General features: G+C 68.8%; 58 protein-coding genes and 1 pseudogene (1 of these 59 cut by a window edge). 18 read left to right on the top strand and 41 right to left on the bottom strand.

From position 1 onward, the window contains the following. A protein-coding gene (locus C8258_RS29600) for an iron-containing redox enzyme family protein (protein ID WP_083870861.1) crosses the window boundary here: on the bottom strand, nt 1–363 show its beginning. 732 nt of this gene lie to the left of the window's left edge; only the first 363 of its 1,095 coding nucleotides appear in the window; the start codon lies at nt 361–363; its stop codon lies beyond the left edge, outside the window. Nucleotides 364–505: 142 nt separating this feature from the next. Here C8258_RS29600 and C8258_RS29595 point away from each other — a divergent pair, with 142 nt between their 5' ends. From C8258_RS29595 to C8258_RS29575, 4 genes are all read left to right on the top strand, one after another. Next, nucleotides 506–1,153, top strand: a complete 648-nt coding sequence (locus tag C8258_RS29595; RefSeq protein ID WP_051024753.1) for a flavodoxin family protein — start codon at nt 506–508, stop codon at nt 1,151–1,153. Nucleotides 1,154–1,597: 444 nt separating this feature from the next. Further along, complete coding sequence (locus tag C8258_RS29585; RefSeq protein WP_036503210.1) at nt 1,598–1,861, top strand: hypothetical protein; 264 nt, start codon at nt 1,598–1,600, stop codon at nt 1,859–1,861. 26 nt (nt 1,862–1,887) lie between these two features. Continuing rightward, a complete protein-coding gene (locus C8258_RS29580) occupies nt 1,888–2,445 on the top strand; it encodes a type 1 glutamine amidotransferase domain-containing protein (RefSeq protein ID WP_039779472.1) in 558 nt (185 codons plus the stop codon). A 24-nt stretch (nt 2,446–2,469) separates the two neighbouring features. Then, nucleotides 2,470–3,081, top strand: a complete 612-nt coding sequence (locus C8258_RS29575; protein WP_106957939.1) for a UdgX family uracil-DNA binding protein — start codon at nt 2,470–2,472, stop codon at nt 3,079–3,081. A 67-nt stretch (nt 3,082–3,148) separates the two neighbouring features. Here C8258_RS29575 and C8258_RS29570 read toward each other — a convergent pair whose 3' ends face one another. The 7 genes from C8258_RS29570 to C8258_RS29540 all read right to left on the bottom strand — a co-directional run bounded on the left by C8258_RS29570 (nt 3,149) and on the right by C8258_RS29540 (nt 10,585). Then, nucleotides 3,149–4,294 carry an acyl-CoA dehydrogenase family protein gene (locus C8258_RS29570; RefSeq protein ID WP_106957938.1) on the bottom strand — a complete coding sequence of 382 codons (1,146 nt, stop codon included), beginning with the start codon at nt 4,292–4,294 and terminating at the stop codon, nt 3,149–3,151. Nucleotides 4,295–4,446: 152 nt separating this feature from the next. Further along, nucleotides 4,447–5,358 (bottom strand): lysophospholipid acyltransferase family protein, encoded by a 912-nt coding sequence (locus C8258_RS29565; protein ID WP_233225424.1) that lies wholly within the window; start codon nt 5,356–5,358, stop codon nt 4,447–4,449. Nucleotides 5,359–5,435: 77 nt separating this feature from the next. Further along, nucleotides 5,436–7,037 (bottom strand): GTPase HflX, encoded by a 1,602-nt coding sequence (hflX, locus tag C8258_RS29560; RefSeq protein WP_106957937.1) that lies wholly within the window; start codon nt 7,035–7,037, stop codon nt 5,436–5,438. Nucleotides 7,038–7,131: 94 nt separating this feature from the next. After that, on the bottom strand, nt 7,132–8,013 hold the full coding sequence (dapF, locus tag C8258_RS29555) for a diaminopimelate epimerase (protein ID WP_106957956.1): 882 nt from the start codon (nt 8,011–8,013) through the stop codon (nt 7,132–7,134). A gap of 63 nt (nt 8,014–8,076) precedes the next feature. Continuing rightward, nucleotides 8,077–8,907, bottom strand: coding sequence for an RNA methyltransferase (locus tag C8258_RS29550; protein ID WP_106957936.1), 831 nt, complete (start codon nt 8,905–8,907; stop codon nt 8,077–8,079). Continuing rightward, nucleotides 8,904–9,827, bottom strand: coding sequence for a tRNA (adenosine(37)-N6)-dimethylallyltransferase MiaA (miaA, locus tag C8258_RS29545; protein ID WP_106957935.1), 924 nt, complete (start codon nt 9,825–9,827; stop codon nt 8,904–8,906). The genes C8258_RS29550 and miaA overlap by 4 nt, the downstream gene beginning before the upstream one ends. Beyond that, a complete protein-coding gene (locus C8258_RS29540; protein WP_106957934.1) occupies nt 9,824–10,585 on the bottom strand; it encodes a hypothetical protein in 762 nt (253 codons plus the stop codon). Before C8258_RS29540 ends, miaA begins: the two co-directional genes overlap by 4 nt. 199 nt (nt 10,586–10,784) lie before the next feature. Here C8258_RS29540 and C8258_RS29535 point away from each other — a divergent pair, with 199 nt between their 5' ends. Then, nucleotides 10,785–12,293: a DUF349 domain-containing protein gene (locus tag C8258_RS29535; protein WP_106957933.1), complete on the top strand. Its 1,509-nt coding sequence runs from the start codon at nt 10,785–10,787 to the stop codon at nt 12,291–12,293. A gap of 88 nt (nt 12,294–12,381) precedes the next feature. Next, nucleotides 12,382–12,783 carry a nitroreductase/quinone reductase family protein gene (locus C8258_RS29530; RefSeq protein WP_106957932.1) on the top strand — a complete coding sequence of 134 codons (402 nt, stop codon included), beginning with the start codon at nt 12,382–12,384 and terminating at the stop codon, nt 12,781–12,783. A gap of 27 nt (nt 12,784–12,810) precedes the next feature. On the opposite strand, the gene C8258_RS29525 is transcribed toward C8258_RS29530, so the two are convergent. After that, nucleotides 12,811–13,392: a hypothetical protein gene (locus C8258_RS29525; protein ID WP_063000884.1), complete on the bottom strand. Its 582-nt coding sequence runs from the start codon at nt 13,390–13,392 to the stop codon at nt 12,811–12,813. Nucleotides 13,393–13,543: 151 nt separating this feature from the next. After that, nucleotides 13,544–15,136 (bottom strand): tRNA (N6-isopentenyl adenosine(37)-C2)-methylthiotransferase MiaB, encoded by a 1,593-nt coding sequence (gene miaB, locus C8258_RS29520; protein WP_106957955.1) that lies wholly within the window; start codon nt 15,134–15,136, stop codon nt 13,544–13,546. A 296-nt stretch (nt 15,137–15,432) separates the two neighbouring features. Between miaB and C8258_RS29515 the strand changes: the two genes are divergently transcribed. From C8258_RS29515 to C8258_RS29500, 4 genes are all read left to right on the top strand, one after another. After that, nucleotides 15,433–16,161, top strand: a complete 729-nt coding sequence (locus C8258_RS29515) for an amino acid ABC transporter ATP-binding protein (RefSeq protein ID WP_036503292.1) — start codon at nt 15,433–15,435, stop codon at nt 16,159–16,161. 84 nt (nt 16,162–16,245) lie between these two features. Continuing rightward, a complete protein-coding gene (locus tag C8258_RS29510; RefSeq protein ID WP_036503245.1) occupies nt 16,246–17,076 on the top strand; it encodes a glutamate ABC transporter substrate-binding protein in 831 nt (276 codons plus the stop codon). Between the two features lie 66 nt (nt 17,077–17,142). Next, nucleotides 17,143–17,829: an amino acid ABC transporter permease gene (locus tag C8258_RS29505; protein ID WP_106957931.1), complete on the top strand. Its 687-nt coding sequence runs from the start codon at nt 17,143–17,145 to the stop codon at nt 17,827–17,829. Then, nucleotides 17,826–18,731, top strand: coding sequence for an amino acid ABC transporter permease (locus tag C8258_RS29500; protein WP_036503248.1), 906 nt, complete (start codon nt 17,826–17,828; stop codon nt 18,729–18,731). Before C8258_RS29505 ends, C8258_RS29500 begins: the two co-directional genes overlap by 4 nt. A gap of 193 nt (nt 18,732–18,924) precedes the next feature. Here the strand turns inward: C8258_RS29500 and C8258_RS29495 are convergent, their stop codons facing one another. From C8258_RS29495 to C8258_RS29475, 5 genes and pseudogenes are all read right to left on the bottom strand, one after another. Further along, nucleotides 18,925–19,125, bottom strand: coding sequence for a DUF6186 family protein (locus tag C8258_RS29495; RefSeq protein WP_106957930.1), 201 nt, complete (start codon nt 19,123–19,125; stop codon nt 18,925–18,927). Then, nucleotides 19,122–19,532: a hypothetical protein gene (locus C8258_RS29490; protein ID WP_106957929.1), complete on the bottom strand. Its 411-nt coding sequence runs from the start codon at nt 19,530–19,532 to the stop codon at nt 19,122–19,124. Before C8258_RS29490 ends, C8258_RS29495 begins: the two co-directional genes overlap by 4 nt. Nucleotides 19,533–20,295: 763 nt before the next feature. Then, a pseudogene (recX, locus tag C8258_RS33540) lies at nt 20,296–20,928 on the bottom strand (recombination regulator RecX); the annotation flags it as partial. A 735-nt stretch (nt 20,929–21,663) separates the two neighbouring features. Then, the gene (recA, locus tag C8258_RS29480; RefSeq protein WP_063013915.1) at nt 21,664–22,707 is read right to left on the bottom strand and encodes a recombinase RecA; all 1,044 of its coding nucleotides are present in this window, start codon (nt 22,705–22,707) and stop codon (nt 21,664–21,666) included. A 170-nt stretch (nt 22,708–22,877) separates the two neighbouring features. Beyond that, complete coding sequence (locus C8258_RS29475) at nt 22,878–23,912, bottom strand: Lrp/AsnC family transcriptional regulator (protein ID WP_233225423.1); 1,035 nt, start codon at nt 23,910–23,912, stop codon at nt 22,878–22,880. A 96-nt stretch (nt 23,913–24,008) separates the two neighbouring features. Here C8258_RS29475 and C8258_RS29470 point away from each other — a divergent pair, with 96 nt between their 5' ends. Beyond that, nucleotides 24,009–25,418, top strand: coding sequence for an MFS transporter (locus tag C8258_RS29470; RefSeq protein ID WP_106957927.1), 1,410 nt, complete (start codon nt 24,009–24,011; stop codon nt 25,416–25,418). Between the two features lie 67 nt (nt 25,419–25,485). Here C8258_RS29470 and C8258_RS29465 read toward each other — a convergent pair whose 3' ends face one another. The 10 genes from C8258_RS29465 to pgsA form a co-directional block, all read right to left on the bottom strand. Continuing rightward, entirely contained in the window at nt 25,486–25,959 is a 474-nt protein-coding gene (locus tag C8258_RS29465) for a nuclear transport factor 2 family protein (RefSeq protein ID WP_106957926.1), read from the bottom strand. Between the two features lie 67 nt (nt 25,960–26,026). After that, nucleotides 26,027–26,221 (bottom strand): DUF3046 domain-containing protein, encoded by a 195-nt coding sequence (locus C8258_RS29460; protein ID WP_036503260.1) that lies wholly within the window; start codon nt 26,219–26,221, stop codon nt 26,027–26,029. Between the two features lie 45 nt (nt 26,222–26,266). Then, a complete protein-coding gene (locus tag C8258_RS29455) occupies nt 26,267–27,430 on the bottom strand; it encodes a glycosyltransferase (RefSeq protein ID WP_106957954.1) in 1,164 nt (387 codons plus the stop codon). 108 nt (nt 27,431–27,538) lie between these two features. Beyond that, the gene (locus tag C8258_RS29450) at nt 27,539–28,252 is read right to left on the bottom strand and encodes a PIG-L deacetylase family protein (protein WP_106957925.1); all 714 of its coding nucleotides are present in this window, start codon (nt 28,250–28,252) and stop codon (nt 27,539–27,541) included. Between the two features lie 131 nt (nt 28,253–28,383). After that, nucleotides 28,384–28,557: a hypothetical protein gene (locus C8258_RS33025; protein WP_030513209.1), complete on the bottom strand. Its 174-nt coding sequence runs from the start codon at nt 28,555–28,557 to the stop codon at nt 28,384–28,386. Between the two features lie 211 nt (nt 28,558–28,768). Next, nucleotides 28,769–29,518, bottom strand: a complete 750-nt coding sequence (locus tag C8258_RS29440) for a hypothetical protein (RefSeq protein ID WP_106957924.1) — start codon at nt 29,516–29,518, stop codon at nt 28,769–28,771. A gap of 494 nt (nt 29,519–30,012) precedes the next feature. Further along, nucleotides 30,013–30,825 carry a phage shock protein PspA gene (pspA, locus tag C8258_RS29435; RefSeq protein ID WP_036503267.1) on the bottom strand — a complete coding sequence of 271 codons (813 nt, stop codon included), beginning with the start codon at nt 30,823–30,825 and terminating at the stop codon, nt 30,013–30,015. A 219-nt stretch (nt 30,826–31,044) separates the two neighbouring features. Continuing rightward, entirely contained in the window at nt 31,045–31,416 is a 372-nt protein-coding gene (locus C8258_RS29430) for a helix-turn-helix domain-containing protein (protein WP_106957923.1), read from the bottom strand. A gap of 147 nt (nt 31,417–31,563) precedes the next feature. Continuing rightward, a complete protein-coding gene (locus C8258_RS29425; RefSeq protein WP_369974835.1) occupies nt 31,564–32,100 on the bottom strand; it encodes a CinA family protein in 537 nt (178 codons plus the stop codon). Beyond that, nucleotides 32,097–32,759 carry a CDP-diacylglycerol--glycerol-3-phosphate 3-phosphatidyltransferase gene (gene pgsA, locus C8258_RS29420; RefSeq protein ID WP_369974834.1) on the bottom strand — a complete coding sequence of 221 codons (663 nt, stop codon included), beginning with the start codon at nt 32,757–32,759 and terminating at the stop codon, nt 32,097–32,099. The genes C8258_RS29425 and pgsA overlap by 4 nt, the downstream gene beginning before the upstream one ends. Nucleotides 32,760–32,878: 119 nt before the next feature. On the opposite strand from pgsA, the gene C8258_RS29415 reads away from it, so the two are divergent. The 4 genes from C8258_RS29415 (at nt 32,879) to C8258_RS29400 (ending at nt 34,685) form a co-directional block, all read left to right on the top strand. Then, on the top strand, nt 32,879–33,421 hold the full coding sequence (locus C8258_RS29415) for an amino-acid N-acetyltransferase (protein WP_106957922.1): 543 nt from the start codon (nt 32,879–32,881) through the stop codon (nt 33,419–33,421). 17 nt (nt 33,422–33,438) lie between these two features. Continuing rightward, nucleotides 33,439–33,723 carry a YciI family protein gene (locus tag C8258_RS29410; protein WP_106957921.1) on the top strand — a complete coding sequence of 95 codons (285 nt, stop codon included), beginning with the start codon at nt 33,439–33,441 and terminating at the stop codon, nt 33,721–33,723. Nucleotides 33,724–33,806: 83 nt separating this feature from the next. Then, the gene (locus C8258_RS29405) at nt 33,807–34,223 is read left to right on the top strand and encodes a nuclear transport factor 2 family protein (RefSeq protein WP_106957952.1); all 417 of its coding nucleotides are present in this window, start codon (nt 33,807–33,809) and stop codon (nt 34,221–34,223) included. A 36-nt stretch (nt 34,224–34,259) separates the two neighbouring features. Next, on the top strand, nt 34,260–34,685 hold the full coding sequence (locus C8258_RS29400; protein WP_036503275.1) for a TIGR03668 family PPOX class F420-dependent oxidoreductase: 426 nt from the start codon (nt 34,260–34,262) through the stop codon (nt 34,683–34,685). A gap of 16 nt (nt 34,686–34,701) precedes the next feature. Here C8258_RS29400 and C8258_RS29395 read toward each other — a convergent pair whose 3' ends face one another. The 4 genes from C8258_RS29395 to dapA form a co-directional block, all read right to left on the bottom strand. Next, a complete protein-coding gene (locus tag C8258_RS29395) occupies nt 34,702–37,290 on the bottom strand; it encodes a DNA translocase FtsK (RefSeq protein ID WP_106957920.1) in 2,589 nt (862 codons plus the stop codon). 114 nt (nt 37,291–37,404) lie between these two features. Beyond that, nucleotides 37,405–38,028, bottom strand: coding sequence for a TIGR03085 family metal-binding protein (locus tag C8258_RS29390; protein ID WP_036503315.1), 624 nt, complete (start codon nt 38,026–38,028; stop codon nt 37,405–37,407). A 73-nt stretch (nt 38,029–38,101) separates the two neighbouring features. After that, complete coding sequence (locus C8258_RS29385; protein WP_199195891.1) at nt 38,102–40,159, bottom strand: ribonuclease J; 2,058 nt, start codon at nt 40,157–40,159, stop codon at nt 38,102–38,104. Then, complete coding sequence (gene dapA, locus C8258_RS29380; protein WP_036503318.1) at nt 40,156–41,064, bottom strand: 4-hydroxy-tetrahydrodipicolinate synthase; 909 nt, start codon at nt 41,062–41,064, stop codon at nt 40,156–40,158. Before dapA ends, C8258_RS29385 begins: the two co-directional genes overlap by 4 nt. Nucleotides 41,065–41,211: 147 nt before the next feature. Between dapA and C8258_RS29375 the strand changes: the two genes are divergently transcribed. Next, nucleotides 41,212–41,658, top strand: a complete 447-nt coding sequence (locus C8258_RS29375) for a hypothetical protein (protein WP_039779530.1) — start codon at nt 41,212–41,214, stop codon at nt 41,656–41,658. A gap of 1 nt (nt 41,659) precedes the next feature. Here C8258_RS29375 and C8258_RS29370 read toward each other — a convergent pair whose 3' ends face one another. The 8 genes from C8258_RS29370 to C8258_RS29335 all read right to left on the bottom strand — a co-directional run bounded on the left by C8258_RS29370 (nt 41,660) and on the right by C8258_RS29335 (nt 50,331). After that, nucleotides 41,660–42,691, bottom strand: a complete 1,032-nt coding sequence (locus tag C8258_RS29370; RefSeq protein WP_106957950.1) for a hypothetical protein — start codon at nt 42,689–42,691, stop codon at nt 41,660–41,662. Continuing rightward, complete coding sequence (locus C8258_RS29365) at nt 42,681–43,949, bottom strand: sensor histidine kinase (protein WP_106957919.1); 1,269 nt, start codon at nt 43,947–43,949, stop codon at nt 42,681–42,683. The genes C8258_RS29370 and C8258_RS29365 overlap by 11 nt, the downstream gene beginning before the upstream one ends. Beyond that, nucleotides 43,946–44,602 carry a response regulator transcription factor gene (locus C8258_RS29360; RefSeq protein ID WP_106957918.1) on the bottom strand — a complete coding sequence of 219 codons (657 nt, stop codon included), beginning with the start codon at nt 44,600–44,602 and terminating at the stop codon, nt 43,946–43,948. Before C8258_RS29360 ends, C8258_RS29365 begins: the two co-directional genes overlap by 4 nt. A 125-nt stretch (nt 44,603–44,727) precedes the next feature. Beyond that, entirely contained in the window at nt 44,728–45,180 is a 453-nt protein-coding gene (locus tag C8258_RS29355) for a flavodoxin family protein (protein ID WP_030513190.1), read from the bottom strand. Nucleotides 45,181–45,210: 30 nt separating this feature from the next. Beyond that, nucleotides 45,211–45,699: a hypothetical protein gene (locus tag C8258_RS29350; protein WP_063014517.1), complete on the bottom strand. Its 489-nt coding sequence runs from the start codon at nt 45,697–45,699 to the stop codon at nt 45,211–45,213. Next, nucleotides 45,696–46,451 carry a 4-hydroxy-tetrahydrodipicolinate reductase gene (gene dapB, locus C8258_RS29345; RefSeq protein ID WP_369974831.1) on the bottom strand — a complete coding sequence of 252 codons (756 nt, stop codon included), beginning with the start codon at nt 46,449–46,451 and terminating at the stop codon, nt 45,696–45,698. The genes C8258_RS29350 and dapB overlap by 4 nt, the downstream gene beginning before the upstream one ends. A gap of 108 nt (nt 46,452–46,559) precedes the next feature. After that, entirely contained in the window at nt 46,560–47,675 is a 1,116-nt protein-coding gene (locus tag C8258_RS29340; RefSeq protein WP_106957948.1) for an alcohol dehydrogenase catalytic domain-containing protein, read from the bottom strand. A 1,450-nt stretch (nt 47,676–49,125) separates the two neighbouring features. After that, on the bottom strand, nt 49,126–50,331 hold the full coding sequence (locus C8258_RS29335; protein ID WP_106957917.1) for an MFS transporter: 1,206 nt from the start codon (nt 50,329–50,331) through the stop codon (nt 49,126–49,128). Between the two features lie 96 nt (nt 50,332–50,427). On the opposite strand from C8258_RS29335, the gene C8258_RS29330 reads away from it, so the two are divergent. Further along, nucleotides 50,428–50,772 (top strand): helix-turn-helix transcriptional regulator, encoded by a 345-nt coding sequence (locus C8258_RS29330; protein WP_106957916.1) that lies wholly within the window; start codon nt 50,428–50,430, stop codon nt 50,770–50,772. 1 nt (nt 50,773) lies between these two features. On the opposite strand, the gene C8258_RS29325 is transcribed toward C8258_RS29330, so the two are convergent. The 4 genes from C8258_RS29325 to C8258_RS29310 form a co-directional block, all read right to left on the bottom strand. Continuing rightward, entirely contained in the window at nt 50,774–52,090 is a 1,317-nt protein-coding gene (locus tag C8258_RS29325; protein WP_106957947.1) for a pitrilysin family protein, read from the bottom strand. A gap of 181 nt (nt 52,091–52,271) precedes the next feature. Then, complete coding sequence (locus tag C8258_RS29320; protein WP_036503329.1) at nt 52,272–54,557, bottom strand: polyribonucleotide nucleotidyltransferase; 2,286 nt, start codon at nt 54,555–54,557, stop codon at nt 52,272–52,274. A gap of 404 nt (nt 54,558–54,961) precedes the next feature. After that, nucleotides 54,962–55,231 carry a 30S ribosomal protein S15 gene (gene rpsO, locus C8258_RS29315; RefSeq protein WP_036503331.1) on the bottom strand — a complete coding sequence of 90 codons (270 nt, stop codon included), beginning with the start codon at nt 55,229–55,231 and terminating at the stop codon, nt 54,962–54,964. Between the two features lie 139 nt (nt 55,232–55,370). Next, nucleotides 55,371–56,354, bottom strand: a complete 984-nt coding sequence (locus C8258_RS29310; protein WP_106957915.1) for a bifunctional riboflavin kinase/FAD synthetase — start codon at nt 56,352–56,354, stop codon at nt 55,371–55,373. A gap of 310 nt (nt 56,355–56,664) precedes the next feature. Here C8258_RS29310 and C8258_RS29305 point away from each other — a divergent pair. Further along, nucleotides 56,665–57,094, top strand: a 430-nt coding sequence (locus C8258_RS29305; RefSeq protein WP_146161361.1) for a metal-dependent transcriptional regulator, incomplete at its 3' end; no start/stop codon positions are given.

The following is a 57,094-nucleotide window of genomic DNA, read 5'->3' as shown; positions in this document are numbered from 1 at the left end:
CACGTCGCGTCGCATCGCGGCCAGGAACCGGTCCTCGAGGTGGGCGCGCATGCGCAGTAACTTCGGGTCCCATTCCCACCGGGGATCGACGGAATCGAAGCCGCGGTAGTGCAATTCGTAGCACAGGTGCAATGCCAGCTGCAGATCCTCACCGTACGGATCGGCGTTCGCGGTGTCGAAATCGACATGGCAGGCGGTGCCGCCGAGCAGGGCGCAGATGCCTGCGGAGAGTTCGCCGCGCGGCTGCGGTAGCGGCGGCGCGCCGGTATTCACCGTCACCGGCGCCGGGGTGGGCCGATGCCGGGACGCCGAGAGGGGGCGGTGGCCGGATGTTCGGCGCACGTCGGGGTGCGGAATCTCCATAGGCGCCGCATACCCGGTGCTCGGCGCCTCAATCGGTGGCCCGCGCCGGTTCGATCGGCGGCGCCGGCCGGTCAGGTTCGACCGCGGATCGGCGGGTATGCGCGAAACAGAGCATCCTGTCGCCCGTCGAAAGGAGCACACTGTGAACGACCCGACCGGTTCCCGAGCTCCCGGGGACGACCTCACCGCCATCGCGATCAGCTGCACGTTGAAGAAGTCACCGGATCGATCGAGCAGCGAGCTGATCGCCGAGCAGGTGCTACGCGAACTGTCGAACCACGGCGTCACCGGCAAGACCGTGCGTGCCGTCGACCTCGATATCCGCCCCGGCATCACCGCGGACGAAGGCGACGGCGATCAGTGGCCGCAGCTGCGCGAGCAGATCAGCACCGCCGATATCGTGCTGATCGCCACGCCCACCTGGCTGGGCCACATGTCCTCGGTCGCTCAGCGCGTACTGGAACGCCTCGACGCCGAATTGTCGGTCACCGACGACGAGAACCGGCCCGCCATGGTGGGCAAGGTTGGCATCGCCGCCGTCGTCGGCAACGAGGACGGCGCGCACAAGATCTGCGCCGATACGTTCCAGGCGCTCAACGACATCGGCTTCACCGTGCCGGCCCAGGGCTGCACGTACTGGAACGGCGAGGCGATGAGCGGCGTCGACTATCTGGACCTGGACAACACTCCCGAGGCCGTCGCGACGACCACCGCGGGCATGGCGCGCAATGCCGCGCACCTGGCGCGGACCCTGAAGGCCGCGCCCTACCCGGCCTATCCGTCGTCCTAGCGCGCCGGCCGCGCGGCCCACCATCCGTACGAGGAGTCGACATGTACACCGACAACGCCGGACCGCGACTACGGGCCGGCGAGCCTCCGATTCCGGAACCGATTCCGCCGCAGCCGGTTCCGGATCCCACGCCCGAACATCCCATTCCGGCCCCGGACCCGGATCCGCGCCCGCCGATTCCGGAACCCGATCCCGTGCCGGGCCGCCCGCCCGAACCGGGCCGGCCGATTCCGGGCCCGAGCCCCGATCCGATTCCCGGTCATCCGCCGCCCGATCCCGGACGGCCGGTCCCACCGGAACCGACCCCCGAGCCGCCTCCGGATCCCGGCCGGCCCATCCCCGGACCCGCGCCCGATCCCGGCCCGGATGTACCCGGCCGCGACCCGCGGCCCCCGGTTCCGCAAGCCGGTGTTTCGCCCGCTGTCGGCCGGGCACCCGCCGGACATGACATCCGATGAGCAGACCCCTGGAACGCATCCGCAGGTCACCGCCGAGGATCTGCGGATGCTGCTGGACGCGGGCAGCCCCGGTACCCGCCTGGTGTTGTCGGAGGGCCGGGTAAGGCTGGCCACCGACAGCGGCGAGGACGGACTGGAGCTGATCCGGCGTCCCGAACTGGCCGACCGCATCGGCAACCACCCCGATCAGCACGAACTGGCCGAACAGGCCGAACTGCTCAACACGCTGATCCGCCTGCAGGGCGCCTGAACGCCCCGAGCCGAGAAGGAGACGAGATGAGCCGACCCGACCGAGAGCCCGCCGTCCTGGTGGTGACCTCGCAGACCGGTGTGGAACGCGACGAACTGCTGGAACCGCTGAAGCAGTTGCGCGACAACGGTATTCGTGTCACCCACGCCGCCCCGTCCACCGACGCGGTACAGACGTTCGTCCACGACACCGAGGCCGACACCACCGTCGACCCCGACACCGACCTGGCCTCGGTGTCGGTGAGCGATTTCGACGCGCTGGTGGTGCCCGGCGGCACCGTCAACGCCGACAAGTTGCGCACCACGAAGGAAGCCGTCGACCTGGCGCGCGGATTCGCCGACGCCGGAAAGACGATCGCCGCGATCTGCCACGGCCCGTGGCTGCTGGTGGAGGCCGACCTGATCCGCGGCAAGACCATGACCTCGTATCCGTCGCTGCAGACCGATGTGCGCAACGCGGGCGCTCAGTGGGTCGACGAGCAGGTGGTCCGGACGCAGGACGGCTGGACGCTGATCACCTCCCGCAATCCGCGCGATCTGGACGCGTTCTGTTCGGCGATCGAGACCGAAGTGGGCGCGAAGTGACGAGAGAAAGGTGAAGGCGCGGTCATGGTAAAGGCTCCGGGCGCAGCGGAATTCGTGCCGGACACCACCGATCTCGCGCGACTGCGCGAGGCCGCCTGCGGATGTCACGGCTGCGATCTGTACAAGCATGCGAACCGGACCGTCTTCGGCGAGGGCCCGCCGCACGCCCCGGTGGTGATGATCGGCGAGCAACCCGGCGACCGCGAGGATCTGGCCGGGCATCCGTTCGTCGGCCCCGCCGGAGCGCTGCTGAACCGCGCCCTCACCGATGCCGGAATCGACCGCGACGCCGTCTATCTCACCAACGCGGTGAAACATTTCAAATTCACCGAGCGCGGCAAGCGGCGCATCCATCAGAAGCCCGGGCGCACCGAGATCGTCGCGTGTACGCCCTGGCTGACCGCCGAACTCGACGCGATCCGTCCACAGCTGGTGGTCTGCCTGGGTGCCGTGGCGGCGCAGGCCGTCTTCGGCCCCGACTTCCGGATCACCCGCGACCGCGGGCGGCTGATCGCGCACGACGATCTCCGTGCGCTGGCCACCATCCATCCGGCCGCCGCGCTGCGCGCTCCCGATCGTGCCGAGGCCTACGACGGTCTGGTCGCCGACCTCACCGAGGCGGCCACCGCACTGTGACACGAGACGGCCGCCGCCGGTTGTCCGGCGGCGGCCGTTGCTGCTGGAGTGGAGCAGCCGAGGTGCGTCAGCTCAGCTTCAAGGAGCGGCCGATGATTTCCTTCATGATCTCCGTGGTGCCGCCGTAGATGGTCTGCACCCGCGCGTCCATGTATGCCTTGGCGATCGGGTATTCGCGCATGTAGCCGTAACCACCGTGCAGCTGCAGGCATTTGGTGATCAGGTCGAGCTGTTCCTCGGTGCTCCACCACTTGGCCATCGCGGCATCCTCGGCCGAGAGGGTGCCGGCGTTGAGGGCCTCGATGAAGCGGTCGACCAGCACGCGCACCGCGGTGGTCTTGGTGGCCAGCTCGGCCAGGACGAACCGCGTGTTCTGCTGGGCGCCGATCGGTTTGCCGAAGGCCTTGCGATCGCGCACGTACTGGATGGTGGTCTCCAGGCAGCCTTCCATCGCGGCGGCGGCCATCACGGCGATAGACATCCGCTCCTGCGGCAGGTTCTGCATCAGGTGGATGAAACCCATGCCCTCGGTGCCGAGCAGATTCTTGCCGGGAACCCGCACGTCGGTGAAGCTGAGCTCCGCGGTGTCCTGCGCCTTGAGACCGATCTTGTCCAGGTTGCGGCCGCGCTCGAAGCCGGGCATGCCGCGCTCGACGACGAGCAGCGAGAAGCCCATCGCCCCCTTCTCGGGATCGGTCTGCGCGACCACGATCACGATGTCGGAGTTGATGCCGTTGGTAATGAAGGTCTTGGCGCCGTTGAGGACCCAGTCGTCGCCGTCCTTGACCGCGCGGGTCTTGATGCCCTGCAGATCCGAACCGGTGCCCGGCTCGGTCATGGCGATGGCGGTGATGATCTCACCGGAACAGAACCCGGGCAGCCAACGCTGCTTCTGCTCGTCGTTGGCCAGCTCCAGCAGATACGGCGCGATCACATCGTTGTGCAGCGAGAAGCCCAGCCCCGAGTACTGGCCCTTGGTGGTCTCCTCGGTGATCACCGCGTTGTAGCGGAAATCCTCGACGCCGCCGCCGCCGAACTCCTCGGGCACCGCCATGCCGAGGAATCCCTGCTTACCGGCCTCCAGCCACAGCTGCCGATCCACGACCCCGGATTGCTCCCACTCGGCATGGTGCGGCGCGACATGCTGATCCAGAAATTTACGGTAGGACTCCCGGAACAGATCGTGTTCGGGCTCGAAAAGGGTGCGCTCCACGCCAACCTCCTAGTGACCACATCGGCAACTCGCCTGCCACATACGGTACCCGGAAGGGGAATCGCGGTTCACTTCAGATCCGAAAAAAGTCGCTTACCTGTGCGAAAAGCTTCGGAGGGCGGTCTTTGCGCACCCTGAACGCGGGTAAACCTCTACAACCCCACGGCGCCGCGTACCCGGCCCCAGAGCGTGCGGCCGCGGTCACGATCGCGCTCCGCCAGCAGAGCGGTGATCTCCTCCTCCAGCGCCTTGTGCACCACCTGCTGCAGTTCCTCGGCGGCGGCGTCCAGATCGGTGGCGTCCTGCCACGGCGTGGTCTCGATGGGCGTACCGATCGAGTAGTAGAACCGTTCGGGCCGCGGCACGACGGTGGGGCCGATGCCGCGCATGAGCGGCGGGGTGAGGTTGCCGCGGATACCGAGCGCCTCGACGGTCCAGCGCAGCGGGCTCATCACCGGATGATCACCGTCGAAGACCACGTCGAACACATCGTCGGCGCCGATCATCGCGGTCGGCAGGATCGGCGCGCCGGCCTCGATCGCCATCCGCGCGAAGCCGGTGCGGCCCTCCCACTTCAGGTGGTACTTCTCGCCCTTGCGGCGCATCGCCTCGCGGCCGCCGCCCGGAAAGACGATGACCGCCTCACCGTTGTCGAGCAGGGTGCGGCAGTTGTCGCGCGAACCGCGCACGCTGCCGATCCGGTGCACGAGCTCGCGCACCGGCGGTACCCGCATCAGCACGTTCTCCGCCAGGCCACGCACCACCCGGCCGGTGCGGTGGTAGATCTCGTGCACCAGCAGCGGCGCGTCCACACCGCCGAGCAGCGTGTGGTTGCCGACCAGCATGACCGGGCCCGTCTCGGGAATGTTGTCCAAGCCGTGGAAGACCGGACTGTTCCACAGCCGCACCGGCGTCGACAGTGCGTCGAAAATCCGAAGATCGATGGCGGGCACCGTCATTCGCAACGGCGCGCCGTCACTGAGCTGCCGTACGGACTCCACCGAGCGCTCGGCGGTGGAGTCGTCGGGCATGACATCGACAGGCGTGGACTCGGTCCCGGACATTTGCACCCTCCCTGCAGCCGTTCGGTGAAAGACGCGATTCTACCGAAAACGACTGTGGCACACAGACTACGAAAGCTTCAGTGCGAAGGCCCCGCTGCTTCCGCACTGCCGATGGTGCCCGCGTGCGCATACTGCGACAGGGTCGGCGCGAGCGCTCGGGGAACCCGGGCCCGCACCCGCGTACCACCCTCCTCGTGCGAGGAGCTGATGATGCGGCCGTCGGAGTGGATGCGCGCGAGCAGATCACCACGAGTGTACGGGAGCAGCACACTCACCTCGACATCGAGCCCGCCGAGGATCTCGGCCAGCCGTTCGCGCAACTGGTCGATTCCACGTCCGGTGCGGGCCGAGACGAACACCGCCCCGGGCAACTGGGCACGCAGATGCGCCAGCTGCGTCGCGTCCAGCGCGTCGATCTTGTTCACCACCAGCAACTCCGGCGGTCCCGACCCCTCGCCCTGCTCGCGCAGCACATCGGTGATCACCTCACGCACGGCCTTGATCTGCTGATCGGGCAGCGCGTCGGAACCGTCGACCACGTGCAGCAGCAGATCCGCGCCGGTGACCTCCTCGAGTGTGGAGCGGAACGCCTCCACCAGCTGAGTCGGCAGATGCCGGACGAATCCGACGGTGTCGGTGAAGACGACCTCGCGGCCGTCGTCGAGCGCCGCGCGCCGGGTGGTGGGATCCAAGGTGGCGAACAGGGCGTCCTGCACCAGGATGCCCGCACCGGTCAGGGCGTTCATCAGGCTGGATTTGCCGGCGTTGGTGTAGCCGACGATCGCGACCGCCGGAATGCCGCTGGAAGTGCGCCGCGACCGTTTGGTGTCACGCGCGGTCTTCATTTCCTTGATCTCGCGGCGCAGTTTGGCCATGCGCTCACGGATCCGGCGGCGATCGGTTTCGATCTTGGTCTCACCGGGGCCACGGGTACCCACACCGCCGCCCGCACCACCGGCCCGGCCACCGGCCTGCCGCGACATCGATTCACCCCAGCCGCGCAGTCGCGGCAGCATGTACTCCATCTGTGCCAGCGACACCTGCGCCTTACCCTCGCGGGAGGTGGCGTGCTGGGCGAAGATGTCCAGAATCAGCGCGGTGCGGTCGATGACCTTCACCTTGACGACCTTCTCCAGCGCGTTCAGCTGCGCGGGGGTCAGCTCACCGTCGCAGATCACCGTGTCCGCGCCGGTCTCGAGCACCACCGAGCGCAGTTCGTCGGCCTTACCCGAGCCGATGTAGGTGGCCGGATCAGGCTTGTCGCGGCGCTGGATCAGCGCGTCGAGCACCTGGGAGCCGGCGGTTTCGGCGAGCGCGGCCAATTCGGCCATGCTGGCGTCGGCCTGCGCGGCGCTGCCCTCGGTCCACACACCGACCAGCACGACCCGCTCGAGTCGCAGCTGCCGGTACTCGACCTCGGTGATGTCGGTGAGCTCGGTCGAGAGCCCGGCGACACGTCGCAGCGCGCTGCGTTCGTCGAGTTGCAGCTCACCGACCGTGGGCTCGGCGGCCCAGCCGTTGCCGGAGAAACCGCTGCCTTCGGTCCCGTCGGCGTCGTAATCGGTCACGCCGGTATCGGCGTCGTCATCGCCGATGCTGTAGTCCTGGTCCGCGTAGCCGTCCGTGTCCGAGTCGAGTTGCTCGATCGGGGTGAACTCGTACGTTTGTGATTTCCTCATACACCTCCATGGTCCCACGCCACAACCACCCGGCGCACTCGGATATTTCCGGCCCCGGCCGGGAACGGCCCGGTACGGCACAGCTCACACGAATTCAGGCGCCGGCCCACCACTCACCGGCCAGATGTCCGGAACCGACCAGCACCGATGGGCCGCGCAACCACGCCTGCCCGTGATCGATGCCCACGGTGACCGCGCCGCCGGGCACCCGGACCCGCACCTGCGCGGACTCCGTCGCCGGATCGACTCCCGCACGCGTCAGCGCCGCGGCGGCCGCGGCGACCGTGCCGGTACCGCAGGAGCGGGTTTCGCCGACGCCGCGTTCGTAGACCCGCATATCCACCGCGCCGTCCTCGCCGAGCGCGGTCAGGATCTCCACGTTCACGCCCTGCGGGAACAGCTCCGGATCGAATCCGGGCGGCACGGTGAGGTCGAGTGCGGCCAGACCGTCGGCGGTGAGCCCGGGATCGACACAGGCCAGATGCGGATTGCCGACGTCGACCCCGACCCCGGGCAGCGCGCTGCCGGCGACGGTGGCGGTGGAATCGCCGAGCATCCGCACCCGGCCCATACCGACGGTCACCTCGCCGAGTACCTCATCGAAGGAGTGCACGACCACCGACCGCGCACCCGAACGGGTGCCGACCACGAATTCGGTCTCCTGCTGCAACCCGGTGGCCAGCAGATAGTGGGCGAAGACGCGGACACCGTTGCCGCACATCTCCGCGATCGACCCGTCGGCGTTGCGGTAGTCCATGAACCAGTCCGCCGCGGCCACACCGTCCGGCAGTCCGGCCAGTTCGCCCCGCTCCACCAGTGCCCCCGCGCGGGCGACGCGCAGGACACCGTCGGCGCCGATACCCTGGCGCCGGTCACACAGCACGGCGACGGTGCCGGGCGCCAGGCGCAGGCGCGCGTCGGAGTCCGGCAGCACCACGAAATCGTTCTGGGTCCCGTGGCCCTTGCTGAACTCGATATCGGCCGCGCCGGATACCCGCTGCTGCTCGCTCATCGACGTCGATCCTCCACCTGTCCCGCACTATTCGCCGGCCGCGCCGGCGTTCACCCTCGATACCGACACCCGGCGCTGCCGGGATATTTCGTACAGCACGACCGATACGGCGCAGGGGGTGACCGGCATCGCACCCGCCGGAATCCGCACCATCTCGTCGCATGCGTCGCGCCACCGCGCGTCGAGCTCGCCGTCGTCGGCGAGCACCATGATCGTCGCATCCGCGAAGGTGTGCGCATCGATCGGCCGGTCGCCGGGTCCGGTCCCGACACCGACCAGCCGGGCCGGGACTTTCGTGCCCGCCCGGAATTCGGCGACGGCCGCCGGCCCGGACACGCGCACCACCGGCACCGCGAACAGCGCTCCGGCCGAGGCCCGTACACACTGCGGGTCGTATTCGTCCGCGCCGGATCCGCTGATCACGACCGCGGCGGCATCGAAGGCGTGCGCGGTGCGCAGCACGCTGCCCAGCCGCAGCGCGGAGGACGGGCGATCGATCACGACCACCGGATGTGCCGGATCGAGGCAGATCTGCGACGGGTCCCGGCCGCGGGTGTGCGCCAGGGCCACCAGTTCCGGTGTGCCGGTGCCGGGTTCGGCGAGTTCGTCGAGGGCGTCGCCGACCAGTCCGATCGCCGGCACCGCGTCGTTGTCGAGCACCTCGCGTGCCCACGGCGGCAGCGGGGCGCCGAGGCGGTACAGCACCGCTTCCAGCGGCCACCCGTTCGCCACGGCCGCGGTGATCGGTTCCCGGCCGTGCACGAGAAAGCGGCCGTCGCCGCGGCGCCGGGCGCGGTTGCCGAGATAGGCGCGCCACTCCCCCACAGAGGCGTTGCGGGTGGTCGATGGGCGGGTCACTGCCGAATCGATTCCTGTTCGTCGAGCACACGGGCCAGTACCGAATCCGCCAGCCGCGGATCGGCGCCGTCGACCCAGTGCACGCGCGGATCGCGGCGGAACCACGAGCGTTGCCGGCGCACGTAGCGGCGGGTGCCGATCAGCGTGCGCTCACGCGCATGACTCAGGTCGTATTCGTTGTCGAGATGAGCCAGGACTTGTGCGTATCCGATCGCCCGGCGCGCGGTCAGGCCCGAGCGCAGGCCGCGGCCGATCAGTTCTCGCACCTCGTCGACGAGACCCTGCGCGAACATGGTCTCGGTGCGGGTCTCGATGCGTGCGTCGAGTTCAGCGGTCTCGCGGTCGACACCGATGATCGTGGTGTTCCAGCGGGGCGTGCCGCGTTGCGGCTGCGAGGCGGCGAACGGACGGCCGGTGAGTTCGACCACCTCGAGCGCCCGCACGATCCGCCGCCCGTCGGTGGGCAGAATGGTCTGCGCCGCAACGGGATCGACGGCCCGCAAGGCGGCGTGGACGGCCGCGACACCCTCGCGCTCGAGAACCCCCTCCCACTTCTCGCGAACGCGGATGTCGGTGGCCGGGAACTCCCACTCATCGAGCAGCGCCTGCACGTACATCATCGAACCGCCCACGATGACCGGCACGCGACCGCGCGCGAGGATGTCCTCGACATCGGCGCATGCCGCGGCCTGATATGCGGCGACGGTGGCCGTTTCGGTCACTTCCAGCACGTCGAGCTGGTGGTGCGGGATGCCGCGGCGCTGCCGCGGTGCCAGTTTGGCGGTGCCGATATCCATGCCGCGATACAGCTGCATAGCGTCGATGTTGACGATCTCACCGTCCAGGCGACTCGCCAATTCCAATGCCAGATCGGACTTTCCGGTCGCGGTCGGGCCGATGACGGCGATGGGCGCCCTCATCGCGCACCCGCCGGATACCAGACCGACGCGTGATATCCGACACCGAAAGGTGCTGCACGATACAGAGTTTCGACCTTCGGATCGGCGGTGTCGATGCCGAACAGTCCGGCCAGCACCTGAAAGCCGGGACGGCCGGCCACCTCGAGTTCAGCGCACAGCCGGGGGTCCAGCGCGCCGAGTGCCGCGCGGTCACCGGCGTCGAGGGCGTCGTCGATCCGCCGTTGTTCGCCCTCGGCCCGGGGATCGAGATATCCGGGTGAGGTGGTGGAGAGGGTCGCGGCGCCGTCGGCCACGACCAGCACGCCGTGCGGACGGGGGTCGGCGTCCAGCTCACCGCGCAGCCGGGATCCCAGGTCCACGCAGTGCGACGGCTCGGCGCCGGGGTCGACCGGCTGCGCCCGCGCCTCGATGTCGTCGCCGTCCTCGGCCGCGATCCGGCCGCGCAGCCACGCGCCCACCAGCAGTGCGGTCGGCCAGTCGAGTCGCGGCTCACCGGCGGGTTCGGTCGCCGACAAGGTGACCCGGACGTCCGCGCCGAAGCCGCGCAAACTACCCACACCGGCCGACGGCTCGGTGCCCGCGCCGACAATGGTCCAGTGCCGAGCCTGCCGGGCCAGCATCCGCCCGGCCGTCAGCACCGCCTCGCGCAGCTGCGGCACCTGCGCGGCCGGATGGGTGGAGTCGGTCAGCGGCGTCGCACCGCCCAGTTCGGGAATCAGCACGAGCGGCGAGGGAATCAACGCGGCGACACGAAACACCCGTCAACGGTAGCGGCCGCCGGGAAAACGACGGCCGAGGCCGTCGCTCACCGCGGGTGAGCGTGTTCCCACCACTCTCAACCGTCACTCGCTGCACGCCACCGTTCGCAAGAGAGGGCAATTCTGTCTATTGGCTGGTTGAATGGGATCTGCTAGGGCGTAACCAGGCAGCCGTGACGCGCGGCAGGGATGAGGAGCGATGACCGACAACAGCGGAACCGAGAAGGCAGTGCATCCGGACACCGGCGCGGCGCAGCAGTCCAGCAATCCCGCCGCGAAGCGTCCGACTCCGGCCGATGCCGCCCCGAAACCTGGCGCGGCACCACGACCCGGAGTACCCAAGCCGGGGGCACCCAAACCCGCCGCGGCGCAGCGGACCGAACCGGCGGCGAAACCCGCGGCGACGCACCACGTCAAACCGGCTCCCGTCCCCGGCCCCGCCCACGAGCATCCGCATCCCGTGGTCGTGCCGACCGTCACCGATCCCAGCGAGTGGGGCCGGGTCGACGACGACGGCACCGCCTGGGTCAAGACCGCCGACGGCGAACGCGTCGTCGGCTCGTGGCAGGCCGGTGACGCCGCCGAGGGGCTGGCGCATTTCGGGCGTCGCTTCGACGATCTGGCCACCGAGGTCGCACTGCTCGAGGCTCGCCTCGCGGCCGGCACGGACGCCCGCAAGACCAAGGCCGCTGCCGTCGCGCTCGCCGACTCGCTGCCCACCGCGGCGGTGATCGGCGATGTGGACGGTCTGGCCCAGCGCCTGCAGGCGATCATCGAACATTCCGACGAGGCGGCCGCCCACGCCAAGGAGGAGAAGGAACGCACCCGGCACGAGCACACCGAGCGCAAGGAGGCGCTGTGCGCGGAGGCCGAGCAGATCGCCGCCGAATCCACCCAGTGGAAGGCGGCCGGTGACCGGCTGCGCGAAATCCTCGAGGAGTGGAAGTCCATCCGCGGGGTGGACCGCAAGGTCGACGATGCGCTGTGGCGGCGCTTCTCCAAGGCACGCGAGGCGTTCAACCGCCGCCGGGGCGCGCACTTCGCCGAACTCGATCGCGAACGCGCCGCCGCGAAGGCTCGCAAAGAGGAGCTGTGCACGCGCGCCGAGGAGCTGTCCGATTCCACCGACTGGGTGGGCACCGCCGCAGTCTTCCGCGACCTGCTGACCGAATGGAAGGCGGCCGGACGCGCACCCCGCGAGGCCGACGAGCAGTTGTGGCGGCGATTCAAGAGCGCCCAGGACGTATTCTTCGCCGCGCGCAATGCCGCCGCGTCCGAACGCGATGCCGAATTCGGGCAGAACGCGGCGGCCAAGGAAGAACTGCTGCGCCACTACGAGGACCGCATCCCCGAGCACATCGAACCCGAGTCCGCCACACTGGATTCCGCTCGTGCGGCCCTGCGCGAACTGCAGGAGCGGTGGGACGCCATCGGCAAGGTGCCACGCGAGCGCATGCACGAACTCGAAGGCAAACTGCGGGCGCTGGAGAAGCGGGTGCGCGAGGCGGTGGACGCCCAGTGGCGGCGCACCGATCCCGAGGCGATGGCGCGCGCGGCGCAGTTCCGTGAGCGGGTCGCCCAATTCGAGGAGCAGGCAGCCAAGGCCGAGGCCGCGGGCCGCCCGCGCGATGCCGAGAAGGCGCTCGAACAGGCCAAGCAGTGGCGTGAATGGGCCGATGCCGCCGAGGGCGCGGTCAGCCGGCGCTGAGACGTTCGTCGCCGGCCGGTGGTGCGGAGTTCGCCGCCGGCCGGTGTGAGCCGTCCCTGCCCGTAGCAATCCGGACGAGGAGCCGACCATGGATGTCCGCGAGATCAATCGAGGCGTCATCGAGAAGTTCCGGGCCGGGGGCCCGATCGAGGGGATGCACCGGGAGCGTCTGGTGCTGCTCACCACCACCGGCCGCCGGTCCGGGACCCCGCACACCACGCCGATGATGTTCCATCCCGACGGCGGCCGGCTGTTGGTCGTCGCCTCGAACGTGGGCGCCCCGCAGCATCCGGACTGGTATCTGAATCTCGTCGCCGATCCGGCCGTGACGGTCGAGGTCGACCGGGAGACCTATCCGGCCACCGCCGTCCCGTTGCAGGGCGCCGACTACGACCGGGCGTGGACCGAGCTCACCACGTTGTATCCGTTCTTCGCCGAACACGCGAAGAAGACCGCACGCACCATCCCCGTGGTGGCACTGCGCCGCTGAAACGACGCCTCCCGAGCGCCGACCCGGCTACTTGTCGTCGCCGAACAGCCGGCGCCGGTCCTGCTCTTCCTGTTCGGCGGCCGCGATGCGCCGGCGCTCCTCGGCCTCGAGCTGAAGGGCGGTGCGGCTCCACACCACTCGGATCCAGTGGAAGGTCAGCACGACGATCGCGATCGTGGCCAGGATCAGTCCGATGCCGGGTCCGGCGCCGTGATAGTTGCCGAGGCCGGGGGTCTGGCGGTGCCAGATCGAGAGCACTCCGAACACACTGCCCACCGCGGATCCGGCGACCGCCACCCACGCCAGTGCCCAGCGGCGGGTGACGAGCGCGAGCGACGAGAACCCGATTCCGAAGATCACCACGAACCATTCGAAGACCCGCGACGGCAGACCGATGTGCTCATCCTGCGCGTGGGTGTCGAAGGCCAGCACGTCGAGGCCGCGGGCGGCGCCGGCGTGCGGCAGGATCAGCGACAGCAGCAGCACGAAGACCGCGATCGCGACCACCATGGCGCGTGTCCCGGGGTCGATCTCGCCGGCGATCTTGCGTTCGACGGCCTCGAGGTCGCCGCGGAACTGCTCGAAGACCTTCGACTCGGCGGGGTTCATGCTCTCCTCATTCGGCTCGGTCGCAGGATTCGGCTCGGTCGCATCGTTCGGCTCCGGCGGCTGGTGCGGGTGCCGCGGCGCGGGCGAGGCGTCGCCGGAGCGCTCCGGCGTGACGTCGCGATCGGCATCCTCGTTCCCGCGTTCGGCCATGTCAGACCCCACATCCGGTGTCACAACCGGCGGCCGCCGGCAGCGGCTCCGGCGCGCCGATCCGCGGCAGCCCGAGGCCCACTCCGATCGGTGCGGTCTTGGGCAGCACACCGCGTTCGTGCGCGTCGCCGGCGCGGGTGCGGCGGTGGCTGTGGATCGGGCCGTCGGCGATGAGGTGGTGCGGCGCCGCCTCGGTGATGTCGACGGTGACGATATCGCCGGGCCGGATCGCCGCCTCGCCGGGCCGGAAGTGCACCAGGCGGCCGTCGCGGGCCCGGCCGCTCATCCGCGCGGTGGCCGCGTTCTTCTTGCCGGCGCCCTCGGCGACCAGCAGTTCGACCTCGGTGCCGATCAGCGCGCGATTGGCCTCCAGGGAAATCTGTTCCTGCAGTTCGATCAGCCGGTCGTAGCGCTCCTGGACCACCGCCTTGGGTACCTGATCGGCCATGGTGGCCGCGGGCGTGCCGGGACGGATCGAATACTGGAAGGTGAAGGCGCTGGTGAACCGGGCTTGACGGACCACATCCAGGGTTTCCTGGAAATCCTCCTCGGTTTCCCCGGGGAAGCCGACGATGATGTCGGTGGTGATCGCGGCATGCGGCATCGCGGCGCGCACCTTTTCGATGATGCCGAGGTAGCGGTCCTTGCGGTAGGACCGGCGCATCGCCTTGAGCACCCGGTCCGAACCCGATTGCAGCGGCATGTGCAGCTGCGGGCACACGTTCGGTGTCTGTGCCATCGCCTCGATGACGTCGTCGGTGAATTCCGCCGGATGCGGCGAGGTGAACCGCACCCGCTCGAGCCCGTCGATGCTGCCGCAGGCGCGAAGTAGTTTCGCGAAGGCGCCGCGATCGCGGTGTTCGGGCGCGAAATCGGCCGGATGTCCGTGCGGCAGTGCGGGTTCGGCGAAGTTCACACCGTAGGAGTTGACGTTCTGCCCGAGCAGCGTCACCTCGAGCACTCCCTGATCCACCAGCGCCTGCACCTCGGCCAGCACATCGCCGGGCCGCCGGTCGACCTCCTTGCCGCGCAGCGAGGGCACGATGCAGAACGTGCAGGTGTTGTTGCAGCCCACCGAGATCGACACCCAGCCGGCGTAGGCGGATTCGCGGCGAGCGGGCAGCGTGGACGGGAACGCCTCCAGCGATTCCAGTATTTCGACCTGCGCCTGCTCGTTGTGCCGGGCGCGTTCGAGCAGTACCGGCAGCGACCCGATGTTGTGGGTGCCGAAGACGACGTCGACCCAGGGCGCCTTGCGCACGACGGTGTCGCGGTCCTTCTGCGCGAGGCAGCCGCCGACCGCGATCTGCATACCGGGCCGCTCGGCCTTGATCGGCGCCAGATGTCCGAGCGTTCCGTACAGTTTGTTGTCTGCGTTCTCGCGCACCGCGCAGGTGTTGAACACCACCAGATCGGCGGTCTGCCCGCCCGTGGCCTTGGTGTATCCGGCGTCCTCGAGCAGGCCCGACAGCCGTTCGGAGTCGTGCACGTTCATCTGGCAGCCGTAGGTGCGCACCTCGTAGGTCCGCGGCGACTGCGGATCGGTGGCCGAACCGGGGGCGCGTCCCGCAGCCGAATGCGCTGCAACCTGCATGGACGAATTCACGGGTCCAGGGTAGACGCTGTGCGAAATCGGACGCCCACCCCGGTCGCCACGATCGGGGGCTGGTGACGCCGGTCACGTGGCCGGGCGCCCAGGTCACCACCGGGTTAAGCGCAGGCGGCGACGGCGCGACGCACGAGCCAAAAGTGCGCATTTCGCGCAGGACCGCTCTAGGGTCGACTGTCATGACCGATGCTGCCGACGCAACACCCGGCACCGCCAGCGCTGGGAACACCTCCGACCCAGGCGCTGCCACCGCGGCTGCGGCGTCCGCGACCGTTCCGCCGATGATCTCGATGCGCAACGTGGACAAGCACTTCGGTGATCTGCATGTGCTGCGTGACGTGAATCTGGAAGTGCCGCGCGGACAGGTGGTGATCGTGCTCGGCCCGTCCGGGTCCGGCAAATCCACCTTGTGCCGCACCGTCAATCGGCTCGAGCCGATCGATTCCGGGACCATCGCCGTCGACGGCGTCGAGTTACCCGCCGAGGGTCGCGCACTGGCGAAGTTGCGCGCCGACGTGGGCATGGTGTTCCAGTCGTTCAATCTGTTCGCGCACAAGACGATTCTGGACAATGTGATGCTCGGTCCGGTCAAGGTACGCCGCATCGACAAGAAGCAGGCTCGCGCGCGGGCGCTGGAACTGCTCGATCGGGTCGGCATCGCCGATCAGGCCGACAAATATCCGGCGCAGCTGTCGGGCGGTCAGCAGCAGCGCGTGGCCATCGCCCGGGCATTGGCGATGAATCCGAAGGTGATGTTGTTCGACGAACCCACCTCCGCCCTGGATCCGGAAATGGTCAACGAGGTGCTGGAGGTGATGGTCGCCTTGGCCAAGGAGGGCATGACGATGCTGGTGGTCACGCACGAGATGGGATTCGCTCGCCGCGCCGGAGACCGCGTGCTGTTCATGGCCGACGGCCGGATCGTCGAGGACGCGGCGCCCGAAACCTTCTTCACCGCACCCGCTTCCGAGCGGGCCAAGGATTTCTTGGGCAAAATTCTGAGCCATTGATCGCTGTTCACGACCGTGGCGGGAGCGATGACCGCTCCCGCACCGCGGAGGACCCTTCACACTTCACGAGAGAGAAGGCATTCGATGAGGATCACCCGAGCGCTGCGGTTCGGCATCGGCGCGCTGGCCATCGCGGTCGTCGCGAGTGGATGCGGCGGCGGCAGCAACAAGACAGCCACCGAACACGCGTCGGAAGGCAAACTCACCATCGGCATCAAATTCGATCAGCCGGGTCTGGGCCTGCGCAATCGGGACGGGTCGTTCTCCGGATTCGACGTGGACGTGGCGACCTACGTCGCCGGGAAACTCGGCGTGAGCCCGGACAAGATCACCTTCAAGGAGGCGCCGTCCGCGCAACGTGAGACGCTGATTCAGAACGGGCAGGTGGATTACGTGGTCGCCACCTATTCGATCACCGATCAGCGCAAGCAGAAGGTCGACTTCGCCGGGCCGTATTACGTTGCGGGCCAATCGTTGCTGGTGCGCGCCGACAACACCGACATCACGGGACCGGAATCGCTGAAGGGCGGCAAGAAACTCTGCTCGGTGAAGGGATCGACGCCGGCGCAGAACATTCAGAAGAATTTCGCCAACGATGTGCAGCTGCAGGAATACGACACCTATTCGCTGTGTGTTGAGGCGCTGAAATCCGGGGCGGTGGACGCGGTGACCACCGACAACATCATTCTGGCCGGTTACGCCGCGCAGTCTCCGGGCCAGGTGAAGGTGGTCGGGCAGCCGTTCACGACCGAGAACTACGGCATCGGCCTGAAGAAGGGCGACAAGGACTCTCGCGACAAGATCAACGATGCGATCGAATCGATGATCAACGACGGGTCCTGGAAGGCCTCGCTGGAGAAGAACTTCGGCAACACCTTCCCGATCCCGTCGCCGCCGCAGGTCGACCGCTACTGAATCGGCACGGGTTCCGGCCGCGCCGCAACCCCGTCCGGCACAGAGAAGTAGGAGGGCGCGTCCACCGTGTTCGACTTGATCTCCCGATACGACAATCAGCTGTGGGACGCCTTCTGGGTGACCATCAAACTGACCGTGTTCTCCGCGATCGGGGCGCTGATCATCGGCACCCTGGTGGCGGCGATGCGGGTGTCGCCGATTCCGGTGGCGCGGTGGATCGGGACGGCGTATGTGACCATTTTCCGCAATACCCCGCTCACCCTCATCCTGGTGTTCTGTTCACTCGGTCTCTACACCACCCTCGGCATCAAACTCGCGAGTGAGAGTTCGGGACTGGATTTCCTGCCCACCAACAACTTTCGTTTCGCCGTCCTCGGCTTGAGCGTGTACACGGCGTCGTTCGTGTGCGAATCGCTGCGCTCGGGAATCAACACCGTACCGCTGGGACAGTCCGAGGCGGGCCGGTCACTGGGATTGACCTTCGGCCAGAATCTGCGACATGTGGTGTTGCCGCAGGCCTTTCGGTCGGTGATCGCGCCGCTGGGCAGCGTACTGATCGCGTTGACGAAGAATTCCACCATCGCCTCGGCGATCGGCGTGGCCGAGGCGGCGGCGCTGATGGCATCCATGAACGAGACCGAGGCCGATATTCTCGCCATCGGCGCGATCTTCGCCCTCGGTTTCGTCATTCTCACCCTGCCCACCGGATTGCTGTTCGGCTGGCTGGCCAAGCGATTCGAGGTGAAGCGATGAGCGCGAACGCCTCGGTCCTCTACGACGTCCCCGGCCCGAAGGCGCGCCGGCGGCATGCGCTGTATTCGGTGCTGGTGCTGGCGGCGCTGGTGGTTCTCGGCTGGCTGGTGTGGCGGGCGTTCGACGAGAAGGGCCAGCTCACCGCCGAGAAGTGGAAGCCGTTCGTACAGTCGGAAGTCTGGCAGACCTACATCCTGCCCGGCTTGCGCGGCACCGTGGTCGCCGCGGCGCTGGCGATCGTATTCGCGATGGCGATCGGCGTGATCTTCGGCTTGTTGCGCCTGTCCGACCATCGCGTCGTGCGGTGGGTGGCGGGGGCGATCGTCGAGGTGGCGCGGGCCATTCCGGTGCTGATTCTGATGATCTTTCTCTACAACTGGTTCGCCAAGGACAATCTGTTCGCCTCCGACCAGCTGGCGCTGGCGGCCGTGGTGATCGCGCTGACCGTGTACAACGGGTCGGTGATCGCCGAGATCGTGCGCTCGGGCATTCGGTCGCTGCCGCGCGGGCAGACCGAGGCGGCGCAGGCCCTGGGATTGCGCAAGGGTCAGATGATGCGGATGATCCTGCTGCCGCAGGCGGTGACTGCGATGCTGCCGGCGCTGATCTCGCAGATGGTCGTGGCGCTCAAGGACACCGCACTCGGCTACCAGATCACCTATCAGGAGATCGTGCGCCAGGGTCAGCAGCTGGGCGCGGCCGAGCAGAACACCGTGCCGGCGCTGATCGTGGTGGCCGTCATCATGATCGCCCTGAACTGGGCGCTGACCTTCCTCGCCACCAGGGTGGAACAGCGGTTGCGGTCGCGCCGCCGGGGACGGACCGTGCTGGGCGTGAATTCGGTGCTCACCGATGCCGCGCCGGGCGTGGATCTGTCGCTGAGCCGGACCACCTCGCCGTAACCGGGCAGTTCGGCGATCGCGGCCGATACGGGTGCGCCGGGCGGCGGTGTCGACGTCCTCCGGGGAGGAGTTGCGCTCGCACCGAGCACAACCCTCGCACCCGCCGGCTCGATGGTCGATCCTGGTCACGCACCACCCCGGTCGCCAAGCCACGCCACTCGCGGCGACCGGGGATGGGTGTCCAACCGGCGACTCATCTGGCCAGGAAATGCCAGCCCAGCCAGGCCCACAGCACCACCGCGACGATCCGGACGGTCCGGGTACGGGTCAGCGCGCGCACAGTGTCACCGAGGCCGGCGAACCATGTGCGCCGCAGGCATGCCACGACCGCCGCGATGATCACCGCGACGACGAGGACCGCGAATCCGGTGATCACCAGTGCGCGATCGGTCATCTCCGCACCAGCCACCATCCGGCCCCCACCCAGAGCAGCCATCCGGCGAAACGCCCCGCCCCGCCCCCCAGCGCGGGGCTGAGCAATGTCGACAGGGTGGGATGGGCGTCATCCGGCACGAGCAGCGCGGGCTGGGACAGCCAGGCATACAGCTCCCACACCAGTACCGCCGCCAGCAGGATCGACCACACCACCACCGCCCGCCGAACCGGCGGAGTGAACGAAACAGGCCGCGTTCCGAGCGCAACGGCACGCACGGCGACCACGACAGCTACCCCGGCGACCAGCACCGTGGCCGCCATACTGAACGGACGGGTGAACGCCCCCACCACCGCCACACCGCCCCAGACCGCCACCAGACCGGCACGTCGCTGCCCGCTACTGCCACCCCGCACGTCGGTGGTCACCAGCGCAGCATAGGACCTTTGCCGGACACCGGTCGAGTCGCGCGCGGTGCCGAGCGTCGACTGCCGAGCCGGCTCGCGACCGGGGCCGTCTTTCCGATTCGCGTAGATGGCGTCGCGGCGGCGTCGGCCGAACGGATGAGGCGGCGTTGTGCCGCGCAGTTCAGTCGGGCGGGTAACCCTGGGCGAGTTCGGCGCGTACGGCGGCGTAGGCGGTCGACTGGCGAAATCCCTGGCGGGCGAGCATGCCGACGAGGCGGTTGACCACTTTGTCCTCCGACAGGGTTCGCGGCATCGTGCGCATTTTGCGGCGTACCAGTTCCGCGGCACGCTCGGCCTCGTTGTCGTCGGAATCCGCAGCTACCGTATCCGCCTCGGCACCGTCCTCGACGAGGGGTGCTTTCTCAGTCTGATTCGGCTGTGCCGCAAATGGTTTCGCGGTCGCGGCGATTTCGTCCTTCACCACGGCATACGCCATGGACTGCGGATAATCGCGGCGGGCGAGCATGCCGACCAGTCGCGCCATGACCTTGTCCTGTGGGACGTCGCGCGATAGCGTTGCGAGCTTTTTCCGTACCAGCTGCGCGGCGTGCTCGGCGTCGTCGGGCTCGGACATCCGCGACGCCGAACCTGCCGCGGTGAGGCCGGAACCTTTCCTGACTCGCTCCTTCGGGGAATGTTGTTCCGCTACAAGGGGAAGGGAACCGTCGGCCGGTTCGTCGCCCGCCACGTGATCTGTGTGCTCGGAACGGTCGAGGTCGCCGCTCGAGGTGGCCGCTGCGGCGAGCTCGTCCTTGACCACGGCGTAGGCCATGGACTGGTTGTAGCCGCGGCGGGCGAGCATGCTGACCAGCCGGTTGGTCGTTTTGTCGGTGGGGAGGTCCGCCGGCAGGGTGGTGAGTTTGCGGCGGACCAGTTCGGCGGCGCGGGCGCTTTCATCGGCGGGAGTGATGGCGGCCAGTGCGGGCCCGGCATCGGCGTCGGACACCCCTTTGCGTCGAAGTTCTTGCGCGAGAATCTTTTTCCCCTTACCGGAGAAGGTGTGGCGGGAGTGCACCCACTGTTCGGCGAAGGCGGCATCGTCGATCAGTCCGACCTCGGCGAGGCGGTTCAGTGCCCGCTCGGCGACCTCGGGCGCGAACCCTTTGGCTGCCAGTTTGTCCGCCAGTTCGGCGCGGCTGCGCGCTCGATCGGTGAGCAGGCGCAGGCAGATGTCCTTGGCCTGTGCCTCGGTCCCCGCCTTCGGTGCAGCGGACTGCGCGGCGTCGGAACGCTTCCCGCCGTCGGTGTCGGATCGACGCCGCGAACCCCGGCGTCCTCCCCCGTCGCCGCCGTCTCCGCGTGACCGTCTTCTCGAGCCGCGGTCGTCCGCCCCCTCGTCCGACCGGGGGTACGCCACGGGGCTGTCGTCCGGAACGAACCTGTCGCCGCCGTTCGGGTGCCCCTCCGCCCGGTGAGTGCGGCCAGATCGACGATCCCCGTCGGCACGCTCGCCCCACCCTCGCTGTAGCGCGTCGACCTCGGCCTGCAGTGCGCGAATTCGATTGCGCGCCTGGGAATCCTGTGTCGCAGAGCCATCACCGGGACGACCGGAGATCGCGGCGTCGACACTCGACCGCATCCGCCCCTCGACCTCGGAGCCGACCCGGCCCTCGAGCCCGCCACGAGGCCGAGCGTCAAGCTCGGAACCAAAGCGAACCTCCGACCCACCACGCCGAACGTCGGGCTCGAAACCGGAGCGAATCTCCGACCCATCACGCCGAAACTCGGACTCGGAGCCGGAGCGAACCTCCGGCTCGATGCGGGGCGGAGGCTCAGGCTCGAATACCGGCCGGTCCGCGTGTACGGATGTGCCCGTGTCATCGGCCGAATCATGTTGGGGCACAGGTCCGTCATCGGAACGCCATACACCGGTGGGTGAATCCCCCGTCTCCGGCTTCGATCGTCGGCGACGAGGCGAACCGCCCTGTCGGCGAACGGGTTTCGACCACGACTCCTCGTCCGGGTCGCCGGTGCGTCGGGAGCGGGACTCGATATCTTCCAGTTGCCGCCGCAGGCGTTCGACGGCGTCGAGCCGAGAGGCGCCAGGGTCCGGGAGGGGTGTGGACCCCGGCGCTTCCCGGTGCGGCATCGGTTAGAAGTCGACGGGCGCCTCGGCACCCGCGTCTGCGGTGACGTCGGCACCGATGCCGAGCTTCTCCTTGATCTTCTTCTCGATCTCGTCGCGCACGTCGGTGTTCTCCAGCAGGAACTTGCGGGCGTTCTCCTTGCCCTGGCCGAGCTGATCGCCCTCGTAGGTGTACCAGGAGCCGGACTTGCGGATGAAGCCCTGATCGACACCCATATCGATGATCGAGCCCTCCTTGGAGATGCCGTGACCGTAGAGGATGTCGAATTCGGCCTGCTTGAACGGCGGCGACACCTTGTTCTTGACGACCTTGACGCGGGTGCGGTTACCCACCGCGTCGCTGCCGTCCTTCAGGGTTTCGATGCGGCGCACGTCCAGACGCACCGAGGCATAGAACTTCAGCGCCTTACCACCGGTGGTGGTTTCGGGCGAGCCGAACATGACGCCGATCTTCTCGCGCAGCTGGTTGATGAAGATGGCGGTGGTGCCGGAGTTGTTGAGCGCACTGGTCATCTTGCGCAGCGCCTGGCTCATCAGACGGGCCTGCAGACCGACGTGGCTGTCGCCCATCTCGCCCTCGATTTCCGCGCGCGGTACCAGCGCCGCGACGGAGTCGATGACGATGATGTCCAGTGCCCCGGAGCGCACCAGCATGTCGGCGATCTCCAGCGCCTGCTCACCGGTGTCGGGCTGCGACACCAGCAGGGCGTCGGTGTCGACGCCGAGTTTGCGGGCGTATTCCGGATCCAGCGCGTGCTCGGCGTCGATGAAGGCCGCGAGTCCGCCGTTGGCCTGCGCGTTGGCGATGGCGTGCAGGGCGACCGTGGTCTTACCGGAGGATTCCGGACCGTAGATCTCCACGACGCGGCCACGCGGCAGACCGCCGATGCCCAGCGCCACATCCAGTGCGATCGAACCTGTCGGAATGACCGAGATGGGCTGATGCGCCTCCTCGCCCAGGCGCATGATCGCGCCCTTACCGAAACTCTTCTCGACCTGCGCAAGAGCGAGCTCGAGCGCCTTGTCACGGTCGTAGGCCTGTGGTGCCATCGTCTGTTCCCCTTCTGACGGGTAAGTCTCGTTGTGTGGTTGGCGCCCACGGTAGAGGGCGGCACCGACAAGTTCTGATGGCAAGCTTAGACGAACACGCGTCCGCACCCCGTCCCCGGCAATCGCCGCGCTATCCGGCCGGTCACGCGGTCCCGATCCGGCCGTGCCCGTCATCGAGTCGCCGTCGGCACCACCGCGATCCGGTCGGTCTGCATCAGCGCCTGCGCCTGTTTCAGCATCCGCAGTGTCGGCGTCACCTCCACGTCGACGATCCCGTCCAGAGCCCCCAGCCGCTCGGTGAGGTAGCTGTACAGGTGCGAACTGTCGCGGCAGACGATGGAGGCGACCAGATTGGTGGGCCCGGTGGTGGCCGCGACGAACGCCGTCTCCGGATGGGTGGCGATCGCCCGGCCGATGGCGTCGAGCTCGGCCGGATGCGTCCGCACCCACAGCGACGCCCGCACGGCGTACCCCATGCGCTCGATGGCGAAATCGAGATCGAAATACAGCACGCCCGCCGCCGTCAGTTCCGACATCCGCCGTGCGACCCGGGTTGGGCTCCAGCCGGTTTCGGCCGCCAGCCGGGCATAGGAGGCGCGCCCGTCGCGGGCCAGCAGGGCGAGCATCGCCTCGTCGGCCGCGGACAGCTCCATCGGCGCGTCGGGCCCGCGCTGATCGTTCATCGCGGGCCTCGGCCCCAGCTGCCGCAACTGTTCCGCGGTCAGCAGGCTGCTGTACCGCGGCCACTCTTCTGCCAGCGGGAATCGGTGGATGATCTCGTAGGCCATCAATCCGGTGACCTGACTGGCTCGCGGAAGAACGTTGAGCAACAATGCGTCTCGCTGTTCGATCGAGCGCGGGCGGCTCACGCAGGTGACCTCCGAACCGGTCGACAGCAGCGCCACCCAGCTCACGTCCGGCAGCCGCGCCAGCGATTCGGCGAGCCGCAGCGCCTTGTCCGGGGTCGACCGCACCCGCAGCATCCAGCGCGTATTCCCCAGCGGCATGGCGTTGACCTGGCCGGAGACGTGCAGGATGCCGCGTTGGCGCATCGACCGGAAGCGGCGGGCCACGGTCTGTTCGGAGACGCCGAGGATCGCGCCCAGGGTGGCGAACGGGATGCGGGCATCGGTGACCAAGCCGTGCACGATCTGCTTGTCGAGCGGATCGAGGACGGAGGATTCGAGTTCGTCTTCGGGGTTCACAGGCGGAATCTCACATCGACGGCCGGGTAGCTGGATGGATATTCAAACATCTCGCACGCTTGGCGTCGATATCGTTCGCCCTACCCGGAGGTCGCCATGCGGAAATGGCTCCCCTTGTTCGCGGCATGCCTCGGCACGCTGATGCTGCTCATCGACGTCACCATCGTCAACGTCGCACTCCCCGACATCGCCGCCGATCTCGGCACCGGACTGTCGGGCCTGCAGTGGGTCGTCGACGGCTATGCGCTGGGCCTGGCCGCACTGCTGCTGGTCCTGGGTTCGTTCGCCGATCGGTTCGGCGCCAAACCCACCTATCTCGCGGGCCTCGTGGTTTTCGCCGCCGCCTCACTGGCGTGCGGACTGGCCCAGTCCTCGGCCCTGCTGGTGGCCGCGCGGGCCGTGCAGGGCATCGGCGGTGCGGCCATGTTCGCGACCACGCTGTCGCTGCTGCACGCCACCTACACCGGCCGTGATCGCGGCACCGCGTTCGGCGCCTGGGGTGCGGTCGCGGGTGCGGCCGCCGGCATCGGTGTGGTGCTCGGCGGGGTGCTGACCGACCTGCTGTCGTGGCGTTGGATCTTCCTGGTGAACCTGCCGATCGCGGCCGTCACCATCGCGCTGTCGCTGTACGCCTTCGGCCCCTCGCCACGCCGCCCCGGCCGTGGCGTGGACCTGGCCGGAATGGCCGCTTTCGCCGTCGCGGCCACCGCGCTGACCTACGGCATCATCCGGGGCGGGGAGGACGGGTGGGGCAACGGCGCGGCAGTCGCCACGCTGAGCCTCGGCGCGATCGCGATCGGCTGCTTCGTCCTCGTCGAATCACGCAGCGCTACACCGATGTTCCCGCTCGCACTGCTGCGCAACCGGGAATTCGCGGCCACCCTGGTCGCGGCGGCGGGCTTCAATTTCGCCGCCTTCGCGAGCAGCCCCCTCATCTCCCTGTGGCTGCAGCAGCCGTTGCAACTCAGCCCACTGCGCGCCGGACTGTCCATGCTGCCGATGGCGGCGACGGCGTTCGTGGTCTCGGGCGCGTTCGGGCGGTGGCTGCACGACGTGGCGCCCCGCTGGACCATCGGCGGCGGATTGGTGATCACCGGCATCGGGGCGGGTCTGCTGAGCGTGATCGACGCCGGATCGACCTGGAGTGCACTACTTTTCGGTTACGTGGTGATCGGCATCGGCATCGGCGTGCTCGCGCCGCCGCTGGTGGCGGTCGCGATGGCAGCGGTGCCCCCGCAGCAGAGCGGCACCGCCGCCGGAGCGGTCAACACCGCACGCCAACTGGGCCTCGCCCTCGGGGTCGCGGTACTCGGCACGGTATTCCGCAGCGCGGCCGGTGAAGGCCGGAACACTGTGCCGCAGTTCGTGTCCGGGCTCGACGCCGCCGTCGCGGTGGCGGCGGGTGTGGGCATCGTTCTCGGCCTCGTCGCCTTCGCCCTGTTCCGTCCTCGTACCCGGAGTGCCGAGACGGCGGAACCGGCCGCCGCCGAGATCCCGGTCGGCTGAACCGACGCCGCCGCGGCGCAGTGCCGATTCCGCGCCGCGGCGCAGTGCCGATTCGGAGACGGTGCGCTCACCCTTCGGGGCCGAGCCCCACCGGCAATCGCGGCGGGGTTCCCTGAGTCCAGGTGATGCGCAGCGACGACGCCCGGATCCGCCAGCCGTCGGCCGTCCGGGCCAATTCGGTGTCGGCATGCCCGGCGGAGATGAAGACCGCCTCGGAACCGTCGGCGAGGACATGAGTGCTCAGCTGAGCGCCGCGCGCCGTGGCACGGTCGCCGTCGAGTTCGATCACCGCGTTGGTTCCCAGATGAACGGTCCGGTCGAACAGCGCCATCCCGCGCCGGATGTGCGCGAGTACGGCGTCGCGGCCGCGGACGGTGCCGATCGGCATCTCCGCGGTCGCGTCCTCGGTGTAGTAGGTCCGCGCCCATCGGTCGTCGAATACGCCGTCGTCGAGTGACCGCAGATAGCGGTCCAGCAGGTCGGTTATCTCGGACCGGTCCAGTAGTTCCCGAATCCGGTTCTCGGTGATCTCGGTATCCATGCGACCACCTTGCAACCTCGAGCGAACTCGAGGTCAAGGCCGCTGTGACGCAGCCGACCGCTACCGGTCACCAGCGGTTCTTCGGTACGTCGAATTCGGCGCACAGGGCACGCCAGACCTCGCGGGGGTCGATACCATCCTCGATCGCCTGGGAGCCGGTACGGCCGTTCATCGAGGGCAGGACATGATCGGCCAGCAGCAGGTCGCCGCGGGCGACGCCGAATTCGGTATGCAAGAGTTCCTGAAATTCAGTCAACCGCACCGTGCCGAGGGTACCGGTAGCCCGCGAACCGCCGACGATGCGCGGTCAGCTCGCGCGCGCCCGGTCCAGTGTGCGGTGACAGATGTCGATCGGATCGGCGACATCGGAGGCAGTGGCCGCGGCCGCCGCGGCTGCCTTGCGATAGGACTCGTCGCCGAGGACGGCGTGCACCGCCGCGCGCAGCGATTCGGGCGTGAACGGTCGTACCAGCAGCGAACTACCTTGGCGCACCGCACGATTGGCGAGTTCCCACTGATCACCACCACCGGGCACGGTCACGATCGGCACGCCGGCGAGCAGAGTTTTGGCCAGCAACCCGTGCCCTCCGCCGCCGACCACCACCGCGGCATGCCGCAACAGCTCGTCCTGCCGTCCCAGCCCGGCCGTCGCCCAGGGCGGAAGGTCCTCCGGCGGCGTATCGAGCATCGAGATCGCCACGCGCACATCGCTGTCCGCGAGCGCCTCCAGCGCACCGGTCGCCAGATCACCGAACCCGGTCCGGGCCGTGGACGGCGCGACCACGACCAGCGGCCGGTCACCGGGCGGCGGCGCCAGCACCTCCGACGTCGGCTCCCACAGCAGCGGCCCCACCACATGCGCGTCCTCCGGCCAATCCGGCCGATCGACCTCCAGAGCGGGCAGTGTGGCGATCAACCGGGCATCCGGGCCGGGATCCAGCTCCGGCAGCCCCACGCTCGCCCGCGCCGCCCCCCGCTGCCGGTCGCCGCGGGTGATCGCGCGCGCGGTCAGCCCGCGCAGCACCGTATCGCGCATCCGCCCGCGCAGACCCTCACCCGGCGCGAGCCCACTACCGATGGGCGGCAACGCTTTCGACGGCAGATACAGCGGATGCGGCGACAGCTCGACCCACGGCACCCCCAACCGCTCGGCGGCCATCCCGCCGCCCGCGGTGAGCACATCCGAGACCACCAGCTCCGGCAGCATCGCACTGAGATCGGGCAGGATCTCCGAGGAGATATGGGCCGCTCGGTCATGGATGCGCGCACCCGCGTCGGCGTCGTCGTCCTGCGGGCGCGGCGCCAAACCCTTCAACCGCCGCACCGCGATCCCCGCCTCGCGCGCCGCATCGAACCAGCGCGGACTGGTGAACAACACCGGATCATCGCCCGCCTGGAGAAACCGCAGACACAGCGCGATCGCCGGAAACGCATGACCCGGATCCGGACCCGCGACGACAGCCACTCGCATGCGCCCCACCATGCCATACCCGGTCACCACCCGATGCCGGGCGGGCACAGCTACCCGACGGTCATGAACGCCGCCGGAACCGATCGTGGCCGCTCACAGTACCGGCGGTCAGTCGGCGAAGTGGTACAGCTCGAACCCGACCGCCCGCTCGGCAGCGAAACCGGCACGCGGCCCCGTGGCCCGATCCACGATGGCGCGAGCCTGGTCCGCCACCGGCTCGTCACTGAGCGCGCTCAGGTAGCGGCTGTGCTGCATCAGCGAATCCACTGCGGCCCGAACGGTATCGGTGACGTCCACCGCATGCGTCACCACCGGACCCACCACCGCGGCCCAGCGCGGCGTCCAGATCGGCAATTCGGCCAGCTCCGGAAAGATCCATTCGTTGCCCGCATCCGAGATCGCGTCCAGCGCACTGCGCCCCACCGCGCGATGATCGGCGCTGTTCGCATATCCGGGCGCCCAGGTGTCGCCGAAATTGAACAACACCACCATCTCCGGACGATGCCGCCGGATCGCCGCGGCCAGATCGCGGCGCAAACCGAGCCCACCCTCGATCCGCCCATCCGGATAGCCCAGGAACTCCACCTCCTCGACGCCGACCGCACGCGCCGAGGCGATCTCCTCCTGCTGCCGCAACGGGCCGCACTCGGCCGGCGGCAGGCCCGCGATCCCGGCCTCACCGCTGGTGACCAGCAGATACCGGATGTCCTTACCCTGCTTCGTCCAGCGAGCCACCGCGGCCGCGGCACCGTACTCGATATCGTCGGGATGGGCGACGATCACCAGACCGCGCTGCCAATCCTCGGGTAGTTGGGCTGTAATTTTGGCCTCCGCTTCGCTCCGGCGGGTTCACCGCTTGCGAAACGCTAACACAGCAAGTCTTCTCGGCTTCGTAGTCGTGAAACAGCAACGGGCCGTTCGGCTTTCGTACCGAACGGCCCGGGTGTGGCTCGCTACAGTTTGGTGACCGTCGACTTGTTCGAGCCGGAGACGGCCTTGTACAGCAGGTACAGGCCGAAGACCACGACGCTGATCATCAGGATCGGGAACAGCGCCTTGACCAGCGCGCCGATCACGATCAGCGCCAGCCACACGAGCGCGACGACGCCCAGAATCTTCCAGAACATGTCCATTCCTCCCGAAGGTTTCCGAACCGCCGTCAGCGCGATCCGACTCCTCCATACTGTCAACTCGGCGCCGGAAAATCACCAGGTCACGACCGATATCCGGGAAATCTCAGGGTGAACCCCTAGCCGGATCACCCGCGAGGATCGGTCCGCGCACCGGATATCGCCCCGTGCGGCCGCGAAGAACCGGATGCCGCCGAGGCGGCCGCGTTCAGCTCCGGTCGGCGAGGTCGGTGAGCGCCTGGGCCCAGCCGTCCAGGCGGTCGGCCGCCTCGCGCAAGGTGAACATGGCCCAGCCGAAGTCGTCCGCCGGTGTCGCCGCTGTGCTCGCTCCGGCCGCCAGCATCTGACCGGCGGCGGCGACGAGCTGCTCGTATTCGGTCACGCCGGCGTTCAGCCGATCGACCATCGCGCCCGATTGCCGCCGCAACCCCGCCCCGGCATGCGAGGTCGCGACCACCTCGAGCGCCTTCTCCATCGCCGCGATGTCCCCGGCGAGAGCGTGCAGGGCGGCTGCCCCGGATTCCGCGGTCGCCACGGTGTCGGCGAAATCGTCGGCCGGCACTCGGCCGCTCGCCTCGATCTGACGGCCGAGGGCGTAAAAGGCCCGTTCCGCTCGGACCAGCCGGGCGATGGGCGCCCGCGCCGCGGACTGCACTCCGGGCAGCCGACGCGGGACGAACGCCGCGGGCGGCAAGGGGTTTCGACGCAACTCGAGGTATCGGCGGGTACTCACCGCCGCGCCGGTCACCAACGCGGCCGCACCGCCACCGACGACGACAACCGCCCACACGGGGGCCGAGATCGCCACCAGTCCGGCCGTGCCCAGAGCGGTCACGCCCGAGGCCGCACTCCAGCGGAGGCTGCGCCGCCGCACCCGCCGCCGGCGGCGAAGTTCCCGCTCCCGCGGGTCGGCCCACTTCCGGACCGCGTGCAAGGCGAATTCGCCGGCGTCGCGCAATGCGCCCGGAACCCGCCTGACGCGTGCGAGCTGATCGTCCTCGGCCGGGCTGTAAGTCGAAGAATTCCGAAACGCGCTCGGGCCGGGCGAACGACGGCGCTCGCGCGGGTTTCCATTGGCTTCGCGTGATCCGGTGTGCGACCGGGCGGCGGGCCAGCTGTCCGGTTCATGTATTTCGTGGATGACGCCGTGAGCGCTCGGGCTGTCCGTGGCCGATACGCGATCGACTGCCGGTCGGCCGGACGGGACCGCACCGGAAACACGATGCCGCTCAATGGATTCGGCGATCGACTGCCACGCGGCAGCGTCGGCGGCGGGTGGAGAGGCCGACAGTGGCGTCCGCGCCGTATCGGCCGACGGTGCGGCGGAGGCGGGCGGTGCGGACGCGGCGCTGCGAGCAGATCGGAACCAGGGCCGCGCACGGGTCGGCGCGGGCTCGTCACCTGCCCGCGTTCGCCCCATCTGCCCAGCCTTCCGATCGACCCGCGACGCGCCTACTGCTGCGCGGCCTGGCCCTTGTTCACCTGCGGCTGAGCCGGGTTGGCGATGGACTGACCGGCGGAGTCACCCGACGGCAGCGCGTCACCGCGCATGGAGGCGCGGATCTGCTCGAGGCGGTTGTGGCCGGCCATCTGCACGCTGGCCTGCTGCACCTCCATCATGCGGCCCTGCACGGTGTTCTGCGCGAGCTCGGCGGCGCCCAGGGCGTTGGCGTAGCGACGCTCGATCTTCTCGCGCACCGCGTCCAGGCTGGGGGTGCTGCCGGGGGCGGACAGCGTCGAATCCATCTGCTGCAGCGACGCGGAGACCTGCTCCTGCATCTTGGCCTGCTCGAGCTGGCTGAGCAGCTTGGTGCGCTCGGCGACCTTCTGCTGCAGCAGCATGGCGTTCTGTTCGACCGCCTTCTTGGCCTGGGCGGCGGCCTGCAGCGACTGGTCGTGCAACACCTTCAGGTCCTCGACGGACTGTTCGGCGGTGACCAGCTGGGCGGCGAACGCCTCGGCGGCGTTGGTGTACTGGATCGCCTTGTCGGTGTCGCCGGCGGCGTTGGCCTGGTCGGCCAGCTGCACGGCCTGGCGGGCGTTGGCGTTGAGCTTCTCGACCTCGTCGAGCTGACGGTTGAGCTTCATCTCCAGCTGGCGCTGGTTACCGATCACCGACGCCGCCTGCTGCGACAGGGCCTGGTGCTGACGCTGGGCTTCCTCGATAGCCTGCTGAATCTGCACCTTCGGATCCGCATGCTCCTCGATCTTCGAATCGAAGAGGGCCATCAGGTACTTCCAGGCCTTCACGAACGGATTAGCCATCGATTGATCCCGCCTCCATCTGACTACGCCGCGCCCCAGCACGGCGGCGGTGCGCGACCGTCACGCACCCCTGTGTCCCTATCCTCCACGGCGTCGGATCCGGACTGCCGAACCACCCGTAACCGACGCTTACAGAGAATCTATCGGTTTCCGCTCCGTCGTACAGCCTTGCCGGCGCCGATCCGGCGCCGGCAGTCGTGATCGCCGGTTCGCGGCGAGTCACTTCGCTTGCACCAGGACCAGTTTCTCGGCCTTCGGGGCCGGAATCACGATCCGGGTGTCGCCGGCGATCCCGGCGCGCGCCGACACGCTCGCCGCGGGTGCGGCGGCGGCCGTCTCCGGCGCGGGTGCCGGGGTGTCGGCGTCGGCCATGGCGGCGCTCACGTCGACCAGCACCTGCGACAGCGGCACGTCCAGCGCCTGGCAGATCGCGGCCAGCAGTTCGCTCGAGGCCTCTTTCCGGCCGCGTTCCACCTCGGACAGATAGCCCAGGCTCACGCGTGCCGACGTCGACACCTCGCGCAGGGTCCGGTTCTGGGCGATCCGAGCGCGCCGCAGACTCTCGCCGATGGCCTCTCGAAGCAGCGTCATCTCGTTCTCCTCACGTTCTCGCCTCACCGGGCCGAGCGCGACCGCCGTCGAGCGTGACGCACCCCTCCGTCTACAGTGCCAACGTCGCATGCCACCCCGTTGGTTCCCGCCCGCGGGAACCGATCGGCATCCATTGGACAGCCGTCGTCAGCCGGTGCCGTGCGGGTCGCCGCCACCGACGCGGCGCAGCAGCTCCGCGACGGCCGTGCGCACCGCGTTCATCCTGATCGTCCACCGGTCACCGGCAAGCTGCAACCGCATCACCTCGGTCCCGCCGGGACCGCTCAGCCCCAGGAAGACGGTGCCGACCGGGCAGCCGTTCTGCGAGTCCGGCCCGGCGACACCGGTCAGCCCGATGCCCCAGTCGGCCCGGCACTCCGTGCGCGCGCCGACGGCGAGCTGTTCGGCGGTCCCCGCCGCGACCGGACCGTCCGCGGCCAAGGTGTGTTCGCTCACTCCGGCCAGGTGGTGTTTGAGGTCGGTGGCGTAGACGATCAATCCGCCACGCAACACCACGCTGGCTCCCGGCACCCCCGCGATCGTGGCCGCGAGCAAACCGGCGGTCAAAGATTCGGCGGTGGCCACGGTCTGTCCGGTGCGGGTCAGCGTCGCCACCAGGTCGACGGTCTCGGGCGCAGCGCTCAGCGGATCGGCGGCGGCCACGTCGGTGCCCAGCGCAGTCACCGCCGCTCGACCGGCCGCGCCCACAATCGGGCCGCCTGCACCACGTAATCCAGTCCGGTCACCACGGTCAGCACCACCGCGACATACATCAGCGCCATGCCCGCGCTCGCCCACGCGTCGGCGAGCGGCAGCAGCAGGACGCCGATCGCCACCGACTGCACCAGGGTCTTGGCCTTACCGCCGCGGCCGGCGGGGATCACGCCGCGGCGCACCACGGCCAGCCGCAGCAACGTCACGCCGATCTCGCGGGCACAGATCACGACGGTGATCCACCACGGCAGATCGCCCAGTGCCGACAACCCGATCAGGGCCGCGCCGATCAACGCCTTGTCGGCGATCGGATCCGCCAATTTGCCGAAGTCGGTGACCAGTCCGTACTTGCGCGCGAGTTGGCCGTCGATGCGGTCGGTGACCGCCGCGATGCCGAACAGGGCGGCCGCGGCGATCCGCCATCCGGTGTCGTGGCCGCCCCCGGCGAACAGTGCCAGCAGGAAGATCGGCACGATCAGGATGCGCAGGACCGTGAGGATGTTGGCGATGTTCATCAGCGGCACCGCGGAGGGCTCGACCGTCCGGTTGGGTTGCGGCGGAACGAGATTCGCCCGCGCTCTGCCGGCCTCGGCCCAGGTCCGGTCCATATCGTCGCTCTGCACGCTCACCGGCACCCCCGGCCGGAACGCACGCAGCCGCGGCCCCCGGCGGATCGAGGCAGGCGGGCGGACGAGATGTGCGGCACTCCACCAGACTATCGGTTAACGACCCGACTACTGTGCACCCCATGACCACGCGGGCACATCACAGTGATTCGATCGGCGCCACCGACCCCGGCACCGTGCGAGTCCGACGTGCCCGCACCTCGGATGTGCCCGCCATCAAAAACCTCGTCGACGTCTACGCCGGCCGCATCCTGCTGGAGAAGAATCTCGTCACGCTCTACGAGTCGGTGCAGGAATTCTGGGTGGCCGAGGTCGACGAGAGCCTCGTCGGATGTGGCGCATTACACGTGCTGTGGGCCGATCTGGGCGAAGTGCGCACCGTGGCGGTCCACCCCGATGCCAAGGGCCGCGGCGTCGGGCGCCTGATCGTGGATCAGCTGATCGCGACCGCCCGCGAACTCCAGCTGCAGCGACTGTTCGTGCTGACCTTCGAGGTGGAGTTCTTCTCCCGGCACGGGTTCGCCGAGATAGACGGCACGCCCGTCACCGCCGAGGTCTTCGCGGAGATGTGCCGCTCCTACGACACCGGTGTGGCCGAATTCCTCGACCTCAGCTACGTCAAGCCGAACACCCTCGGCAATACTCGAATGCTGTTGACCCTCTGAACCTTTCGGGAGCGCCCGTGCCGATCTTCGCCGTCCACTACACCTATTCCGACGCCACCGTCGCCGGGCGCGACGAGCATCGGCCCCGGCATCGGGAATGGCTGTCGAATCTGGTCGACCAGGGTGTGGTCCTCACGACCGGGCCGTATGCCGACGGATCCGGTGCGCTGCTGCTGTTCCGCGCCGAGGATGCCGCGGCATTGGACGAACTGCTCGCCTCCGATCCGTTCGCGCAGGAGGAGTTGATCGATGCGAAGCGATTCCTGGAGTGGACCCCGGTGATGGGCGCCTTCTCGGCATAGGCGGCGCCGAACCCCTAGGCAGGGGCGGCGAATGCCCGCTACGATGCTCGGCATAGTCAACCAGTTGCATATGCGAGGTGGCGATGCAGGCATTCCGACAGGCCGTGGAGGCACGTGACAGCGCGGCGATCGAGGCGTTGCTCGCCGAGAACGTCGTGTTCACGAGTCCGGTGGCGTTCAAGCCCTATCCCGGCCGGGCCATCACCGCGGCGATTCTGCGCGGCGTGCTGCGGGTGTTCGAGGACTTCCGCTACGTCCGCGAGATCACCGACGCCGGCGGGCACGACTCGACGCTGATCTTCGAGGCGACGGTCGACGGGAAGCGCGTGACCGGCGCCGACTTCATCCACACCGACGAGGCGGGCCGGATCGATGATCTGATGGTGATGGTGCGCCCGCTCTCGGCGGCCAATGCCCTGGCCGCGGCCATGGGTGCGCAGTTCGAGCGCATCCAGGCCGAAGCTGCCGAGCAGATCGAGCGGAAGAACGCGCCGCTGTAGGCCGCACCGTCGCGTCCGGCGATCTACCGTGAACCGGTGCGCTTGGATCCGAACACCGCGCTGGCGCGAGCACGCGCGGCCCGCGTGGCCCGGCTGGGTACGACCGACCCGACGGGCCGTCCCCATCTGGTGCCCGTGACCTTCGCGCTTTCGCCCTCGGGTCGCATCCTGGTGACCGCGGTCGATCAGAAACCGAAATCGACGACCGACCTGCGGCGGTTGCGCAATATCGCAGCCGAGAACCGGGTCTCGGTGCTGGCCGACGACTACGACGAGGACTGGACCCGGCTGTGGTGGGTCCGGCTCGACGGCACCGCCGCCGTCGCCACCACCGACACCGAGCGCGCCGAGGCCATCGCCTGGCTCACCGCGAAATACCCGCAGTATCGGGACAACGCCCCGCGCGGACCGGTCATCCGGGTCGAGATCCGGACCGTCACCGGCTGGGCCTACACCGGGTAGGACCTACGCCGAAAACCTAGGCGTCGATCGCATCGGGTTCGGCCGCTTCCTCCGCCTCTCCCCCACCGCGGATCGAATACAGCAGTCCGTCCAGCTCATCGGGTTTGACGAGCACGTCGCGCGCCTTGGAGCCCTCGCTCGGGCCGACCACACCGCGGGTCTCCATCAGATCCATCAGCCGGCCCGCCTTGGCGAATCCGACGCGCAGCTTGCGCTGCAGCATCGAGGTGGAACCGAACTGCGAGGTGACGACCAGTTCGACGGCCTGCAGGAAGACGTCGAGATCGTCGCCGATATCCGGGTCGACGTCCTTCTTCTCCCCGGCCTTCGCCGTGGTGACGCCTTCCTGGTACTCGGGTTCGGCCTGATTCTTGGCGAAGTCGACGACGGCCTGGATCTCCTCGTCGGAGATGAACGCACCCTGTAACCGGGTCGGCTTGGACGCGCCCATCGGCAGGAACAGGCCGTCGCCCATACCGATCAACTTCTCCGCACCCGGCTGATCCAGGATGACCCGCGAGTCGGTGAGCGATGAGGTCGCGAACGCCAGCCGGGAGGGAACGTTGGTCTTGATCAGGCCGGTCACCACGTCCACCGAGGGCCGCTGGGTCGCCAGCACCAGATGGATACCGGCCGCGCGCGCCTTCTGGGTGATGCGCACGATGGCGTCCTCGACGTCGCGCGGCGCGGTCATCATCAGATCGGCCAGCTCGTCGACGATCGCCAGGATGTAGGGGTAGGGCCGGTACACGCGCTCGCTGCCCAGCGGTGTGGTGATCTGGCCCGATTTCACCTTCTTGTTGAAATCGTCGATATGGCGGACCTTGCTGGCCTGCATGTCCTGATATCGCTGTTCCATCTCCTCCACCAGCCAGGCCAGCGCGGCGGCGGCCTTCTTCGGCTGGGTGATGATGGGCGTGATCAGATGCGGAATGCCCTCGTACGGCGTGAGTTCCACCATCTTCGGGTCGATGAGGATCATCCGCACCTCGTCCGGAGTGGCGCGGCCCAGCAGCGAGACCAGCATGGAGTTGACGAAACTCGACTTACCCGAACCGGTGGAACCGGCGACCAGCAGATGCGGCATCTTCGCCAGATTCGCGGAGACGAATTCGCCCTCGATGTTCTTCCCGAGTCCGATCACCAACGGGTGGTGGTCGTTTCGCGTGGAGGGCGCCTTGAGCACATCCGCCAGGCGGACCAGTTCGCGGTCGGCGTTGGGCACCTCGATACCGACCGCCGACTTGCCCGGGATCGGTGCGAGCAAACGCACATTCTCGGTGGCCACCGCATAGGCGATATTGCGCGCCAGGGCGGTGATCTTCTCGACCTTCACACCGGGCCCGAGTTCGACCTCGTATCGGGTGACCGTCGGACCGCGGACGAAACCGGTGACCGCCGCGTCGATCTTGAACTGCACCAGCACCTCGGTGATCGCCTCGATCATCGATTCGTTGGCGGCGCTGCGCTTCTTCGGCGGATCACCGTCGGTCAGCAGCGTCAGCGGCGGCAGCTGATAGTCGCCGTCGACCTCGCGATCGGTGACGAATTCCAGTTGCTGCGCGGGCGGCGGCTCGGGTGTCTGATCGACGACCTTGGGTGCCTTGCGCGTCTTGGGTTTGGCTGCGGGAGGCGGTGTTTCGTCCGCCTCGGCGATATCCTTCGCATCGCGCAGCGGCGGTTCGCCGAGGACCTCGGTGACCGCGTCGGCGCCGCCGAATTCGTCGGCCGGGTAGTTCTCCTCCGGGGTGCGGCCGCGCCGCGACGAACGGCTCTTGTGCACCGGAAAACCGTCGGCGTCATAGTTTTCCGGGTCGTAGAGCCCGTATTGCCCGTCGTCGTCGGCGAATTCGGCATCGGGCAGGCCGAACAGCTCGCGCAGCCGATGCGGAACCTCACGCACCGTCGTACCGGTCACCAGCAGCAGCCCGAAGAGCATGGCCAGCAACAGCAGCGGCACGGCCAGCCACGCGGTGAGCCCGTTGCGCAGCGGCCCGCCCAGCACGTAGCCGACGAAACCCGCCGCGTGGGCGCGCCCGTGCGCATCGGTCGGCGCGCCCGCGAAGATATGCCAGATTCCCAGCGCAGGCAGACCCACCAGCACCCCGCCGAGGACCAGCCGGGGCCGGATCTCGGGCCGCGGTTCGGTGCGCATCAGCACCACCGCGATACCGGAGGCCACGAAAGGCAGTACGGCCGCGGCGGATCCGGCGATCGCCCGCACCGCGGTGTCGACCCAGTGCCCCACCGGACCGCCCGCCGACAACCAGACGGCTGCCGCGATGACGACGCTGAAAGCGACCAGCGCCAACGCGATTCCGTCGCGGCGGTGACCGTGTTCGATCTCCCCCGCGCGGCTGATGGTGCGGGTGGTGGCGCCGAATCCGCGCGCCAGCACCGACCAGCCGTTGCCGATACCGCGGCCGATCACCGCCAGCGGTGCGGTCTGCGGTGACCGGCGCACCGGCCGGCGGGTCGCGGTGGTGCGGCCGCGCGGCGCCGATCGGGCGCGCGAGCCTCCCGAGCGAGTCCGCGCCGGAGCCCGCCCCCGGGTGGATCCCGCCCGCGAACTCGACGTCGTGGTGCCGCGGGACTTACCTGCCATGACCTCAGGCTAGCCGCAACAGCCCCATCGGGACCATCCGCAACACCCATCCCAGCTACATCATTGCCGACCTCACAACGCCGTCAGCGGCCGGAAACGACGCGCGCGACGGCTTCAGACGCTGCGATCGGAGGCGAAGACCGCGGCCACATCATCGACGCCGCCGGCGGCATCGACGCGGACCTCGTTGCGGCCGAACGCGTGAAGCAGCAGTTCGGAGGGCTGCCCAGTGAGCACCACCGCATCGCCGCCGACGTTGTGCGCCGTCACGCGTTCGCCCTCCGGCGTCGCCAGCACGACGGTGACCGGCGATTTGCGATACGCCATCCGCGCCATCCGCCGCGTCGCCGACCACAACTTGCGCTCGTCCTCGGCCGGCAACGGGCGGGGCTTCCATTCGGGGTCGGCGCGGCGCACGTCCTCGTGGTGGACGAACATCTCGGTCAGGTTGACCACGGCGTCGACCGGCTTCAGCGGCGACCACCACGGCGGGCCGGTGCGGATCTGCTCCAGCAATTCGGTGAACGGCTTCTCGGACACCTTCGCCTGCACCGAATCCAGATATCCCGCAAGGGGTTTCAGCAGGATCCCCGGTGCGGCCGCGGGATGGCGCTCCCGCACCACCAGATGCGCGGCCAGGTCATGCACCGTCCAGGTGCCGCACAGGGTCGGGGCGTCGGGACCGACCGCCGTCATGGTCGACACCAGGGCCCGGCGTTCCCGTTGAGCCATACTCATGGGCCGAGCGTAGTGGGTCGGAGCCCGGAGGAGGTAGCGGAGCACGGCCCCGCGCGCTCCCCCGGGTGCGCGATCAGACGCCGAGGACGGTCGGCACGATCATCGGGCGGCGGCGGTACGTGTCGGCGACCCAGCGGCCCACCACGCGCCGCACGCCCTGCGCGATGCGGTGCGTATCGGTGACGCCTTCCCCGGCCAGCCGCAGCAGTTCCGCCTCGACGACCTCCTGGGCACCCAGCAGCGCAGTCGGATCATCGGAGAAACCGCGACCGCTGACCTCGGGCGCGCTCACCGCCTTGCCCGTGGTTTCGTCGACGGCCACGGTGATCGCGATGAAACCGCCCTCACCGAGCACCAGACGATCCGACAGCGTCGATTCACCGACGTCGCCGACCGACAATCCGTCGACGTACACCTGCCCGACCGGGTAGCGGCCGACGATCGAGGCGATGCCGTCGACCAGGTCGACCACCACACCGTCCTCGGCGAGCATGACCCGCTCCTCGGGCACGCCGGTCGCCACCGCGAGCGCTCCGTTGGCCCGCAGATGCCGCCACTCCCCGTGTACCGGCATGGCGTTGGTGGGGCGGACCGCGTTGTACAGGTACAGCAGCTCGCCGGCCGAGGCGTGCCCGGAGACGTGCACCTTCGCGCTCTGCTGGGTCACCACGGTGGCGCCCAGCCGGGCCAGGCCGTTGACCACCGCGAACACCGCGTTCTCGTTGCCCGGGATCAGTGAGGAGGCCAGCACCACCAGATCGTCGGCGCGAATGTTGATCTGACGATGGTCGCCGCGCGCCATGCGTGACAGTGCCGAGAGCGGTTCACCCTGCGAGCCGGTCGAGATCAGCACCAGTTTGTGCACGGGCAGGTTCGCGGCCTGATCCAGATCGACCACGATGCCCTCGGGGATGTTCAGATACCCGAGATCCTGCGCGATCTGCATATTGCGGACCATCGAACGCCCGACGAAGCAGACCCGGCGGTTGTAGCGCTGGGCCACATCGACGACCTGCTGGATGCGATGGACGTGGCTGGCGAACGAGGCCACGATGACGCGGCCCTTGGCCTTGCCGATCACACTGTCGAGGACCGGGCCGATCTCGCGTTCCGGGGTGACGAAGCCCGGCACCTCGGCATTGGTCGAATCGACCAGGAACAGATCCACGCCCTCGTCGCCGAGGCGGGAGAACCCGGCCAGGTCGGTGAGGCGGCCGTCGAGCGGCAGCTGATCGAGTTTGATGTCACCGGTGTGCAGAGCCAGCCCGGCCGGCGTGCGCACCGCGACCGCGATCGCATCGGGAATGGAGTGGTTGACCGCGAAGTACTCGCAGTCGAACGGGCCGTGAGTGGTCCGCTGGCCCTCGGTGACCTCGATCAGCTTGGGCTGCAAGCGATGTTCGCGGCATTTCGCGGCGACCAGCGCGAGGGTGAATTTCGAACCCACGACCGGGATGTCGGGACGCAGCCGCAGCAGGAACGGCACCGCGCCGATGTGGTCCTCGTGACCGTGGGTCAGCACCACGGCGGCGACCTCGTCGATCCGGTCCTCGATGGGCCGGAAGTCGGGCAGGATCAGGTCGACGCCAGGCTGCTGATCCTCGGGGAACAGCACACCGCAGTCGACGATCAGCATCGCGCCGCCGTATTCGAACACGGTCATATTGCGGCCGATTTCGCCGATGCCGCCGAGCGCGTAGACGCGCAGGCCCTGCTTCGGCAGCTTGGGCGGCAGGCCGACCGGCAATCCCGTCGAAACAGGTTGCGGCGCGGACTGTTCCGCACGCCCACGGCTGCCCGACTGGCGGCCCCGGCCGGAACGGCGGGAACGGCCCCGGTCACCCGCCTGTTCGCCACGCGGGGCAGCAGCCGATTCGCCACGCTGGGCGGCGGGAGCCGATTCACGCGCCGCGGGAGCGGTTTCGCGTTGCGCCGCGGGAGCGGTCTCGCGTTTCTCGGTGGCAGCGCGACGCTCGGCTGCCGGTTCGGCACGCGCTGGCTCAGGCGGCGAAACCTGCTGCACCGCAGGCTTTTCGGGTTCCACCCGCGGCGCGGGCGGCGGCGCCGGAGCCGGCGCTCCCGCCGCTCGGCTCGCGGTCCGGCGCGGACGACGGTTCACCGGTTCACTCATGCAAGCACCCCCGCCAGCCGCAGTTCGGCGACGATCGATTCCAGATTCACACCTACGGGCATCAGCTGCGGCAGCCGCGGCTCGCCGACTTCCATTCCGAGCAGTCGCAGCGACGACTTGATCAGGGCCACGCCACCGACACGGGCCATCGCGCGGTTGACGGGCAACAGGCCGGCATTGATGTCGCGAGCCAGCGTCACCTCACCGGCGATGTAGGCATCGCGCAGCTGCACCAGCCGCTCCGGCACCAGATGGCCGATCACACTGATGAATCCGACCGCGCCCACCGACAACCACGGCAGATTGAGCACGTCGTCACCGGAGTAGTAGGCCAGTCCGGTGTCGGCGATCAGTTCCGCTCCCGCGCCCAGGTCGCCCTTGGCGTCCTTCACCGCGACGATGTTCGGATGTTCGGCCAGGCGCCGCAGCGTGTCCGGGGCGATCGGCACGATCGAGCGTGGCGGAATGTCGTACAGCGTCACCGGCAGATCGGTGGCGTCGGCGACGGCCGTGAAATGCGCCAGCAGACCTTCCTGCGAGGGGCGCGAGTAGTACGGCGTCACCACCAGCAAACCGTGCGCACCCGCACGCTCGGCGTTGCGCGCGAGCTCGATGCTGTGCGCGGTGTCGTAGGTGCCCGCGCCCGCGATGACGGTGGCGCGGTCGCCCACGGCGTCGACGACGGCGTGCAGCAGGTCGAACTTCTCCGATTCGGTGGTGGTCGGCGATTCTCCGGTGGTACCGGAGATGGCGAGCAGGTCGACACCGCGGTCGACCAGGCGTGCGGCCAGGGCGACGCCGGCATCGACATCGAGCTTGCCCTCGGCGGTAAAGGGGGTCACCATCGCGACACCGACCGTGCCGGACGCGCGCAGCCCTGTTCGCGTCGATTCACCGTTCGTCATGGTCAGAAAGGCTACCCGGTCGCGGATACGACACCGAACCGTCGTCCGTGATATCGGCAGACATTCCGGTCACATTCCAGCAATGACAGCAACGGCGACGGCATTCCGGCGCTGGCGCGATGTCATCTATGACGTCATACTGATGTCATGGATCTGAACAAGTACACCGCCCGGCTGCGCGACGATCTGATCGCCGCGGCTGCTCTGGGCGACGAGAAGACCCAGGCCACCGCCGCCGCGTTGGCCGCCGCCACCGAGAATTCGCTGCGGCTGACGCTGCTGGCCGCGCTGTCGGATCTGGCGGACGAGGTCAACGCGACCCTCGACGATCGCACCGTGCACGTCTCCCTGTCGGGGACCGACGCACAGGTGGAGGTGCGCCGCACCGCGTCCGAGGAGTCGCATCCGACCTTCGAGGAGATGACCGGCGACATCAGCCGCGTCACCCTGCGCATGGTCGAGAATTTGAAGGCTCGCGCCGAGGAGGCCGCCACCCAGAGCGGTCAGTCGCTGAACTCCTGGCTCGCCGGCGCGGTACAGGGCGCCCTGCGCGACCAGATGCGCAAGGGCGGCCCCGGCCGCTGCGACAGCTGAGTCAGTCCATCACCGTCACGGTGCCGGTGGGACCGATCTCTGTGCGGCGGTCCCGATCGGGCGCCTGAGCGAGGACCGTCGACAACACCCGCCGCCCCGGTGGCAGGATGCGCACCGTCACCGAGCCGGCGTTCGCCGCGTCCAATTCCCTGGTGGCAACGTCGATGACGCGCTCGCGCAACCATTTCGGCGCATCGGTGAAACCGCCGTCGTCGAGAAGTACGACCTCCACCCCGCGCGCCCGCGCACCCCGCGCGGCCCCGCTGAGTTCCTCGGTCACCAGGTGCGGGGCGCGCAGACCGTCGCGCAGTTCCGCCTCCAGCAGCCGGCACTGTTCGCGTTCGCCGACGGTGAGGACCGCGCCCTCGGCGATGCGTTCCAGGATCGGGCGAGCCACCCGGTCCAGGCGTTCCAGCTGGCGGGTGCGTTCGCCGTCGGCGGCCGCCATCGTCGCCTCGGCGGCGGCCTGGGCGCTCGCCTCCTCGCGCAACATCCGTAGCGAACGCTGGGTGGGCCGCATGATCTGCGCGAACACCGAGATGGCGATGACGGTGCCGATGGGCACGATCGCGGCGACGATCGCGCTCGCGCTCAGCCAGGCCCGCGCGCCGTCGACACCGATGACGACCGCGACTCCGGCCACGCCGAGCCACGCCGTGCCCATCCGGCCCCGCAGTACCAGCACGGCGAGCACATACGAGGTCGCGAAGGTGGTCCACACCATGTGCCGGGTTTCCGGTGTGCCGGGATCGGCCGAGGTCAGCGCGGTGGCAACCGGCCCGGCGACGGCGACGAAGATCGTCACGGTCCAGGGCAGCGGATCACCGGGGGCCACCAGCACCAGCGCACCGGCCACCACCATCACGATCAACGCGGTCACCGCGGGCAGCGCATTCGTGGTGTCGAGGTTGCGGACCATGTAGAGGGTGATGGTCACTTCGAGAAGGACCAGGAACAGCCACGCGGTACCGCCGCGCAGCCCCAGCAACTCGCGCAAACCGAACGCTTGCTCCCGGCCGGTTTCAGAGCGCACCGTCACCACCCCAGACCAACGTCACCGCGGTGCCCTCCCCGGGTTGCGATTCCACGAATCCGGCGCCGCCGGCCAGTTGGCGCATGCGGCCCAGAATGCTCACCGAGATGCCGAGCCGGTCCGCGGAGACCGCGTTCACGTCGAATCCCGCACCGTCGTCGGCGAAGACGACCCGAATGCTGCCCGCGCTGATCGTGCAGGTCACCGTGCGCGTCACCGCGCGACCGGGCACCGGGGCGTGACGCAGACTGTTGCGGATCGCCTCGGCCAGGGCGGCGGCGAGGGTGCGCGCGGCGGCGGCCGGCATGCGCAGGTCGTCGAAGCCCGGCCAGGTCCTGGTGGTGAAGCGAATGCCGGCGTTCACCTCGTGCGCCGAGGCGCGCAGGAAGTTCACGGCCGCGCGGGCGTCGAGCACATCGGGTTCGCGCGATTCGACCCGGATCTCGTCGAGTTGGTCCAGGGTGCGTTCGGCCTGCCGTCGCAACACGTCGGAGGGTTCGCTGCCGCGCGAGGCGTCCAGCAGCGTGGACAGGACGGCGTCGTGGATGAGGGCGGCGAAGCGGGCGCTCTCGTTGTCGCGCGCCGCGGCCGCGGCGGCTTCGGCGGCCTGTCTGCTCGCCGCCACCGATTCGCGGTCCACCCGGGCCGCGGCCGACAGCGCCGAGACCACGCACCACAGGAACAGCGCCGACAACCCGACCGCGCGGGCGAACGCGCTGAGCACCGACGCTGCCGTGAACTGTTCTGCCAGATAGATATTCGTCGACGCGACGGCCGCCGACCCGATCAGCAGATAGGCGACGGCGACGAGCGTCGGCCACGCCAACGTCGCCGCGAGCACCCCGAGCGGCAGCATCCGGTACAGCCACACCGAATTCGCGCCGATGCTGTGGGTGTCGAGTCCGATCAGCATGGTCGCCACCGCGGACAGGAAGGCCACCGCGGCACAGCCCGACACCAGCCGGATGGTGCGCGGGCTCGACCGGATCGACAGCAGGGCCAGTACCGGGAACAGTCCGAACGCGAGCGCGCCGGCGGCCGGCGTCCACCAGGCGGGCGTGAACTGCGCCTGCTCGGTGATTTCCGGAACGTCGGCGAGGCCCATGATCACCCCGCCCGCGCCGACCGAGAGACCCAGCCGGCGCATGACGCGCTCCGCCGCGGGAGTATCGCTGCGCACCTGGGCGCGGCTGGGAACCCGGATGCGGGCCGCGGCCGCGGTGCGGGCGAAGACTCCGGGTGCGTCGACCGCGATCATGCCTGGTTGTTGCGCTCGGGCACCGGCAGCCAGCCGTCCTCCACCGCACGCTTGTAGAGATCGGTCTTGGTGGGGGCCGGGCGACCGGCGTCGGCGTACTTCTGGCGGATCCGGCCCAGATAGTCGTTGACGGTCTGTTCCGAGAGCCCGGTCAACCGCGCCACCCGCGAGGCCTTCTCGCCGGACGCGTAGAGGGTCAGCACCTCCTGCTGGCGCGGGCTCAGGCCGACATCGAGCAGCTGCGGATCTCCGTCGATGGCGGCGGCCCAATCGGTGGTGACCACCTGTTCGCCGCTCGCGGCGGCGCGCACCGCGGCGACCACGGTCTGCACATCCTCGGATTTGCGCACCACGCCCAGCACCCCGGCCCGCGCCGCCGAGCGCACCAGGAACGGATTGTCGGCTCCGGTGAACACCAGCACCTCGACCCCGCGGTCGCGCAGGGCCTGCACGTTGGACTGCGGGGTGGAGCCGTCGGCGAGCCGCAGATCGAGAATCACCAGATCCAATTCCGGTGCGGCCGAGAGCAATTCGGACACCGTTCCGGCGGTGATGACCAGTTCCAGATCGCTTTCGCCGGCCAGCATGCTGGCCAGGCCGAGCGCGACCGACTCGTGGTCCTCGACCAGACCGATCCGCCGCGGTGGCGTCATATGGTCCTCACCCTTCCCGAAACCCGAACACCACACCGCGCCCCACCCGGGAGCGCGACGTCCTGCCGTCGAGTATGACGGTGCCGGTGATATCCGTGTGAGACACCAGAAATCGGGTCATCGGCTCACGCGGTCAACTGCGCCGCGATCGTCGCCCCCAGTTCCCAGCACTTCTCCCGGTCGTCCTTACCGGGCTGACCGGTGACGATCACCGGTGCGGCGGCCTGCTGCCATCCCATCCCGGTCGTCACGGTCGTGATGCTGCGCTCGGCCCCCTCGGTGCCCTGATTGCCGTGGATGTACACCCCGAACGGCCGGCCGCGGGTGCTGTCCAGACACGGATAGTAGAAGGTGTCGAAGGCGTGTTTGAGCGCGCCCGACATGTAGCCCAGATTGGCCGGCGTGCCCAGGACGTAGCCGTCGGCGGCGAGCACATCGCTCGCGGTCACCGCCAGCGCCGCCCGCCGCACCACCTCGACGCCCTCGATCTCGGGGTCGGTCGCACCCGCGACCACCGCTTCGAACATGTCCTGCAGGAACGGCGAAGGCGTGTGGTGGATGATCAGCAACGTCGGCACCCAGGCGAGCCTAGTGGGGCCGGCAGGGTGTCAGGACCCGGTCCGGCGTTCGACGCGCTCGAGTTCCACGGCGCGGCGCATGGTGTCGCGGGCACGAGATCGGTCGCCGGCGTAGTCGTAGGCGCGGGCGGCGCGGTAGTTGGTGCGCCAGTTGTCGGGGTCGGCTTCCCACTCCTTCTTGACCTGTTCGAACAGCTCGTCGGCCGCGGCCTTCTCCAGCCGGCCGGAGGGGCGGCGAGGCAGCTCGGAGACGTCGAGTTCGAGGCCCTCGTCATGGATGCGCCGGGCCAGGTGCTGGTGGGCGAGCGCGGCGCGAATGCTGGTGGCCACCACCCACACCCCGAGGATCGGCAGGATCAGCACGCCCACGCCCATCGCGACGGCGGCGGCCTTGCCCGAGGTCAGCAGTTCGATCGCGATGCGGCCCAGCAGCAGGAAATAGAAAGCCAGCGCGATGACCAGGAAGGCGATGAAGGCGACGATGCGCAGCACCTGCCGCCCGCTGTCGCGCTCGTTCACAGGTCCAGCAGCGGATCGAGCCCGACGGTGAGTCCCGGGCGGGCGCCGATCTGGCGCACACCCAGCAGCACACCCGGAGCGAAGGAGGTGCGGTCGATCGAGTCGTGGCGGATCGTGAGCGTTTCGCCCTGGGTACCGAACAGCACCTCCTGGTGCGCGACCAGCCCGGCCAGCCGCACCGAATGCACCCGCACCCCGTCGACGCTCGCCCCGCGCGCGCCGTCGAGTTCGGTGGTGGTGGCATCGGGGCTCGGGCCCACACCGGCCTGTTTGCGGGCCTCGGCGATGATGCCGGCGGTCCGGTAGGCGGTGCCGGAGGGTGCGTCGGCCTTGTTCGGATGATGCAGTTCGATGACCTCGACCGAATCGAACCAGCGCGCGGCCTGTTCGGCGAACCGCATCGACAGCACCGCGCCGATCGCGAAGTTGGGGGCGATCAGCACGCCCACCTCGGGATTGCCCGCGAGCCAGGAGCGCACCTGCTCGAGCCGGGATTCGTCGAATCCGGTGGTGCCGACCACGGCGTGAATGCCGTGTTCCACCAACCACTTCAGATTCGGCATCACCACATCGGGATGGGTGAAGTCGACCACGACCTCGGTGCCGGCCTCGGTGAACGCATCCAGCGCGTCGTCCTTGTCGACGCCGGCGACCAGCTCCAGGTCGTCGGCTGCCTCGACCGCCGCGCAGATCGCCTGCCCGACCTTGCCCTGCGCGCCGAGTACGCCCACCCGGATCCGGTTCGTCGCCACCGTGAACTCCTCACATACCGTTCGATGCCCGTTGCGCTCAGAGCCTATCGGCAGGGGCACCGGCCGCCGCCACACCGGTCACCCGGAAGTCGCGTAGGTCACCCCTGGTCAGTCGAACATGATCACCTGGCGCAGGGCGTGGCCGGCGGCCAGCTCGTCCATCGCGTGATTGATCTCGTCGAGCCGGATACGCGAGGACACCAGCCGTTCGACGGGCAGCCGGCCCTCCCGCCACATCCGCACGTACTCCGGGATGTCGCGCGCCGGAACCGCCGAACCGAGGTAGCTGCCCACGATCGAACGTCCCTGTGCGACCAGACCGAGCGGTGAAATGCTCGCGCGCGCTTCGGGATTCGGCAGACCGACGGTCACCGTGGTGCCGCCCGGCGCGGTGGCTGCCACCGCGGTCTCGAAGGCCCGCACGTTGCCCGCGGCCTCCACCACGACCTCCGCCGCGATTCCGCGCTCGGCCACCTCTGCCGGCGTGTAGACCTGCGTGGCACCCAATTCCTTTGCCAGCGTGAGCTTTTCGGGCACGGTGTCGACGGCGATGACCTCCGCGCCGAGGCTTTCCCGCAGCGAGGCGGCCACCAGCACGGCAGCCATACCCACGCCGCCGAGACCGACGACCATGATGCGGTCGCCCGCGCCGGGCCTGGCCGAATTCAGCAAGGCCCCGCCGCCGGTGAGTACCGCGCAACCGAGGACGGCGGCGACCTCCGGCGGCACATCGTCGTCGACCGGCACCACCGAGCGCCGATCGACCACGGCGTGGGTGGCGAACCCGGAGACGCCGAGATGGTGGTGCACGGGCCCGTTCGCATCGTGCAGCCGCCGCCCGCCGCCCAGCAACTCACCCTCGTTGTTGGCCACGCTGCCCGGTACGCACGGGGTGCGGCCGTCGGTGGCGCAGCCCTCGCACTGCCCGCAGCGCGGCAGGAAGGTCATCACGACGCGCTGACCGACCCGCAGATCACTGTCACCCGGGCCCACCTGCTCGATCCGTCCGGCCGCTTCGTGCCCCAGCAGCATCGGCACCGGCCGCACCCGGTTTCCGTCGACCACCGACAGGTCCGAATGGCACAGCCCGGCCGCCTCGATCCGGACCAGCAACTCGCCCGGCCCCGGCTCCGCCAACTCCAGATCCTCGATCACGATCGGGGTCGAATCGGCGTAGGGAATCGGGTCGCCGATCCGCTCGAGCACAGCACCACGAATCTTCATGGCACCGACGGTACCGGGCGAGCGCGAAGCCAGTGCCGGCGTCTCCTCCGGCGCCGCAGGGCCGAACGGGCAGCCGGGGATCGCAGCACCCTCGGTCGACACGCTGCCGCGACAGGTGACGCCACGGAAATCGGCGGGCGGCGAACCACCATCGGCGCCGATGCGGGCGTTGTCGAACACCGTGTGGGAGGCATCGAAACAGGTGTCGGCGAATGTGATGTGCGAACCGCGGATCACGGCGTCGTCGAAACGGGTGTCCGCGCCCGCGAAGCGGACGTGGTCGAAATCCGTCCGGCCGCCCTCGAAGCGGGTCTCCCGGAAATCCGTCGTGTCGGCCCCGAATCTCGCGCCGCTGAACGACGTCGGTTCCCCGGCGAAGCGTGCGCGCAGGAATCGTGTTCCCGGACCGAGGAATTCGGCGCCGGTGAAGTCGGCACCCCGATGGAAGACCGCGTCCACGAAACTTGTTCCGGCCCTCGCGGTGTGGTCGTCATAGGCGGTGGTGGCGAAGTGCGTGTTGTGGAACAGCACGTCGTTGTCGAATCTCGCGGCATGGAAGGTCACATGCTGGCCGACGAATTCGACGTCGGTGAAGTTGGCCGAGCGGCTACCGGTGAAACGCGCGCCGCGCCAATGCGTATGCCGGCCGGCGAAGACCGCACCACGAAAGTCGACATCCTCGAGCACTGCGTCGTCGAAGTTGAAATAATATGTGGACCAAGATATTTCGGCTGTGGGCCGGAGTCGCGAGGCGATCACCGCGACGATGGTGCGACGCACTTCACGATCGTTCTGGCGCAGTTGGTACGCCCGCTCCACCTGGGAGCTGCCCGCGTCCTCGGTGACCTTGCGAGAGCTCAGGTGGGTGGCGCCCTCCTCAGGGTCGTAGGGCAACCGCAGATAGCCGCACAACACATCGATGCACTGCTGCCGCATGCCGCGCGCGGCGAACTCGTCGGCCACCCCGGCCATCGCGTAGACGCCCGCCATCCGCACCGCGACATCGGCATTACCCAGTTGCGCCGCAGCGGCACCGAACAGTTGCGCGAAGCGGCCGCGTTCGTTGTCGCGCTGCTTGCGATACGCCACGACCAGCGCCACCGCACCGCCGACGCCGGCCGAGACCGACAACGCGATCTTGGTCAGATCCAGCTGATTCGGCGTATCGGCCTTCGCGCCGAGCACGAGCCACAGCGCCCACCAGGCGATACCCGCGATCGCCAAACCACCGAGCACCACCGTGACGACCGATACCAGCAATGCCGAGCGCTGTATCCGCTGAGCCTGCCGCTGCAGAAAAGTCCCCCGCCGAGCCATGGGCGCATGGTAACGAGAATTCGAGTCCACCACAGCTTCCGCGGGATTCGACCCCGGCCGCAACGCGACGATGCGGCCCACACCGTCCCGGTGCGCACCGCATCGTCTTGTCCGGCAACCTGTTTCGCGGCGGTCAGGCCGCCGCGCGACTCCCGCGGACACCGATCGCGGCAGCGGTCAGGCACGCGAGCGCGACCACCACAACGAACCACGGGAAGATCGTGCCCATCCCCCACTGGGTGGCGGCCCAGCCGGCCAGGACGGTCGGCAGCGCCATCGCGGTATAAGCCAGCAGGTAGTAGGCGGACATGGTCTCGCCGCGCTTGTGCTGCGGCACCACATTCGACAGATGCCGCAGCGATCCGCCGAAGCCCAGGCCGAAGGTGGTGCCGAGCAGGACTCCGGCCAGCAGGACGACCACCCAGTTGTGAGTCGCCAGCGCCGGAATGGTCAGCAGCAGGGCGATCGCCATCCCGGTGTCACCGCCGATGGCCGCGCGACGCGCCGGAATCGCGGTCGCGAACAGCTGAGCCAGGGCCCCGGCCGTCGCGGTGGAGGCGACCACGGCACCGCCGAAGACCAGATTGTGCACGCCGGTCTTCTCCGCGGCCAGCGAGGGATACAGCGACAGCAGCACACCGAGCACCGACCAGGCCGCCATCACGCCGAGCGCCGAGAACCAGAAGTCGGCCCGGATCTCCTGCGGTACCGCCGGTTTCGCGATCCGGATCGGACCCGACATCCGCGCGGTGTGGGTTTCGGTCATCACCACCACGCCGACGCCGATCAGCAGGCAGAACACCGTGATCACCACATACGGCGTGCGCAGCGGATGCGGGACGTACTGCGCCAGTAGTGCCGAACCCAGAATGGCCACGGCCATACCGACATTGAAGGCCACACCGGTCAGTTGCCCCGATCGCGCACCGTGCTGCGGACGCAGATCCAGCAGTGCCGCCGCCCCGGCGACCACGGTCGCGCCGACGGCCACACCGTGCAGCGCCCGCGCCACCAGCAGCATCGCGACATTGTCGGCGAACAGGAAGACGACCAGCCCGAGCACCATCGTGGCGAGTGCGCCCAGCAGCACCGGCTTGCGGCCGACCACATCGGAGATCTTGCCCGACACCAGCACCGCGGCCAGGGCGGCGACGGCATAGACGGCGAAGACGATGGTGGTGGTCAGCGGCGAGAAATGCCATTCCTTCTGATACAGGCCGTAGAGCGGGGCGGGAACACCGGACACACCGAGCGCTACTCCACTGGCGACCAGAATCAGTGCATAGGCCCAGGACTGTGTGGTCCGCTGAGCCGGTGCAACCGTGACAGTTGCGGCCATCGATTCTCTCCATCAGGTAAGTTTGATTGCGATCGAACTCAACCACCGTAGCGATGGTTTGATTCCCATCAAACCGAATTTCCCGTGAGAAAGATCATGAGCGATAGCAACAAGACCGTGGAATCTCATCCGGTCGCCAGCGTGCAGGAGGTGCTCGGTGCCCTGCACGACCCGGTCCGACTCGAGATGGTGCGCAGGCTCAGCAATGCCGGCGGCCCGATGCGCTGCGGCATGCTCTACGACACCATCAACAAGTCGACCGCGACCCACCACCTGAAGATCCTGCGCGAGGCGGGGGTCACCGAACGCATCGTCGCCGACGGCCAGACCTATGCCCGGCTGCGCTCCGAGGAGGTCGAGCACGCCCTGCCCGGACTGCTCGCGGCGGTGGTGGGCGCCGCCAATCGCGCGGGCGACTCCGGCGCCGCACCGCGCGACTGACTCAGTCCACCAAACGCTTCACCGCACCGGGCAGGTCGCGCGCGCGCCGATACGGTCCCGCCACCGAGGCCGCGTACGGCCGCGCCAGCAGGGTGCGGGCGATCGCGGAGACCTCCGCGGTGGTGACGGCATCGATGCGCGCCAGCGTCTCCGAGACGCTGCGGTGATTGCCGTAGCTGAGTTCGCTGCGGCCGATGCGGTTCATCCGGGAGCCGGAATCCTCGAGGCCCAGCACCAGCCCGCCGCGCAACGAGCCCTTGGCCCGGGCGCATTCGGCATCGGTGATCCCGTTGGCGGCAACGTCTTCCAGCACCTCACGCGCCAGAGTCGTCACCTCGCCGAGGTTTTCCGGCTGACATCCCAGATAGACCGAGAACGCGCCGGTGTCGGCGAAGGTGTCGACACTGGAATACACCGAATACGCCAGGCCGCGTTCCTCCCGAATCTTCTGGAAGAGACGGGAACTGAGCCCACCGCCGAGCACTGTGTTCAACACCGACAGCGGCCAGCGCTTATGCCCTTCGTGCCGGCCGAACGCGCGCATCCCGAACACCAGATGCGCCTGTTCGCTGTCGCGGTAGGTCCACTGCAGCTGCGGTGAGGTGCGCTTGCGGAAGTGGCCCTCCCGGCGCGGCGCCGGTTCCCGCAACGGATCGAGCCGGTCGGCGAACGCACGCTGCACCAGCTCCACGGTGTGTTCGTGCTCGATGTTGCCGGCCACCGCCACCACCATCCGGTCCGGACGATAGCGCCGCAGATGGAACCCGCGCAGCTGCGCGGCCGTCATCTGCTCGATCGAGTCGACGGTGCCGATCACCGGCCGCCCGATCGGATGATCGCCGAACAGCGCGGTCAGGAACGAGTCGCCGACCAGGTCCTCCGGATCGTCGTCGCGCATCGAGATCTCCTCGAGCACCACCTGACGTTCCACGTCGACGTCGATCGGACGGCACAGTCCGTTCAGCACCACGTCGGAGACGACGTCGACCGCGAGCGGCAGATCGTCATCCAGTACGTGCGCGTAATAGCAGGTCTGCTCTTTGGCGGTGAACGCGTTGAGTTCTCCGCCGACCGCGTCGACCGCCTCGGCGATGTCCAGCGCCGTCCGGGTCGGGGTCGCCTTGAACAGCAGGTGTTCCAGGAAATGCGCGGCGCCGGCCACGGTGGGGCTCTCGTCGCGCGAACCCACACCGACCCACACGCCGATCGATGCCGATCGCACGCCGGGCACATGTTCGGTGACCACCCGCAACCCGCCGGGCAGTACCGTACGCCGCACCCCCGTGTCGGAGAACGAACCGTCCTCGGCGAGCACCAGCGAAGAGCCCCCCTGCTCGAGGGCGAGCAAGGGGGCGTCGGCGCTGAGGGTCTTCGCCGGAGTCTTCGCGCGCGAGGCTTGCTTCGTCTTCGTCGCGCGAGCTGTGCTGCCCGGCGCGCGCGTCGAAACCGAGAGTTTCGCGGCGCGCGCCGAGGACTTCTTCTTCGTCACATCCAACTATTTACTCGGCCGCGGCCTCGGCTGCAGCCGGAGCCTCGTCCGCGGCGGGGGCGGATGCCTCTGCGGTGTCTTCTTCGGCGACCGGGACCAGCGAGATCTTGCCGCGGTTGTCGATATCGGCGATCTCGACCCGGATCTTGTCGCCGACGTTCACCACGTCCTCGACCTTACCGACCCGCTTGCCGTTACCCAGCTTCGAGATGTGCACCAGACCGTCGCGGCCCGGCAGCAGCGAGACGAACGCGCCGAAGGCGGTGGTCTTGACGACCGTGCCCAGGAAGCGCTCGCCGACCTTCGGCAGCTGCGGGTTGGCGATGGCGTTGATCGCGTCGATCGCGGCCTGCGCCGACGGGCCGTCGGTCGCGCCGACGAACACGGTGCCGTCGTCCTCGATGGAGATGTTGGCGCCGGTGTCCTCGGTGATCTGGTTGATGACCTTGCCCTTGGGACCGATCACCTCGCCGATCTTGTCGACCGGGATCTTGATCGCGGTGACGCGCGGCGCGTAGGGGCTCATCTCGTCCGGGGTGGCGATGGCCTCGGCCATCACGTCCAGGATGGTCAGGCGCGCGTCGCGAGCCTGGTTCAGCGCACCCGCCAGCACCTTCGACGGAATGCCGTCGAGCTTGGTGTCCAGCTGCAGCGCGGTGACGAAGTCGCGGGTACCGGCGACTTTGAAGTCCATATCGCCGAAGGCGTCCTCGGCGCCGAGGATGTCGGTCAGCGCGACGTAGCGGGTCTCCGACTCACCGTTGTCGCCGGCGACCTCGTCGGACACCAGACCCATGGCGATACCGGCGACCGGCGACTTCAGCGGCACACCCGCGTTCAGCAGCGACAGCGTGGAGGCACACACCGAACCCATCGAGGTGGATCCGTTGGAGCTCAGCGCTTCCGACACCTGACGGATGGCGTAGGGGAACTCCTCCTGGCTCGGCAGCACCGGCACCAGCGCCCGCTCGGCGAGCGCGCCGTGGCCGATCTCGCGTCGCTTGGGCGAGCCGACGCGGCCGGTCTCACCGGTGGAGAACGGCGGGAAGTTGTAGTGGTGCATGTAGCGCTTGCTGGTCTCCGGGCCGAGCGAATCGACCTGCTGGGCCATCTTCACCATGTCGAGGGTGGTGACGCCCAGGATCTGGGTCTCACCGCGCTCGAACAGCGCCGAACCGTGCGCCCGCGGCACCACGGCGACCTCTGCCGACAGCGCCCGGATATCGGCCAGGCCACGCCCGTCGATGCGGAAGCCGTCGGACAGGATGCGCTGGCGCACAAGCTTCTTGGTGACCGAGCGGAACGCCGCACCGATCTCCTTCTCGCGGCCCTCGAAGTCCTCGGTCAGCGCCGAGAGCACCTCGAGCTTGATCTCGTCGATGCGCTCCTCGCGCTCCTGCTTGCCGGCGATCGACAACGCCTCGCTCAGCGGGTTCTTCGCAGTGCCCTCGACCGCGGTGTAGACGTCGGCCTCGTACGGCGGGAAGAGCGGGAAGTCCTCGGTGGGCTTGGAGGCCAGCGCCGCCAGATCGGCCTGCGCCTTGCACAGTCGGGCGATGAACGGCTTGGCCGCCTCGAGGCCTTCGGCCACAACGGTTTCCGTCGGCGCCTGAGCACCGTCTTCGACCAGGGCGATGACCTTCTCGGTCGCCTCGGCCTCGACCATCATGATCGCGACGTCACCGGATTCGACGACGCGGCCGGCGACGACCATGTCGAACACGGCCTCCTCCAGCTGCTCGACGGTCGGGAACGCGACCCACTGGCCCTGGATCAGGGCCACCCGCACACCGCCGACCGGACCCGAGAACGGCAGTCCCGCAATCTGAGTCGAGGCCGAGGCCGCGTTGATCGCGACCACGTCGTAGAGATCGTTGGGATCCAGGCTCATCACCGTCACCACGACCTGGATCTCGTTGCGCAGGCCGTCGACGAACGACGGGCGCAGCGGACGGTCGATCAGGCGGCAGGTCAGGATCGCGTCGGTGGAGGGGCGGCCCTCGCGACGGAAGAACGAGCCGGGGATGCGGCCCGCGGCGTACATGCGCTCCTCGACGTCGACCGTCAGCGGGAAGAAGTCGAACTGGTCCTTGGGGTGCTTACCGGCCGTGGTGGCCGACAGCAGCATGGTCTCGTCGTCCAGGTAGGCGACGACGGAGCCGGCGGCCTGCTTGGCCAGACGCCCGGTCTCGAACCGGACGGTGCGGGTGCCGTAGCTCCCGTTGTCGATCAGGGCCACCGATTCGAACACACCGGGTTCGACCTCGATGGCGGAGCTCGTCTGGGATTCGGTCATATTTCTGTCTCAACCTCTCGTCTCGCCGGATCGAACGCCCTCGCGGCGCGATCCGGCTGGGTGTCCCTGCGCTGTTTCTCCCTGCCCGGAGGCAGCGGCTTCCCTGCACAGGGGCAGCCGTACCCGGGTTCGGGCGCGCGACAGCCCTCCTGGCTGTGGCGCGACACCCGGCCGATCCCCCATGGGACCGGCGACGCGGAGGCGGTCATCGATCGAAGCCCGCCGGCAACTCTCGCCGAAAGGCCACTACCGAAGACCGACGCCACGCGTGCGGGTGCATACGGCTGGTGCGGTGCCGATATACGACTAGCCGACGGGGAGATTCTATGCCTCCCCATCGGCTGCGCGTTAACTACCTGTGATTGTCAGCGCGTCTGTCTCGCGTCCGTGCGGGCGCGAACAGATCAACGCCGCAGTCCGAGCCGCTCGATCAGCGAACGGTAGCGCTCGATGTCCTTGTCCTGCAGGTACTTCGACAGCCGCCGGCGGCGACCGATCAGGCCCAGCAGGCCGTGGCGGGTGTGGTGATCGTGCTTGTGCACCTTCAGGTGCTCGGTGAGGTCGGAGATCCGCTTGGACAGCAGCGCGATCTGGGCCTCCGGCGAACCGGTGTCCTTCTCGTGCAGGCCGTACTCCTTGAGGATGGCCGACTTCTGCTCGGTGGTCAGAGCCACGAAACACTCCTTGATTCTCAGTCCGCGCTCGAGGAAACCGGGAAATCCCGGGTGGGCGCCACCGCGGACCGCAGCAGACCCGACGAGCCAGCCTACCGGATCGCCGCAGCCGGACCGAATCGGGCCGACCCGGATTCGCTCAGCGCTGCGCTTCGCTCGCCTCGGCGGCGGCGAGCACCTGCCGCGTCTGCTCCACGTCCTCGCTCATGGCCCGGACCAGATCGTCGATCGAGTCGAAGCGGCGCATACCGCGCAGATGCTGGACGAAGTCCACCGCGACATGCTGGCCGTACAGATCCGCCTCGGTGTCCAGGACGAAGGCCTCGACCGTGCGGGTGCGGCCGGAGAAGGTGGGATTGGTGCCCACCGAGATCGCGGCCATGGCCCGCTTGCCCGGACGCGTGACACCGACCGTCTCACCGGCGGCCAGCACGGTGAACCACCCCGCGTACACACCGTCGGCCGGTATCGCCGCATGCATCGGCGGAGCCACGTTGGCGGTCGGGAAACCGAGTTCGCGACCGCGACCGTCGCCGTGGACCACGACACCCTCGACCCGGTGCGGACGCCCGAGCGCGTCGGCGGCCGCGGCCATGTCACCGGCGTCGACGCAGGCGCGGATATAGGTGGAGGAGAGTGTGACCGCGTGTTCGCCGAGCAGTGTCACACCGTCGACCTCGAAACCGAACCGGCCGCCCAGCTCGCGCATGGTCTCCACGGTCCCGGCCGCCTTCTTGCCGAAGGTGAAGTTGTCGCCCACCACGACCTCGGCGACATGCAACTTCTCGACCAGCAGGTCGTGCACGTAGCGGCCCGGGGTGAGCTTCATGAAGTCCTGGGTGAACGGCATCACCAGGAACACATCGATACCGAGTTCCTCGACCAGTTCCGCGCGCCGGGTCAGCGTGGTGAGCTGCGCCGGATGCGATCCGGGACGCACCACTTCCATCGGATGCGGGTCGAAGGTCATGAGAACCGAGGGAACACCGCGCACCGCAGCGGATTTCACCGCACGGCTGATCAATTGGGCGTGACCGCGGTGCACACCGTCGAACACGCCGATGGTGAGCACACACCGGCCCCAGTCCGGTGGCATTTCCTCGAGACTTCGCCATCTCTGCACACACCGAAGCCTACGCAAACACGGTCACGAACCGGGATTCGGCGGGGCGGTTGTTCACCCGACCGTCACCCACCCGCGGCGGCCTGCGTGGTTACGCAGGCTGCCTCCTCCGGCCGCATCGCTCCCGCTGTACCTGATCGGCGGGGTGCGCGGCGGCCTCCGTGGTTACGCAGGCTGCCTCCTCCGGCCGCGTCGCTCCCCCCGCTAAGCTCGATACGTGCCCGGAAAACGTGATGTCGCCACCCGGCGTGAGCTGGCAGATTCCGCTGCGTCACAACCCGATGGGGGTGTGGCCGGGCGCGCGGCGAATGTGGCTCCCTCGCTGTCGTCGGTCGCTCAGGATTATCTGAAGGTGATCTGGAGTGCGCAGGAGTGGTCGCAGGAGAAGGTGTCGACCAAACTGCTGGCCGAGCGGATCGGGGTGTCGGCGTCGACGGTGTCGGAGGCGGTGCGCAAACTCGCCGATCAGGGCCTGGTCGAACACGCCCGCTACGGCGCCATCACCCTGACCGACAACGGCCGCCGGGCCGCCGTCGCCATGGTGCGCCGCCACCGGCTGATCGAAACGTTCCTGGTCAGCGAGCTCGGCTACGGCTGGGACGAGGTGCACGACGAGGCCGAGGTGCTCGAGCACGCGGTGTCGGAGACGCTTGTCGAACGCATCGACGCCAAACTCGGCCATCCCGACCGCGATCCGCACGGCGATCCGATTCCCTCCGTCGACGGCGCGGTCCCCACCC

Source organism: Nocardia sp. MDA0666 (assembly GCF_003023875.1).
Taxonomy (GTDB): Bacteria; Actinomycetota; Actinomycetes; order Mycobacteriales; family Mycobacteriaceae; genus Nocardia; species Nocardia aobensis.
Note: the sequence above shows the minus strand (reverse complement) of the source record. Positions and strands in the feature narration are given on the sequence as shown.

What these genes read in the sequence shown, in the direction of transcription:
- C8258_RS29585 (WP_036503210.1), top strand. Translation starts at nt 1,598, where the DNA reads ATGACATCCGATGAGCAGACCCCTGGAACGCATCCGCAGGTCACCGCC.
- C8258_RS29580 (WP_039779472.1), top strand. Translation starts at nt 1,888, where the DNA reads ATGAGCCGACCCGACCGAGAGCCCGCCGTCCTGGTGGTGACCTCGCAG.
- C8258_RS29575 (WP_106957939.1), top strand. Translation starts at nt 2,470, where the DNA reads ATGGTAAAGGCTCCGGGCGCAGCGGAATTCGTGCCGGACACCACCGAT.
- C8258_RS29565 (WP_233225424.1), bottom strand. Translation starts at nt 5,358, where the DNA reads ATGTCCGGGACCGAGTCCACGCCTGTCGATGTCATGCCCGACGACTCC.
- hflX (WP_106957937.1), bottom strand. Translation starts at nt 7,037, where the DNA reads ATGAGGAAATCACAAACGTACGAGTTCACCCCGATCGAGCAACTCGAC.
- miaA (WP_106957935.1), bottom strand. Translation starts at nt 9,827, where the DNA reads ATGAGGGCGCCCATCGCCGTCATCGGCCCGACCGCGACCGGAAAGTCC.
- C8258_RS29535 (WP_106957933.1), top strand. Translation starts at nt 10,785, where the DNA reads ATGACCGACAACAGCGGAACCGAGAAGGCAGTGCATCCGGACACCGGC.
- C8258_RS29530 (WP_106957932.1), top strand. Translation starts at nt 12,382, where the DNA reads ATGGATGTCCGCGAGATCAATCGAGGCGTCATCGAGAAGTTCCGGGCC.
- C8258_RS29525 (WP_063000884.1), bottom strand. Translation starts at nt 13,392, where the DNA reads ATGAACCCCGCCGAGTCGAAGGTCTTCGAGCAGTTCCGCGGCGACCTC.
- miaB (WP_106957955.1), bottom strand. Translation starts at nt 15,136, where the DNA reads ATGCAGGTTGCAGCGCATTCGGCTGCGGGACGCGCCCCCGGTTCGGCC.
- C8258_RS29515 (WP_036503292.1), top strand. Translation starts at nt 15,433, where the DNA reads ATGATCTCGATGCGCAACGTGGACAAGCACTTCGGTGATCTGCATGTG.
- C8258_RS29510 (WP_036503245.1), top strand. Translation starts at nt 16,246, where the DNA reads ATGAGGATCACCCGAGCGCTGCGGTTCGGCATCGGCGCGCTGGCCATC.
- C8258_RS29500 (WP_036503248.1), top strand. Translation starts at nt 17,826, where the DNA reads ATGAGCGCGAACGCCTCGGTCCTCTACGACGTCCCCGGCCCGAAGGCG.
- C8258_RS29495 (WP_106957930.1), bottom strand. Translation starts at nt 19,125, where the DNA reads ATGACCGATCGCGCACTGGTGATCACCGGATTCGCGGTCCTCGTCGTC.
- recA (WP_063013915.1), bottom strand. Translation starts at nt 22,707, where the DNA reads ATGGCACCACAGGCCTACGACCGTGACAAGGCGCTCGAGCTCGCTCTT.
- C8258_RS29470 (WP_106957927.1), top strand. Translation starts at nt 24,009, where the DNA reads ATGCGGAAATGGCTCCCCTTGTTCGCGGCATGCCTCGGCACGCTGATG.
- C8258_RS29465 (WP_106957926.1), bottom strand. Translation starts at nt 25,959, where the DNA reads ATGGATACCGAGATCACCGAGAACCGGATTCGGGAACTACTGGACCGG.
- C8258_RS29455 (WP_106957954.1), bottom strand. Translation starts at nt 27,430, where the DNA reads ATGCGAGTGGCTGTCGTCGCGGGTCCGGATCCGGGTCATGCGTTTCCG.
- C8258_RS33025 (WP_030513209.1), bottom strand. Translation starts at nt 28,557, where the DNA reads ATGTTCTGGAAGATTCTGGGCGTCGTCGCGCTCGTGTGGCTGGCGCTG.
- pspA (WP_036503267.1), bottom strand. Translation starts at nt 30,825, where the DNA reads ATGGCTAATCCGTTCGTGAAGGCCTGGAAGTACCTGATGGCCCTCTTC.
- C8258_RS29430 (WP_106957923.1), bottom strand. Translation starts at nt 31,416, where the DNA reads ATGACGCTGCTTCGAGAGGCCATCGGCGAGAGTCTGCGGCGCGCTCGG.
- C8258_RS29415 (WP_106957922.1), top strand. Translation starts at nt 32,879, where the DNA reads ATGACCACGCGGGCACATCACAGTGATTCGATCGGCGCCACCGACCCC.
- C8258_RS29405 (WP_106957952.1), top strand. Translation starts at nt 33,807, where the DNA reads ATGCAGGCATTCCGACAGGCCGTGGAGGCACGTGACAGCGCGGCGATC.
- C8258_RS29395 (WP_106957920.1), bottom strand. Translation starts at nt 37,290, where the DNA reads ATGGCAGGTAAGTCCCGCGGCACCACGACGTCGAGTTCGCGGGCGGGA.
- C8258_RS29390 (WP_036503315.1), bottom strand. Translation starts at nt 38,028, where the DNA reads ATGAGTATGGCTCAACGGGAACGCCGGGCCCTGGTGTCGACCATGACG.
- C8258_RS29385 (WP_199195891.1), bottom strand. Translation starts at nt 40,159, where the DNA reads ATGAGTGAACCGGTGAACCGTCGTCCGCGCCGGACCGCGAGCCGAGCG.
- dapA (WP_036503318.1), bottom strand. Translation starts at nt 41,064, where the DNA reads ATGACGAACGGTGAATCGACGCGAACAGGGCTGCGCGCGTCCGGCACG.
- C8258_RS29375 (WP_039779530.1), top strand. Translation starts at nt 41,212, where the DNA reads ATGGATCTGAACAAGTACACCGCCCGGCTGCGCGACGATCTGATCGCC.
- C8258_RS29365 (WP_106957919.1), bottom strand. Translation starts at nt 43,949, where the DNA reads ATGATCGCGGTCGACGCACCCGGAGTCTTCGCCCGCACCGCGGCCGCG.
- C8258_RS29360 (WP_106957918.1), bottom strand. Translation starts at nt 44,602, where the DNA reads ATGACGCCACCGCGGCGGATCGGTCTGGTCGAGGACCACGAGTCGGTC.
- C8258_RS29340 (WP_106957948.1), bottom strand. Translation starts at nt 47,675, where the DNA reads ATGAAGATTCGTGGTGCTGTGCTCGAGCGGATCGGCGACCCGATTCCC.
- C8258_RS29335 (WP_106957917.1), bottom strand. Translation starts at nt 50,331, where the DNA reads ATGGCCGCAACTGTCACGGTTGCACCGGCTCAGCGGACCACACAGTCC.
- C8258_RS29330 (WP_106957916.1), top strand. Translation starts at nt 50,428, where the DNA reads ATGAGCGATAGCAACAAGACCGTGGAATCTCATCCGGTCGCCAGCGTG.
- C8258_RS29320 (WP_036503329.1), bottom strand. Translation starts at nt 54,557, where the DNA reads ATGACCGAATCCCAGACGAGCTCCGCCATCGAGGTCGAACCCGGTGTG.